Annotated in this window: 40 protein-coding genes; 10 read left to right on the top strand and 30 right to left on the bottom strand. The window is 49.2% G+C overall.

The genetic code is table 11. The annotated features are described in order from the left end of the window. On the bottom strand, positions 1-860 hold an 860-nt coding region (locus DXA87_RS05980; protein ID WP_117503541.1), incomplete at its 3' end, for an IS1380 family transposase. A 576-nt stretch (positions 861-1436) separates the two neighbouring features. Here DXA87_RS05980 and DXA87_RS05975 point away from each other — a divergent pair. From DXA87_RS05975 to DXA87_RS05965, 3 genes are read left to right on the top strand one after another with little or no spacing between them, the layout of a single operon-like run. Then, positions 1437-1760, top strand: a complete 324-nt coding sequence (locus DXA87_RS05975; protein ID WP_117485327.1) for a helix-turn-helix transcriptional regulator — start codon at positions 1437-1439, stop codon at positions 1758-1760. Positions 1761-1780: 20 nt separating this feature from the next. Further along, entirely contained in the window at positions 1781-2518 is a 738-nt protein-coding gene (locus DXA87_RS05970; protein ID WP_117485325.1) for a Fic family protein, read from the top strand. Positions 2519-2535: 17 nt separating this feature from the next. Beyond that, entirely contained in the window at positions 2536-3000 is a 465-nt protein-coding gene (locus DXA87_RS05965) for an ImmA/IrrE family metallo-endopeptidase (RefSeq protein WP_117485321.1), read from the top strand. Positions 3001-3412: 412 nt separating this feature from the next. On the opposite strand, the gene DXA87_RS18360 is transcribed toward DXA87_RS05965, so the two are convergent. Beyond that, positions 3413-3652: a hypothetical protein gene (locus DXA87_RS18360; protein WP_242992166.1), complete on the bottom strand. Its 240-nt coding sequence runs from the start codon at positions 3650-3652 to the stop codon at positions 3413-3415. Here DXA87_RS18360 and DXA87_RS05960 point away from each other — a divergent pair. After that, positions 3536-4879 (top strand): recombinase family protein, encoded by a 1344-nt coding sequence (locus DXA87_RS05960; RefSeq protein WP_242992165.1) that lies wholly within the window; start codon positions 3536-3538, stop codon positions 4877-4879. The two genes, DXA87_RS18360 and DXA87_RS05960, sit on opposite strands and share 117 nt — an antisense overlap. 1 nt (position 4880) lies before the next feature. Here the strand turns inward: DXA87_RS05960 and purD are convergent, their stop codons facing one another. The 16 genes from purD to DXA87_RS05885 all read right to left on the bottom strand — a co-directional run bounded on the left by purD (position 4881) and on the right by DXA87_RS05885 (position 19996). Then, on the bottom strand, positions 4881-6164 hold the full coding sequence (gene purD, locus DXA87_RS05955; protein WP_117503539.1) for a phosphoribosylamine--glycine ligase: 1284 nt from the start codon (positions 6162-6164) through the stop codon (positions 4881-4883). An 80-nt stretch (positions 6165-6244) separates the two neighbouring features. Then, positions 6245-6838 carry a phosphoribosylglycinamide formyltransferase gene (gene purN, locus DXA87_RS05950; RefSeq protein ID WP_117503538.1) on the bottom strand — a complete coding sequence of 198 codons (594 nt, stop codon included), beginning with the start codon at positions 6836-6838 and terminating at the stop codon, positions 6245-6247. Next, a complete protein-coding gene (gene purM, locus DXA87_RS05945) occupies positions 6832-7863 on the bottom strand; it encodes a phosphoribosylformylglycinamidine cyclo-ligase (protein WP_117485311.1) in 1032 nt (343 codons plus the stop codon). The genes purN and purM overlap by 7 nt, the downstream gene beginning before the upstream one ends. Before the next feature lie 208 nt (positions 7864-8071). Next, the gene (purE, locus tag DXA87_RS05940; RefSeq protein ID WP_015553540.1) at positions 8072-8590 is read right to left on the bottom strand and encodes a 5-(carboxyamino)imidazole ribonucleotide mutase; all 519 of its coding nucleotides are present in this window, start codon (positions 8588-8590) and stop codon (positions 8072-8074) included. A gap of 402 nt (positions 8591-8992) precedes the next feature. Then, on the bottom strand, positions 8993-11062 hold the full coding sequence (locus DXA87_RS05935) for an aminopeptidase (RefSeq protein WP_117503537.1): 2070 nt from the start codon (positions 11060-11062) through the stop codon (positions 8993-8995). Positions 11063-11147: 85 nt separating this feature from the next. Further along, on the bottom strand, positions 11148-11465 hold the full coding sequence (locus DXA87_RS05930) for a DUF6142 family protein (RefSeq protein WP_021904813.1): 318 nt from the start codon (positions 11463-11465) through the stop codon (positions 11148-11150). Beyond that, complete coding sequence (locus DXA87_RS05925; protein WP_181968511.1) at positions 11446-11913, bottom strand: VanZ family protein; 468 nt, start codon at positions 11911-11913, stop codon at positions 11446-11448. Before DXA87_RS05925 ends, DXA87_RS05930 begins: the two co-directional genes overlap by 20 nt. Before the next feature lie 196 nt (positions 11914-12109). After that, a complete protein-coding gene (locus DXA87_RS18115; protein WP_015553543.1) occupies positions 12110-12259 on the bottom strand; it encodes a hypothetical protein in 150 nt (49 codons plus the stop codon). 14 nt (positions 12260-12273) lie between these two features. Then, complete coding sequence (gene pyrE / locus DXA87_RS05920) at positions 12274-12948, bottom strand: orotate phosphoribosyltransferase (RefSeq protein ID WP_015553544.1); 675 nt, start codon at positions 12946-12948, stop codon at positions 12274-12276. Between the two features lie 31 nt (positions 12949-12979). Continuing rightward, positions 12980-13882, bottom strand: a complete 903-nt coding sequence (locus tag DXA87_RS05915) for a dihydroorotate dehydrogenase (protein ID WP_015553545.1) — start codon at positions 13880-13882, stop codon at positions 12980-12982. Then, positions 13879-14712: a dihydroorotate dehydrogenase electron transfer subunit gene (locus DXA87_RS05910; RefSeq protein WP_117485306.1), complete on the bottom strand. Its 834-nt coding sequence runs from the start codon at positions 14710-14712 to the stop codon at positions 13879-13881. Before DXA87_RS05910 ends, DXA87_RS05915 begins: the two co-directional genes overlap by 4 nt. A 127-nt stretch (positions 14713-14839) precedes the next feature. Next, a complete protein-coding gene (pyrF, locus tag DXA87_RS05905; RefSeq protein WP_021904817.1) occupies positions 14840-15757 on the bottom strand; it encodes an orotidine-5'-phosphate decarboxylase in 918 nt (305 codons plus the stop codon). A gap of 179 nt (positions 15758-15936) precedes the next feature. Next, positions 15937-16704 carry a nitroreductase family protein gene (locus tag DXA87_RS05900; RefSeq protein ID WP_117503536.1) on the bottom strand — a complete coding sequence of 256 codons (768 nt, stop codon included), beginning with the start codon at positions 16702-16704 and terminating at the stop codon, positions 15937-15939. A gap of 136 nt (positions 16705-16840) precedes the next feature. After that, a complete protein-coding gene (gene pepF, locus DXA87_RS05895) occupies positions 16841-18634 on the bottom strand; it encodes an oligoendopeptidase F (protein ID WP_117503535.1) in 1794 nt (597 codons plus the stop codon). A 325-nt stretch (positions 18635-18959) separates the two neighbouring features. Beyond that, entirely contained in the window at positions 18960-19634 is a 675-nt protein-coding gene (locus tag DXA87_RS05890) for an LrgB family protein (RefSeq protein WP_015553553.1), read from the bottom strand. Positions 19635-19636: 2 nt separating this feature from the next. Continuing rightward, the gene (locus tag DXA87_RS05885; RefSeq protein WP_015553554.1) at positions 19637-19996 is read right to left on the bottom strand and encodes a CidA/LrgA family protein; all 360 of its coding nucleotides are present in this window, start codon (positions 19994-19996) and stop codon (positions 19637-19639) included. 291 nt (positions 19997-20287) lie between these two features. Between DXA87_RS05885 and DXA87_RS05880 the strand changes: the two genes are divergently transcribed. Next, positions 20288-21148, top strand: coding sequence for a GNAT family N-acetyltransferase (locus DXA87_RS05880; RefSeq protein WP_117503534.1), 861 nt, complete (start codon positions 20288-20290; stop codon positions 21146-21148). Positions 21149-21206: 58 nt separating this feature from the next. Here DXA87_RS05880 and DXA87_RS05875 read toward each other — a convergent pair whose 3' ends face one another. Next, positions 21207-21938 (bottom strand): GTP pyrophosphokinase family protein, encoded by a 732-nt coding sequence (locus DXA87_RS05875; protein WP_117503533.1) that lies wholly within the window; start codon positions 21936-21938, stop codon positions 21207-21209. A gap of 444 nt (positions 21939-22382) precedes the next feature. Between DXA87_RS05875 and DXA87_RS05870 the strand changes: the two genes are divergently transcribed. Further along, entirely contained in the window at positions 22383-23225 is an 843-nt protein-coding gene (locus tag DXA87_RS05870) for a D-amino acid aminotransferase (RefSeq protein ID WP_117470720.1), read from the top strand. A gap of 200 nt (positions 23226-23425) precedes the next feature. On the opposite strand, the gene rpoN is transcribed toward DXA87_RS05870, so the two are convergent. From rpoN to DXA87_RS05855, 3 genes are all read right to left on the bottom strand, one after another. Next, positions 23426-24748 (bottom strand): RNA polymerase factor sigma-54, encoded by a 1323-nt coding sequence (gene rpoN / locus DXA87_RS05865; protein WP_117503532.1) that lies wholly within the window; start codon positions 24746-24748, stop codon positions 23426-23428. Between the two features lie 6 nt (positions 24749-24754). Further along, positions 24755-25408 carry an endonuclease III gene (gene nth, locus DXA87_RS05860; RefSeq protein ID WP_117503531.1) on the bottom strand — a complete coding sequence of 218 codons (654 nt, stop codon included), beginning with the start codon at positions 25406-25408 and terminating at the stop codon, positions 24755-24757. Positions 25409-25547: 139 nt separating this feature from the next. Further along, positions 25548-25799, bottom strand: a complete 252-nt coding sequence (locus DXA87_RS05855) for an acyl carrier protein (RefSeq protein ID WP_015553560.1) — start codon at positions 25797-25799, stop codon at positions 25548-25550. Between the two features lie 499 nt (positions 25800-26298). Between DXA87_RS05855 and DXA87_RS05850 the strand changes: the two genes are divergently transcribed. Both DXA87_RS05850 and DXA87_RS05845 read left to right on the top strand, forming a co-directional pair. Next, positions 26299-26991: a hypothetical protein gene (locus tag DXA87_RS05850; protein ID WP_015553561.1), complete on the top strand. Its 693-nt coding sequence runs from the start codon at positions 26299-26301 to the stop codon at positions 26989-26991. 131 nt (positions 26992-27122) lie between these two features. After that, entirely contained in the window at positions 27123-28142 is a 1020-nt protein-coding gene (locus DXA87_RS05845) for a GGGtGRT protein (protein ID WP_015553562.1), read from the top strand. A 199-nt stretch (positions 28143-28341) separates the two neighbouring features. Here DXA87_RS05845 and DXA87_RS05840 read toward each other — a convergent pair whose 3' ends face one another. From DXA87_RS05840 to DXA87_RS05815, 6 genes are all read right to left on the bottom strand, one after another. After that, the gene (locus DXA87_RS05840) at positions 28342-29712 is read right to left on the bottom strand and encodes an MATE family efflux transporter (RefSeq protein ID WP_181968347.1); all 1371 of its coding nucleotides are present in this window, start codon (positions 29710-29712) and stop codon (positions 28342-28344) included. A gap of 219 nt (positions 29713-29931) precedes the next feature. Next, complete coding sequence (gltA, locus tag DXA87_RS05835; protein ID WP_117503529.1) at positions 29932-31326, bottom strand: NADPH-dependent glutamate synthase; 1395 nt, start codon at positions 31324-31326, stop codon at positions 29932-29934. Positions 31327-31348: 22 nt separating this feature from the next. After that, a complete protein-coding gene (locus DXA87_RS05830; RefSeq protein WP_015553565.1) occupies positions 31349-32233 on the bottom strand; it encodes a sulfide/dihydroorotate dehydrogenase-like FAD/NAD-binding protein in 885 nt (294 codons plus the stop codon). Positions 32234-32702: 469 nt separating this feature from the next. Further along, positions 32703-33221: a dihydrofolate reductase gene (locus tag DXA87_RS05825; protein ID WP_021904835.1), complete on the bottom strand. Its 519-nt coding sequence runs from the start codon at positions 33219-33221 to the stop codon at positions 32703-32705. Then, positions 33196-34146: an MBL fold metallo-hydrolase gene (locus DXA87_RS05820; protein WP_158553032.1), complete on the bottom strand. Its 951-nt coding sequence runs from the start codon at positions 34144-34146 to the stop codon at positions 33196-33198. The genes DXA87_RS05825 and DXA87_RS05820 overlap by 26 nt, the downstream gene beginning before the upstream one ends. A gap of 251 nt (positions 34147-34397) precedes the next feature. Continuing rightward, a complete protein-coding gene (locus tag DXA87_RS05815) occupies positions 34398-34778 on the bottom strand; it encodes a PBECR2 nuclease fold domain-containing protein (RefSeq protein WP_117484779.1) in 381 nt (126 codons plus the stop codon). A gap of 307 nt (positions 34779-35085) precedes the next feature. On the opposite strand from DXA87_RS05815, the gene DXA87_RS05810 reads away from it, so the two are divergent. Continuing rightward, positions 35086-35706 carry a hypothetical protein gene (locus DXA87_RS05810; RefSeq protein WP_021904841.1) on the top strand — a complete coding sequence of 207 codons (621 nt, stop codon included), beginning with the start codon at positions 35086-35088 and terminating at the stop codon, positions 35704-35706. A 212-nt stretch (positions 35707-35918) separates the two neighbouring features. Here the strand turns inward: DXA87_RS05810 and addA are convergent, their stop codons facing one another. Both addA and addB read right to left on the bottom strand, forming a co-directional pair. Further along, entirely contained in the window at positions 35919-39590 is a 3672-nt protein-coding gene (addA, locus tag DXA87_RS05805; RefSeq protein WP_117503527.1) for a helicase-exonuclease AddAB subunit AddA, read from the bottom strand. Beyond that, positions 39590-43138, bottom strand: a complete 3549-nt coding sequence (gene addB, locus DXA87_RS05800; protein WP_117503526.1) for a helicase-exonuclease AddAB subunit AddB — start codon at positions 43136-43138, stop codon at positions 39590-39592. Before addB ends, addA begins: the two co-directional genes overlap by 1 nt. A 287-nt stretch (positions 43139-43425) precedes the next feature. Here addB and DXA87_RS05795 point away from each other — a divergent pair, with 287 nt between their 5' ends. Beyond that, a complete protein-coding gene (locus tag DXA87_RS05795) occupies positions 43426-43902 on the top strand; it encodes a hypothetical protein (protein WP_117484785.1) in 477 nt (158 codons plus the stop codon). The last annotated feature ends 41 nt before the right edge of the window (positions 43903-43943 follow it).

The following is a 43943-nucleotide window of genomic DNA, read 5'->3' as shown; positions in this document are numbered from 1 at the left end:
TTGTACATGAATTCACCATAAACTACCGCATAATCCACTTTGTTATTCCTGGTGATTTCATCAAGCTCATCCACAAGATCGGATGCTTTTCCACGTAGGATGCCATTCTCCTTCAGCCGGATCACATAGCTTGTGCCGTTTTCCTCACACTGCTTATAAAGATCAGGCGTAGAAAAACCGCTATCACCACGAAGTAGAATAGGGATTTCCGGATAGTCATGCAGATATTCATCCAGTACCGGCTGCAAAAAATCAACTACTCCGGTGCAGGAATACTGTGTTCCATCACGCAGCTGGATCTTTATCAGATCCCCGGTCATTCCATCATAACAGACAAGTGGATGATAACCATTGCTCTGATAGTGAAAGTTAAAGGCTCTGCCTTCCTGCCTGCCGTATGCATCAAGAAGAGTGGAATCCAGATCCAGAATAACAGCCTGTGGCATCTGAATACTGTAAATTTTCCTCCGAAGTACTCTGGCAATCGCAAGGAACTGGTTTAAAGTGTCTTCATCCATACGGTTAAAGAATCTTGATACCGTAGGCTGTGATGCAAGCGCATCTTTTTCAAGTACAGACTTGAATACAGGATCATTTGTCAGTTCATCAGAGGCATCATCCTCGAAATAACCGGCAATAATCATATATATCATTTGGAGCAGGTTTTTTGGATCCGAATGATATCGGAATAAAGCAGGATCATTGGTTTTAAACGCTTTTTCTAAAAGCGTATCAATACCAAGTTTGCTTATGAATTCTTTGATAAGAAGCAAGCCTGCATCGGATGAGAGATCTCCTCCATCAAAATTTATTTTAATCTGTCTATTGCTTTCTAAGGCTAAGGTGTTTACAATACTCATAAAGGGCTCCTTTGTTTGGGATTGTTAAGACTTTGAACACCTTAATTTTACCACAAATGGATGCTCTTTTTTCATTCACTTGATAGGTGAAAAGCAATATTCAGCTAAAATACAGTAACTATGTGGCTTTCAGCCACTTTCACGGCTGATCCGTGAATAATCTAGGTTTAATATTGTCTTCTTCATTTGGTCCGTTCTCTCTCACCCCCTCTCGTCCTCTGTTGCGAACAGGTATTCTAATGTGTGTTCTGGGAAAAAGTGATCTCTAATTCTCACACATGCTGAATATTCCCACGGCACTTTACCATTGAATCTCGAATGAATCGTTCTATATGAAACTCCCAGATATGTTGCAATTTCAAGGCGAGAGACTTTTTTCTTTTCATCTCAGCCTCAAGATTATCAATTTTTACCGTGCACAACTTTTTCACCTCCTTCAAATTGCGCAATTCTGCAATTCATACCTTTACTATATTGCATTATTGCGCAAATATCAACATATTATTTGCAGAATTTTGCAATTCTGTGTTTACTTTTTTGGCGCAATATTGTAATATCATCGTAGGAGGTATACACATGGATCAAAGAGCTGAATTACTACGGAAATTGATGGACTCAAAAAACATGAAGGTTTCTGATATTGTAAAGATATCTGGTCTTCCCTACTCTACAGTAAAAGCAATCTTAGAGCGTGGGGCAGAAAAAGCCGGTTATATAAATGTTTGTAAAATATGTAATGCTTTAGGAATTACCGCGGATGAATTGGAGCGAATGGTTGCAGAAAATAACTATCAACCTACCACCATCGCCGCCCACTTCGACGGTGACGATTTCACAGAGGATGAGCTGGATGAGATCCGCCAGTTCGCTGAATTTGTTAAGAATAGAAAGAAATCATGATCCCCAGAAAGGAGACGCACATGACAACTACAGAATTTATTCAGTTCCTGCTGGAACGTTTTCAAATAGAATGGAAGCGCCGTGACCGCTCCGGAATCTACGGTCTCACTCAGCGCTTACTTGCTTATAACTCCAATAAAATCGAAGGCAGCGCTCTGACGGAAGAACAGACGGCATCTCTCTTTGATACCGGCACACTTCCAAAATCAGATGATTATTATCGTACAAAAGATGTAGAGGAAATGAACGGACATTTCTTAATGTTCAATAAGATGTTAGAAACAATTGACCAGCCTCTCAGCCAGGAACTGATCAAACAGTTCCACTATGAACTGAAAAGCGGTGTCTTTGAGGATCGCGCCAACGGGTATGCGATCGGTGACTACAAGAAACGTCCGAACATTGTCGGTATGTATGAGACAGTTCTTCCAAGCAAAGTTCCGGAAGAAATGGGAAAACTGCTCTCCTGGTATTCCTCCCAGGATGTCACTCTTGAAATTCTGGCTGAATTTCATGTTCGCTATGAAAGCATTCATCCTTTCCAGGATGGAAACGGACGCACTGGTCGAATGATCCTTTTCAGGGAATGCCTGCGTCATAATCTTTCACCGTTGATCATAGAGGATGCTCACCGGCCGGAATATCTGGAAGCGTTGAAAGAATATCGTGAAAACGGATCCGTGGCAAAAATGTGTTCTCTATTCCATCTGGAACAGGATTATTATCGGAACCGCTGTCAGTATTTTATGGAGGAATAATTTTTACGGAGGCTCTTATGAATTCATACGAATATCTACAGGAAGAAGCCCGCGAAGATGGAGTCAATGTGATCGACTATCCTTTCGACAACAACCGAATCCGCGGTCTGTATTGTGATGGTACGGTAGCTATCCGTCAGGATATGACCACGGTAGAAAAGTCCTGTGTTCTCGCGGAAGAGCTTGGTCACCACCGCATGACAGTCGGCAATATTTTAGATCAGAATGATGTGGCTAATCGCAAACAGGAACATCTTGCAAGGCTGTGGGCCTACGACCGTCGGATCGGACTCTCCGGGATCATCCTGGGATACCGGAACCATTGCCATAACTTGCATGAATTGTCAGAATGTCTGGAAGTGTCAGAAGAATTTCTGAACGAAGCCTTGGAATGCTACCGGGAAAAATACGGCTGCTACACAGAGCTGGATGGATATGTGATCATGTTTGAACCGCACTTGGCGGTGATGGAAAAGATATAGAACGAACCTTGAAAATAATATACTTACCCGGGGAACCGAAGGGGCGATTATGTCAGCCGCCGGACACGAAAGTGAAAGGAGGCTGGTGCTGATGGTTACATATTCTGATCTGTTTCAGTTTGTAATTATGCTTTGTGCTGTAATAACCCTCGTTGCTTATTTTACACACAAAAAATAGCGCCCTCGTCCTGGTAAGATAAGGCGCTATTTTTTAGGTTGATGCTTGCCGGCGGCTAGGTGTACTCTAGCTTTCGGCTCTCTCGTTAAGTATATTATACAGGTCCGGAAATAATTTGTCAAATCACATAAATAGAAAAACCGCCCGGTGTTACCAGCACCGAACGGATTTTCATAGATTTTCTCTTGCCGGATGCTCCGGAAAGATATAATCAGCCTGAACAACTGAATTATATCATCTTCCAGGCATCTCGGCAAGGGGTGTATTTTTTATACCTTTTTCTGGAGGTGTTATATGAAAAAAGTCGCTATTTACGTCCGGGTCTCCACCCAGGAACAGGCCGTTGAAGGATATTCCATTTCGGAGCAGATCGACCGGCTTACAAAATTCTGCGAAGCTCATTCCTGGAAGATCTATAAAGTATATACGGATCCGGGCTTTTCTGGCGGAAATATGAACCGTCCATCTCTCCAAAAGCTCTTTGCTGATTGCACACAAAAACGTTTTGATACCGTTCTTGTCTACAAACTGGATCGATTATCCCGTTCCCAGAAAGATACCCTCTATATTATCGAGGACCTTTTCCTTACAAACCATGTGGATTTCATCTCCATGTCGGAAAATTTTGATACCAGTACCCCGTTTGGGCGGGCCATGATCGGAATTTTAAGTGTCTTCGCGCAGTTAGAGCGGGAACAAATTAAGGAACGAATGGCAATGGGACGGGAAGGGCGGGCAAAGCAGGGAAAATGGCACGGCGGCGGAAATGTCCCAATCGGCTATGACTTTATTAACGACTATCTTATCCCGAACGAATACGAAGCAGCGCAGGTTAAACAGATCTTCGATCTGGCGATCCGCGGATATTCCTATTCTGATATTGCCCGCTCCATGTCTGGATACACTACCAAATATGGACCTTATAAAGTTGGTTATAATACGATTTCTTTAATACTGCAAAATCCTATCTACATTGGAAAGATAAAAACAAATACTGGATATATTAACGGGATCCACGAACCACTTATAGACGAAACCACATTTAATGAAGTTCAGAAAAAGGTTACCCAGATCGCTGAATACTACAAAAAAGAACATACCGGGCACTACGGTCAGTATCTTCTCTCTGGGCTATGCCGATGTGCTTCCTGTGGGGCCACATATTCTGCTCATTATGTAGGCACGAAAAAGCATCGCTATAAATATTACAAATGTCGTAATCGTGCTTACAACTGGCGTGATGGATCTCCAAAATGTATGTCTCCCAACATAAGAGTCGAGGTCTTAGACAATGCTGTTTTAAATGAAATCCGTCATCTCCAGCTGGATCCTGATTATTTTGATGAAGTTTCCAATTCCCCCGCTGCGGACTCTTCATCTCTTGTTGAAACATTAAATAAACGTCTGGAAAATATACAAAAGCAAATTGCCCGCACGATCAGGCTCTACTCGCTTGGTTCAGTCGAAGAAAAGGATATAGAAAATCAGCTGCAGATCCTCTATTCCGAAAGAGATACCCTCTCTCTTGAAATTGAGAATGCTACAGCTGATCAGAAAGATACTGCCGATGTGAAAAGTATCCTGTCCATGTCCAACATTGATGAATTGGATGATACCGAAAAGCACAATCTCGTCTGCCTATTGATCAATCATATAATGATCAATTCAAATGGAGATTTTGAGATTCATTGGACCTTTTAGGTTATGAGTGAATATCGTCGATCGCCTTACCAATATCATGTCTCATATACTTATTCTCAAATGATATCCATTCCGTAGCCTCATAAGCCTTCTTTCTGGCTTCCTTCAGATCTTTTCCGGTGGCGGTCACACCGAGGACACGGCCGCCGTTGGTGACGATCTGACCGTTTTCGTTGAATTTTGTGCCGGAGTGGAAGACATAATAATCGTCTTTTCCCTTGAACTTCTCAAGTCCCTCGATCGGGAATCCTTTTTTATACTCTACCGGGTAGCCGTCGGACGCTAAGATCACACATACTGTCGCGCGGTCATTGTCGAACTTTAAGTCGACCTGATCGAGCGTTCCGTCGATACATGCCTCGAAGACGTCCACAATATCGTTTTCCAGTCTTGGGAGAACGACCTGCGCCTCCGGGTCGCCGAATCTCGCGTTGTACTCGAGAACCTTCGGTCCGTCCGGTGTCAGCATAAGTCCGAAGAAGATAACGCCCTTAAACGGTCTTCCCTCTGCCTTCATGGCATCAACGGTAGCCTGATAGATATATTTCTTACAGAACTCGTCGACTTCTTTTGTGTAGAACGGGCTTGGGGAGAAGTTTCCCATACCGCCGGTATTTAAGCCCTGATCGCCGTCCTTCGCACGCTTGTGATCCTGGGCGGAGCTCATGATCTTCACGATATTTCCGTCCACGAAGGACAGTACGGATACCTCACGGCCTGTCATAAACTCCTCGATGACGATCTCATCACCCGCGGAGCCGAACTTCTTATCCATCATCAGGGTCTTAACGCCCTCTTTTGCCTCTTCCAATGTCTGGCAGATCAGAACGCCCTTTCCAAGCGCAAGACCGTCTGCCTTCAGTACGATCGGCATCTTTGCGGTCTCAAGATACTCCAGCGCCTTTTCCGGGTCTGTAAATGTCTCATAAGCCGCTGTCGGGATATTGTACTTCTTCATAAGGTCCTTGGAGAATGCCTTGGAACCCTCGAGGATCGCCGCGTTCTTTCTCGGTCCGAATACACGGAGTCCCTCTTTCTCGAAGACATCAACGATTCCGCCTACAAGCGGATCGTCCATACCGATTACGGTAAGATCGATCTCTTTTTCTTTCGCGAAAGCAACTAATTTATCAAATTCCATGGCACCGATCGGCACGCACTCCGCTACTTCAGAAATACCTGCATTGCCCGGTGCACAGTAGATCTTATCGACCTTCTTGCTCTGTGCGACCTTCCATGCGATCGCATGCTCTCTTCCGCCGCTGCCAACGATTAAAACCTTCATTCGTTTTTCCTCCTGCTTATCAGTGAAGCCGTTCCTGTATACGCCCCGCGCAGCCAGGAACGGCTGTCTTCTATCCTGTATCAGATCTCTCCGTTTGCGATCATGTCGATGGCCTTCGGCAGGATCTTCCACTCTGCCTGTTCCATGACGCGGCGCTGAAGGACCTCCGGCGTGTCACCTTTTTCCACTTCAACAGCCTTCTGTAAGATGATCGGACCGGAATCCATTCCCTCGTCCACAAAATGTACCGTCGCACCGGTGATCTTTACACCTCTCCGAAGAGCAGCCTCATGGACCTTCAATCCGTAGAAGCCGACACCGCAGAAGGACGGAATCAAAGACGGGTGGATATTGATGATCTTATCTCTGTATTTTTCGATCATGGCTGCCGGGATCTTCACGAGATATCCTGCCAGCACGATGAGGTCCAGCTCATAGGAATCGATTTTAGCAACCAGTGCCTCATTGAACTCCTCCCTGGACGCAAAATCCTTCGGGGAAAGACACTCAGCCGGAATCCCACGCTTTTTCGCGCGCTCCAAAGCAAACGCGCCTGCGTTGTTGCTGATGACGACCTCTACCTTCGCATTGCGGATCGTTCCCGCGTCGATGGCATCCAAGATCGCCTGAAGATTCGTTCCTCCGCCGGAAACAAGAACGCCGACTCTTAACATAAGGTCACTCCCTTTTCTCCTGCCTCGATGGATCCGATGATATACGGGATATCTCCTGCTGCTTTCATGGCTGCCATCGTTGTGCGGACATCTTCCTCAGCGACTGCAACGACCATGCCGATTCCCATGTTAAAGGTGTTGTACATCATCTTCTCATCGATCTCGCCCTTTTTCTGCATCAGCGGGAAGATCGGCGGGATCTGGTAGCTGTCTTTATGAATCACAGCGCGGACGCCATCCTTTAACATACGCGGAACATTCTCGTAGAAGCCGCCGCCTGTGATATGGCTGCATGCCTTTACGGTAACGCCTGCTTTTTTCACGTTCTTTAAAGCTTTCACATAGATTCTTGTCGGAGCGAGAAGTGTCTCACCAAGAGTCTTTCCAAGCTCGTCGTAATATGTATTTAAGCCCTCCGCAGTCATCTCTTTCTCAAATACCTTGCGGACAAGAGAGAAACCGTTGGAGTGAACGCCTGTGGAAGCCATTCCGATCAGCACATCACCCGGCTGAAGATCCTCACCTGTGATCATATCCTTTTTATCGCAGACGCCAACGGAGAAACCTGCAAGGTCATACTCATCCTCTGCCATAAGACCCGGATGCTCTGCGGTCTCACCGCCGATCAGGGCAGCTTCAGACTGGAGACAGCCTTCCGCAACACCTTTTACGATATCCGCGATCTTTTCCGGATAGTTCTTGCCGCATGCAATATAGTCTAAGAAGAATAACGGCTCACCGCCTGCACACGCGATATCGTTGACACACATGGCAACTGCGTCGATACCGATGGTGTCATGCTTGTCCATGATCATCGCAAGTTTCACCTTTGTTCCACATCCGTCAGTACCGGAAAGAAGGACCGGCTCCTCCATATCTTTGATCTTTGCGAGGGAGAATGCACCGGAAAATCCGCCAAGACCTCCTAAAACTTCCTCACGCATGGTCTTCTTAACATGCTCTTTCATCAGTTCTACAGACTTGTAACCAGCCTCGATATCAACTCCGGCTTTCTTGTAATCCATATGTATTTCCTCCTGGAGAATCTTATGTTCTCGGACATTCTCTGTGCATTCTGCATGCTGCATGCGCAATCATGTCCCGATTTCTATATTTTTTATGCTTATATGAGTTTACACTGTGTCTTCATCAGACCCTGCTGGAAACACAATGCCCGGCAGCTACTCACCTTTCTGTCTGCGGGAACTCTGTTTTTAATATCTCTGTTACTTGTCATTTTTTCATGGAAGCAAGATACTCTTTGTATCCGATCTTGTCGAGCTTCTCAGCCTTGCTCTCAACTTCCGTCTTCATCTTCTCGGAATAAGCTTTTAATTTTTCAAGGAGTTCCGGATCGGATGCCGCAAGGATCTTTGCCGCAAGGATTCCGGCGTTCTTTCCTCCGTTGATCGCTACGGTCGCTACCGGGATTCCGGACGGCATCTGTACGATAGAATAGAGGGAATCCACGCCGCCTAAGTCAGAAGTCTTCATCGGGATTCCGATGACCGGAAGCGGGAAGATCGCTGCGCACATACCCGGAAGGTGAGCTGCCTTGCCTGCGCCGGCGATAATGACCTTCATGCCTTTGCTCTCGGCGCTCTTCGCGTACTCGAAAAATGTATCCGGCTCTCTGTGAGCGGAAATGATCGTCATTTCAAAATCAATACCAAACTGTTCCAGTACCTCGGCAGCCTGTGCCATGATCGGCATATCAGAGTCACTGCCCATTACAATTCCAACTTTTGCCATTGTTTTTTCTCCTTATGAGTGTAACGATTATTGATAAGTCATTCTAATAAATAGCTTTTTAGTAACAATATTTCCTTATCAATCATAATACAAGGTTTTTTTATGCGCGTCAAGTAGGAATCCGTAGATTCTGCCAACTTCATGCAGTGATGTGATACTGCAAAATATAATATTCTTCCCATCCATCGGTCTGTCAGCGGCTTTTCCTGGGATCACAGGTGTCCACACTCAGTGTAATTATGTAAAAACACCCTGAAATACATAAATGAATTACATATTTCAAGGTGTCCTGTCATCAGCTGCATAACCACTGTGTTCATAATTTTCTCTATGCTATTCCGGTTTTGCAGTCTGATAAAACTTTTTGTAACGATTCTGTATCTTCACAGTTACAACTTTTTCTTATTTTTCATCCAGCGGCCTATTCAATTCATCCAGCCCCGCCAGCACAAACCTTCCGTCCAGAATGATATCTATCTTCGTTCCGTCTGTATGGACTGCGGAAATTCTCTCCAGCTCCTTATATGGGATCGTGATATCCGTGTGGACGCCGAAGTACGCCTTCGAGACATCTTCCTTCCTTAATATAGAAACTTCGTTGTCTCTCGCGATCATCTCCTTGCCGTCCGGATTGTACATCGGGCTGTCCTCAGACCAGCTGTAGCAGGTGTCGCCAACTGCAAAGTGCGGTCCCATCTTCTCGACGATAAGGATCGGCAGACGGTCCAGAATTCCAAACTTCTCCGCCATCGCGTAAGCCGTCGTGTTCGTTCCGATGGCAAACTCACCGAGGGGCAGCGTCTCGTGACCGTTCATGATTCCCTGCACGATGAGACGGTGTCCGGCTTCCTGATCGATCACTCCATTTTCCACGAAGTTATCGCATACCGCTGAAACCACACGGCCGTCCTTGAATTCCATGCGGAGATTCCGGTACTGGATATCTCCGATATAAACCGTTCCCACATTTAAGATTCCGTTCGTTCCCGCAAGCTTCGGGGAAGTGAACACCTCGCCAAGCGGAATATTTACATCCGCCACACAGTTCTCAAACTTCGTCTGCTTTTCCGGGTTGGAAATCGCAGCCAGCTGGACCTGCATGTTCGTCTGGTTCTCCCCTTTTCCGGTGATCTCCACATACTCCGCCGTATCGAGAACATCAATGATCTTCTGCTGCATGTCACGGTAAAGTTCGTAATCCAGGGTGTTGATCCGGATCGTCTCCTTAAAGATCTTCGTGAACTGTTCCCCGATTGCCGGAACCGGAAACGCGATGATCGTAAAGCTCGTCTCATCCCCCGGAATATATTCGTTCACCACCGTCATAGAGAGATTCCTGTACTCCAGATAAAGGTTCTGCTGTTTCTCCGTAAACGCCCATGCCTCCGGCTTATTCACTGGCTCAAAGCCCGGCTCGCCGAAGGTCTCGATGACCGCCGGTCCCGCGTAAGCGGCTGCGTCCTCTTTATACTGCTCGTAGGCCGTCTTTAAGACACCGATCTTCCGGTCACGGAACGCCTTATCCATATAGACTGCGCTGTCATAACGATGGTCATAATCATACTGTCTGTTCGGGGAAGAGGATGCGTATCCGCTGTGTCCTGCCGGATTCCGGTTGATGCTGCCCACAGCACTTCTGCAAAAGATCACCGAAAGCCCCGCTGACTCGAAATTTTTTACTGCCTGGCGTACCATGCGTTCAAAACCGATCGGATAACGCACTGACACCGTCTTCTTCTTCGAAAGATCCCGGCCCATGACCTCAAATCCACGGATATATCCGTCAGTATAGGTATCTGCCATCTTCCTGATCTCTTCCTCCGGCAGGCTGTTTAAGAACGCCGCTGTCTTCTCCTCTTCCGGGGAAATATACGCACCGAACCGGTAGAGATACGAGAGATCGGAAAGGTCACTCTCCATGATGATCTTTTTCGCGAAGTCAAGCTTTGGATCCACGCCTTCCTGTACACGGTAAGTCAGAGTCACATCACAGTAGTCGCTGGCGCTCCAGTAGAGCACGTCCTTGATCTCCTTCGCTGCCGGAAGTGTCTCGCCCTCAAAGAGATTGTAGATCTCGATCAGTGCCTCGTTTCCGATCACGAGATCCAGAACACGTCCCTCAAACGCGTAAATGATATCCCCGCGGATCTCCGCATAGAGATAGGAAAGAAGCTTTCCGTACTCCTCCCCCAGTGTCTTCACCGCGTAAGCCGGATTCGTATAGCTTGTCTCATAGTTTTCCGGAAGAACATCCGCATAAAGCTTATGGTTTAACGTTCTTCCCTCTTCCAGTGTCATCTGATCCAGGCTTCCGCCCTCTTTCGCCTTTAAGACCTCGCCGCACTGGATAATGAACTCTGTCACTTTTCTAAAATAATCCCGGTAGTTTTCCGGTACCGTCTCTTCCGTCAGAATTTCCTGGATCCGCGCCATGGAAAGGTCATAGCGCTCTCTGATCAGATCTTGTTCCATGTGTCATGCCTCCATTTCACGTTCATTTTCCGCACCTGAAAAAGATGCGCTCCGGACCGCTGTTCCCGGTTCCGCCCTGTCATCTTTACAGCGCAAACACGATCATCAGTACCCACACCAGCAGCAGGATCCCCGCCGCCGCAAGGCTGATCTTCGCCAGAAGATAATTCTTCTCTTTCTCCATCATGGCAAATACACCATAGACCACCGATGACACCGCAATGATAATACTGCAAAAACCCAGAGCCGCAGCCGCAAGCGGTGCATTCCCCTGGGTATAGTACGAAAAGCTGATGGCGGCGGCATAAAAGACAAGTGCCGCCGCTGCGAGCCCTGCCGCCACAAAACTGTTCTTTGCAAACGGCTTTTTAATATACGATACTTTATTTCCGATTCGTTCCACTGTATCTCTCCCAAACGCCTCTCGCAAGGACAAAAATAATATACCCGGCAAAACCACCGATGGTATTTAAGAGCAGGTCATCCACATCAAAGCTTCCGACTTTGCCGACAAGCTGCATCGTCTCCACAAGAAGACTCATGGCAAAGCTTAAGAGTACTGTGATATACCAGTGTCTCGTCCGCACCCAGATGACCGGCAGAAAAAAGCCAAAGGGCATAAATGCCAGCACGTTGCCGAAAATATTCAAGAACACCGCGCGCCAGCCAAGAATGTTCCTGTATAAAAGAAAGCGCCGAATCTCTTTAAAAAGGGTCAGGTTGTAGGAATATTCGGCCCTCGCGTCGGGGCTGCGCCCCATTTCTTCGGCGAAAAACAGGAAATATGTCAGCAGAACCAGATACAGGACGAAAAGAACCGCCCCGAGAATCCGATGTCTGTGTTTTTTCATTTTCAAAATTCTCCATTCCCACCAAAACAGGGGTTCCTGTTTCGTGGTCCTTCTCTCCGGATACTCTCCGAATTTTTAAGCAGGAAAGGAGATGCCGCCATAAAGGCCACATCTCCCACTCCGTTCATTTCACTTTTCAGGCATGCTTCACCGCTCTTTTTGTTTTCACAGCCGCGTTAAAACCGCCCTGATCCGATTAAAACGTAATCTCAGATTTTCTCTTAAGAAGCAGTGCCCCGTTCACGATCGCGATGATTCCGGCAGCAAGTCCAACAGAGGCAACGATAACTCCAACCGCGATGCTCGCTGCCCCTGTGTTTCTCATGGTCTTATAAATTTTTTCCATAAAACCGCTCCTTCTTATTTTACGCCATACTGCTCATAGTATGCGTCGATCGCTGCTTTTAATGTGTCGTCGATGATAACTTTTCCCTTGTACTCTTTGTTGTAAAGGTGTTCAACTACTTCCTTCATGGTTACGATCGCTGTTGTGCGGAAACCGTATTTCTCCTGGATCTCGGTAAGAGCGGACTTCTCGCCTTTACCTCTCTCGCAGCGGTCTACGGATACAACAAGGCCGAGAACATCGACATCGCCCTGCGCCTTGATGATCGGAAGTGTCTCCTCGATGGATGTACCCGCTGTTGTCACGTCCTCGATGATAACGACCTTGTCACCGTCAGCGATCGGGCTGCCGAGAAGGATTCCCTTGTCACCGTGGTCTTTTACTTCTTTTCTGTTGGAGCAGTACTTGATGTCTGCGCCGAAGTGCTCACTGATCGCCATGCTTGTTGCAACGGTCAGCGGAATTCCCTTGTAAGCCGGTCCAAAGAGAACATCGAAGTCTGTTCCGAATGTATCATTGATCGCTTTTGCGTAGTACTCGCCGAGCTTTCTGAGCTGGGCGCCTGTGCGGTAGAATCCTGTGTTTACGAAAAACGGAGTCTTTCTTCCGCTCTTTGTTACGAAATCTCCAAATTTTAATACGCCGCAATCAACCATGAATTCAATAAATTCCTGCTTGTACTTTTCCATGACCTAAAAACTTCCTTTCAAAATAATATTCTTAGTGCACAGCACCAATTAACTCGTGGATATCTTCCACACCGTACTTCTTCATGTACGCCTCGATGCCCTCGATCACCTGGATCGTCGTATCCGGGTTGATGAAATTCGCGGTTCCGATGGACACTGCTGTCGCACCTGCGAGGATGAACTCCAGCGCGTCCTCAGCCGTCATAATGCCGCCCATTCCGATCACCGGGATCTTCACAGCGTTTGCGACCTGATATACCATGCGGACAGCCACCGGTTTGATCGCCGGGCCGGACATACCGCCGGTCTTGTTTGCCAGGGCGAATGTACGCTTGTTGATATCGATCTTCATTCCCGTGATGGTGTTGATCAGAGATACCACATCCGCACCGCCTGCCTCAACGGCTCTCGCCATCTCAGCGATATCCGTAACGTTCGGGGAGAGCTTCATGATCACCGGCTGCTTTGCGACCTTCTTTACCGCCTTTGTGATCTGTTCCGCGCATTTCGGATCCTGGCCGAAGGCGATTCCGCCCTCTTTTACGTTCGGGCAGGAGATATTGATCTCAAGCATATCTACATCAGCGTCAGCAAGACGCTCCACAACATCCACATAGTCGCTCTCGGACTTTCCGCAGACATTAACGATGATCTTTGTGTCATGCTGTCTTAAGAACGGAACGTCGCGCTTCATGAACACGTCGACGCCCGGTCCCTGAAGACCGATAGCATTTAACATTCCGCCGTAAACTTCCGTCACTCGCGGGGTCGGATTTCCCGGCCACGGCACGTTTGCGATTCCTTTTGTGACAACAGCGCCGAGACGGTCAAGATCGATCATCTCGCCGTATTCCATACCGGAACCAAAGGTACCGGAACAGGTCATAACCGGGTTCTTTAACTCTACACCGGCAAGTGTTACTTTTGTATTCATGCCTGCTCCTCCTTCTTGATCATGATGCCGGAGGCGATGCGCTCGCGCTGCTCATCCGGAGTCAGAAGTTCTACCTCTTCAGCGCGGAATACCGGACCGTCCTTGCAGATTCTCTTGTTTCTCACGTTACTGTGCTCATCAATGTCCTTGCTGTGGCATACACAGCCAAGACAGGCACCGATTCCACATGCCATCTTTTCTTCCAGAGAGATATAACACTCGATCCCGTTCTCCATTGCGTAGGTCTTTAATGCCTTCAACATCGGAGTTGGTCCGCATGCGTAGATAATATCCGCGGTAAGCTTCTCCGCGCGGATCGCGTCGATGACATTTCCCTTTGTTCCGACACTTCCATCCTCTGTCGCGATCACGACATCGGCGTATTTGCGAAGCTCGTCCGCGAGGAAAGTCTCTTTATCTCTGTAACCGATGACTGCTGTCTTCTCGCAGTCAAGGTTCTTAGCAAGCTCTAACATCGGCGGGATTCCGATTCCGCCGCCGATCAGGAATGCTTTTTTCTTCTTTAAGGGGAATCCATTTCCCAGCGGTCCCATAATATCGAGGGTATCGCCTTCCTTGTATGCGGAAAATTCCTTTGTTCCGGCTCCTGCGATGCGGTAAACGATCCGAAGTCTTCCATTCTCCTTGTCTGCCTCACAGATACTGATCGGACGCGGGAGAAGCTTTGACTGGTCATTGGTGTAAACAGCGATAAACTGTCCCGGTACGGCTGCTTTTGCCATCTCCGGTGCGTCAAGCCACATGCTGTAGATTCCCTCCGCCAGTTTTTCCTGGCTGTGGATCACAGCGTTTACTTTTTTCTGTGCCATGGTTTCCTCCTGGTGGTTTACTAGCAGTATTCCGGTGCTTTTCCAGCTTTCCGGAACACTGTTTTTATATGGTTACAACACATCAGCCACGGACATACGCCATGGCTGATAAATTTTCAATGTACTATTATAATACGGAGTTGATATCCGCGATCATATCCACAACAGCCTGTCTGGATGCCTCTGCGAAATGTTCCGGACCGAACTTTGCGTATTTCTCCTGCTTATACGCAGCGATGATTCCTCTGGAGGAGTTTACGACAGCTCCGAGACCATCCTCGTTGAAACAGTGCATTAAGTCTTTCGCGGTACCGCCCTGTGCGCCGTAGCCCGGTACAAGGAAGTATGTCTTCGGCATGAGCTTTCTTAAGATCTTGCTCATCTCCGGATATGTAGCGCCCACAACAGCGCCTACGTTGCTGTAATCGCCGTCCATGCTTGCTTCGCCCCACTCAACGACCTTCTCTGCGACTAACTCGTAGAGCGGTCTTCCGTCTACAAGGCGGTCCTGGAACTCACCGCTGGACGGGTTGGATGTCTTAACGAGAACGAAAAGGCCTCTGTCCTCATCGTTGCAGACATTGACGAACGGTTTGATTCCGTCTGTTCCGAGGTACGGGTTTACGGTGATAAAATCTGTATTGAAGCCGCGGCATACATTGCTTCCGACTTTTACACTTCCGATATGTCCAACTGCATATGCGGAGGAAGTGGATCCGATATCGCCTCTCTTTACATCTCCGATCACAAGGAGTCCCTTGTTCTGGCAGTACTCGATGGTGCGGGCATATATTTTAAGACCCTCAATGCCAAACTGCTCATACATTGCAATCTGCGGTTTCACTGAGGGAATCAAATCATAAGTGTTATCAATAATTTCTTTGTTAAACTGCCATACAGCCTCGGCAGCTCCTTCCATGGTCTCGCCGAAGTCCTTAAATGCTCTCTGGACAATATGGTTCGGGATATAACCTAACATAGGGTCAAGACCGACGCAGATCGGTGCCTTTGTCTTCTGAATCTTCTGTATGAGCTGACTGATCATAGTTTCCTCCTCCGATGTAGTTGCGTTTCTACAACACCTTATTCTTTCCAATTTTAGCATATGGTGTTTCCGGTTTCAAGTAGAAATATAGAGGTTGGGAAAATTTCTGCAATTTGAGGAGAATCGGGGAATATTGTGACAGATGGGGAGGAGGCCAGACAGATGCGGTGTGGCGTTTTTCAACTATGAAACACAATCGTACAGACATACTCCCCATTCTTATAATCCTTCTTAGCAAACTGCTCCTCCACCAGCGTCTCCATGTTCATCCAGTATTCCTCTGCTGCCAGCATGATATGTGACAGCATGATTCCCATGTTGAACTCCTTGAAGGCCTTCGCTCCTTTTCCGGAGAATGGGGCGGCTTTTTTCATGAAGATGTAGAGGCGGTCGGAGTAAACGACGAAGCGCCAGGGCTGGGAGTTGAAGGAGGACGGGGCGAGGCGGGCGGCGCGGAGGATCGACTTTACCTGTTCTCCCGGTTCATCCTTGAAGGCACAGAGAGCTGCCAGGGAGTTTCTGTGTGCCATGGACGAATCGCGGAACGGCTTTGCGGATGCCTTGCCGAAGGCGATGACGAGAAAGCGCTTCAGTCCGTCTTTTTTGTCCTCGCCTGCTTTTGTCGCGCCGAGATAGCAGGTTCCGAGTTCCTTCGATGTAAGGTAGAGGACTGCCTGCTCTGCTGTGTACCCGGCATTTCGCATGGAAAGGCGGTCGTCACCGCAATATACCGCAAGGTAGTACGGCGCTTCCGTCTTCCAGAGTCCGTGGACTTTCTGCTTTTTGTCGATGTTGTCCACGATCTCAAATTCCACCGGCTTTTCCTCGTCTAAAAGCGCCACATTCTTCAGGTACCGTTTCAGCCCCTCCAGCTTCTCCGGCTCAATCTTTTCCATCCGGTATTCTCTGACGGAACACCGGTTAAAAATTGCCTCATAAATACTCATAACTACTCGCCTCTTCCCCTCATGCCGAATCTCTATCTCTTGATCGGCAAACACTGAACTCTGATTTCATAATTGATAAGCTCTGGCCCGCACTGCGTTGGCACAGGCCAGAATCGCTTTTTCCAAACTTATTTTTTTACGCCAGCTCTTCCATCTCATCCAGCAGATCTTTAAACACCTTCACAGCCTCATTCACAACCTCCGGCTCTTCCATGTCAAGACCTACAAGCTTCAGTAATTCCACCGGTGTCCTGGAACAGCCGCCTTTTAAGAAGCGGAAATAGCCTTCCTTCGTCTCCGGGTCGCCTGCCAGGATCCGTCTCGCGATGGCCATCGCCGCCGAAAATCCGGTGGCGTACTGGTACACATAAAACTGCATGTAAAAGTGCGGGATCCGCTCCCACTCGTGGTCGATGTCGGAGTCGATCACGGTCTCTTTCCCATAATACTCCGAATTCAGCTCATGGTAAAGACCACAGAGCAAATCTTTTGTGAGCGGGGTTCCATTCCAGGAAAGCTTATAAGTCTCCCACTCGAACTCCGCGAACAGGGCCTGACGGAAAAGTGTCGTGCGGAACCGTTCCGCAAGCTGGTTCACCAGATAAAACTTCTCTTTTCTGTCCTTTGCCTCGTTGATCATGTAGTTTAAGAGCAGGATCTCATTGCAGGTGGAGGCCACCTCAGCCACAAAGATCCTGTATCCTGCGTAGGTGTAGCTCTGGTTCGCGTTGGAATACCAGGAGTGAATGGAATGCCCCATCTCATGGGCCAGCGTGAGGACAGAATTCAATGTCCCATCAAAGCTCATCAGCACATACGGGTGAACGCCGTAAGCGCTGTTGGAGTACGCGCCGCTTCTTTTTCCCTCATTCTCATAGACGTCGATCCAGCGGTTCTCAAATCCTGTTCTCAGGAGATTCAGATACTCCTCTCCTAACGGCTTCAGCGCCTTTAAGATCAGCTCCTGCGCCTCCTTGTAGGTGTAGGTCTTCTCATAATCTTCCGTCAGCGGCACATAGAGATCATACATGTGGAGCTCAGAGACATTCATATAGCTCTTTCTGAATTTCATGTACCGGTGCATCAGCGGCAGAGCGTTATGGACGGACTCGATCAGGTTGTCGTAAACCTTTTCCGGGATCTCATTCCCCGCCAGGTACATGGCTCTTGCGGACGGATATTTTCTCATTCTCGCATAGAAATTTCCTTGTTTGACATTTCCCTCATAGTTTGCGGCAACGGTATTTGCGAACTGACGGTAGGAGGCGTACAGGGAATGGAACGCTGCCTCGCGGACACTCCTGTCCCTGCTCTCGATGAGCTTTCCGTATCTCGCGTGGGTCACATCCACCAGCTCCCCGTTTTCATCCTTCACCGGCTCAAATTTCAGATCCGCGTTGTTGAACAGGGCAAACACCGATGATGGAGTTCCCGAGATCTCGGAGGCGGCAGCTAAGATCGCTTCCTCCTTCTCCGATAACCTGTGAGCCTTTTTCGCCAGCAGCCGTTCCAGCTGTTTCTTATAGTGGGCAAGCTCCGGAGATGCAAGAAATTCTGCCATCTTCTCATCCGGGATACTTAAAATCTCCGGATCCGCGAAGGAAGATGCCGCCATCGCTTTCACAGCCAGGGACTGGACTCTCGACACCAGCGCCTGGTTCTCGCTGACGGAGGTATCCTGGTCCCGCCTCTGCATCGCATACGCATAAAGGAGAGAAAGTGTCTCGTCCACAGACTCATCATATGTCAGATAGTTCTTCAGGTATTCCGCGGAGTTTCCAAGTTTTTTCCGGTATGCCTCATACTCCTGGATCCGCTCCTCCACACCGTCCATGAGTTCCTCGAACTTTTCCGGTGATTCGATCATGTCCTCCAGTTTCCAGGTATCCTGTTCTTCGATCTCTGAACGTTTCTTTACACTCTCAGCCATGGCTTTCTCTCCTTCTTAAATCAGATCTTTTTCATGATCTAATTTTGGCACAATCCCGCGCAAAAATCCATCCCATTTTTAATTTTTTCTCAAATTATTGCGTGTCCCCCCACTCCGTTCATCACGAAGCAAAGGTCATGAATGTTCACCAGTGACAGAATTCAATGTTGGTATATTTCGTATGTAAAAGAATGTGCCCCGATACATTGATTTGCCCCGCACAGCCACATACAGCAGCTTACACATTTGCGCAGGGTCATGCATTCAGGACACATTTCTCCATTTATTGGTCGGACCAATACAGCTATAAAAATACGTCTAACGATCAGATCAATCCCGACATGATCGGCACGCTCACAACCGTCATAAGTCCTGCTACCGCGATAGACAGGCTGCTCATGGCACCTTCCACTTCACCAAGCTCCAGGGCCTTTGCTGTTCCAATAGCATGGGCGGATGTTCCCAGTGCCAGGCCTTTCGCGATCGGCTCCTTGATTCCGATGAGCTTGAACCAGCCGTCCGCAACGATATTTCCAAGAATTCCTGTGATGATGATGCTCACGATGGTCATGGTCACGATCCCACCTGCTTCCTCAGATACGCCCATTCCGATCGCTGTGGTGATGGACTTCGGAAGCAGGGATACATAGTGCACATGTTCCAGCTTAAAGATCATGGACATCACATAGACGCTGACAACGCTTCCGATGACACCCGCGGTGATCGCCGTCGCAACAGCCGTCAAGTTTCTCTTCAACAGTTCCAGCTGCTTGTAAAGCGGGATCGCAAGGCATACCGTCGCCGGGGTCAGAAAATAGCTGATATAGGACGCTCCCTCATTATAATCCGTGTAGGTGATCCCCGTGGCCTTTAAAAACGCGATTACGAGAATGATCGCCACAAGCAGCGGATTTAACACCGGCCAGCCGAATTTCTTCTTTAATTCCATACCGATCAGGTATGCGAAAAGACTGACAAATACTCCAAAATATAACGGCATCTCTATTTCTCCCCTTTCTTCTGTCTCTTGATGATCCACTCTGCCGTCACTCCGGTGATGGACATGACGATGAATGTGGTCACGAAGGTAATGATGAGCATCGGGATCATGACAGCCTTCAGCTCTTCGATCTTATCAATAATTCCCACAGCCGCCGGGATAAACATCACCGGCATCAGATCCAGAAGCAGGTTTCCCGTAACTTCCACGTCAGAGAGCTTAATGATTCCGCTGCACAGACCGCCAAGAAGAATGAACAGACCATATACTCCGGCAGGTACCGGAAGCGGAATGAACTTATTTAAGAGTTCTCCGACCATTGTGATCCCGAAGATGATCACAATTTCCTTCACGTACTTCATAATGTTTCCTCCTCATTTTGTTGTCTCACGCAAAGACTAGCAACCATTTTAGCACCGCTTATGCGGAACGGCAATAGAAAAAAGCACGGAATTTTTCTTGAATTGGTCGATTTTTCTGTATATACTTATGTTCATGATATTGGAGACAAAAAGCTTTTACTCTCTCCGATACAGGATCACTCCGCACTGCGTGCTCTGGCAATCCGCAAAGCATTCCACTGCCCGGAATCAGTATGGTATTCCAGTAAATGACTTTCGGAAATTTTCCGGCTTTTTCAGGAGGATTTTTTTATGAAATTACACAGGGTCCATTCCCTTGATTCTTCCCAGATCAGACAGCTCCAAACCATGGTAAATAAATGCACCGATTCTGACGGAACCAGACTTTCGTTCCCGTTTGATGAGGCTGATCTCTTTCTCTATTTTGAACACGACGGTTCCATCGTCTCCGCCATCGCTTTTATCCCTATAGAGGGCCTGCTCTATGAATGCTCTGCCTTCACGGATCCGGAGTTTCGCGGTCATGGACACTTTTCTGGGCTTCTGGATGCGGGAATCGATGAACTTCCGGAAGATTCGGAGTTGATTTTTTATGCGGATAAGAGAAATTCTGCCGCTGCTGCCGTTCTGGAGGCGATCGGAGCAGAAATGAATTCCGAAGAACATATGATGAAGCTGCTGCCAGAAAACTTTTCCATCATTGACTGCCACTCCAGCCAGACAGGATCCGATGTCAGTGCCCCTGATTTAATTGCTGATATTCACTCTGAATGTCTGAATCTTGACGGCACTCTGACTCTCCGCTTTCACTCTGACCACGCCGTTATCAACTTCTCCGTCTTCCCTTCCCACTACTACCTCTATGGCTTTGAAGTGGAAGAATCCTGCCGCGGTAAGGGATATGGGACAAAGTTTTTAAGTACAGTACTTGCACAGTTGCTGAACGGTAACGCAGCCGCCATCGAGCATTCACCACTTTCGCCGGAAACTTCGTACCATATTTCAGACGTGAGAAGCGCAGGTGCCGCTGCTGACAAAACTGCCCCACGCCCGGTCCTTCTCCAGGTATCCGGCGGCAACGCCCCGGCTCTCACCCTGTACAAAAAAACAGGGTTCCGTATCACCGAAACCCTGTGCTGCTATCTCTATTAAGTTATACCTTATCGGGACTGCTGTGGACTTTACGCTTCCGCAGTCCCCGAACCGCTCCTTATATCGGATCCTTATCGAACTGGAGCAGATTTTCCTTACTCTCCCGGTCCTCGATCTTCCGGCGGAGCAACAGCATCTTTAGATCTGTCTGCGCGATCACCTCAGCGCATTCCTTCAGCTCTTCACTGATCTCACTTGCATCTTCCACATCTTTCTTATACTTCATCTGGTGGTCAAGACTAGCCCAGAAATCCATCGCGATGGTCCGGATCTGGACCTCCACGCGCATATTTTCTTTCCGGTCGGAAAAGAATACCGGAACCTCGATGATCATATGGTAACTGCGGTATCCGTTGACCTTCGGGCATCGGATATAATCCTTTACCATAAGGACATTGATATCATCCTGGCGTGCTAACATCTCAGCCACCGTATAGATATCGTCCACGAAGGAACAGATCACGCGGATCCCCGCCACATCGTAAAGGTTCTCCCGTACCGATTTTACGGAGATCGGGAAACCGCGGCGGTGAAGCTTCTCAATAATACTCTCCGGCTTCTTCACCCTGGATTTGATCATCTGGATCGGGTTTCTCTGATTCCGAATCGCCAGATCATCGTTCAATACCTCTAATTTCGTCTTCACTTCCCGGATCGCACATGTGTAACGCATATTCAATTCCCGGAACTGACGTGCCTCATTTAAAAAACTCTCCGGGATCTCGATCGTTCCCGGCGCGTTGACAGCAGACTGGTACAGTTCGCCGTTTGGGTTCATACTGATGTTCATTGGTAACTCCCTGCACTTTCCTGATTTTATTTATGCGACAGATCTTTTCCAGATATCTGCCGCCATGCCGCGAAAAGCTGCTTTGCTTCCGCCCTGCAAGATTTTCATAATTACGCGTAACCGTTCAGTACCCTCACAGTTACGCGCAAAAATCCATTCCAAATCGGCTGCGCCGATAGGATTTTTGCCTTCCAGCCTAATTTTTCTTACGGTCAGCGCAGTAAATGCGCAGACCTACTGAACAGTTACAATTATTCTATATTATACAGGAAATTCTCACATATGACAATGGGAAAATATAGGGCGTTTTATACAATACGTCCAAAAACATTGGCTGAAATTCTTCCTCTTTCCTTTACTTTCCTCCTGTTCCATGCTATGATAGCAATAGTATAATTTCAGTTATATCCGAAAAATTTTTCGTGAGTTCAGGAGGAAATGTAAATGAAAACACTTGGCTACTACAACGGCAAATTCGGGCCTCTGGAAGAGATGACCGTTCCGATGAACGACCGCGCATGTTACTTCGGAGACGGAGTATACGAGGCAACGCTGGCAAGAAATGGAAAGATCTTCGCCCTGAAAGATCATCTGGACCGTTTTTTCAACAGCGCAGGTCTGATCAAGATCGATATTCCCTACACTAAAGACGAGCTGGCAGCAATTCTCTATGATATGCTGGCAAAGATGGACGATAAGGATATCTTCATCTACTGGCAGATGACCCGGGGAACCGGTATCCGTCAGCACCAGTTCCCGGAAAAAGGAACAAAGCCGAATCTCTGGATCTTCATGAAACCTGGAAAACCGGCCGACTCCGGCAAACGCTTAAAGCTCACTGATATGGAGGATACGCGTTTCCTGCACTGCAATATCAAGACTCTGAACCTTCTTGTCAACGTCATGGCTGCAGAGAAAGCGGAGTCCCTCGGATGCGGCGAATGTGTCTTCCACCGCGGCGATATCGTCACTGAGTGCGCCCACAGCAACGTCTCCATCATCAAGGACGGCGTATTTAAGACCCACCCGACAGACCACTATATTTTACCGGGAATCACAAGAATGCACATCATCCAGATCTGCAAGGATAACGGAATCATCGTCGACGAGACACCATTTACCATGGCAGAACTCATGGATGCCGACGAGATCATTGTCTCCAGCTCCACAAAATTCTGCTCCCCGGCCTGCGAGATGAATGGCACTCCGATCGGAGGAAAGGCACCGGAGTTAGTGGATCTGATCCAGAAGAAGTATACGGAAAAATTTGAAAATGAGACCATGTAAATGATCAGGGGCTGCCGCTCAGCGATATTCACATATCACTGAGACGGCAGCCCCCATTTTTATCCGTAACTGTTCAGTACCCTCACAGTTACATACAAAAATCCATTCCAGATCGGCTGCGCCGATGGGATTTTTACCTTCCAGCCCAAGTTTTCTTACGGTCAGCGCAGCAAGTGCGCAGACCTACTGAACAGTTACCCTTATCCATCTTTTCTCTGGAACACGCCTCCAATTCCAAGCTCCATCCGGTACTTGGCAACGGTTCTTCTCGATATCGGCATTCCTGCATCCTGTAAAAGACCTGCGAGCTGTTCATCGCTCCAGGGCTTTTTCTTATCCTCCGCCGCAACCAGTTCTTTCAGCTTTGTCTTTACTGTATTTCTGCTCACATCGCCGTTTCCGTCCGATGAGACGATTCCAGTCGTAAATAAGCTGCGGAACAGGACACATCCCGACGGCACTCTCAGATATTTGTCACGGATCGCGCGGCTGACCGTGGATTTGTGGATCTCCAGTACATCGCCGATATCCTCCAGTGTCATCGGTTTCAGCTGACCTTTTCCGAGGAAATAATCTTCCTGTCGTTTCAGGATTTCCCGTGTGATTCCCAAAATTGTTGTTCTGCGCTGCTCCACCGCGTTCATAATAAAGCGGGCTCTGCGCAGTTTATTCTCAAAATATGATTTTAATTCCTCATCCTGGGCGGTCTCCATCATATGAATGTAGAAATCGCTGACCTGGAGATTTCCAGTCCATTTATCATTCAGTTCGATGTTCCACTGCCCATCCTGAAACTCCAGGATCACATCCGGGAGAATATATTGGGCTTTCTCACCGCCGATCCCATTTAATGGGCGCGGATTTAAGTTCTTGATCACATGGATCAGTTTTCTCACCTCTGCTGAAGAGATTTTCAAGCCCCGCGAGATCGTGCTGATCTTTCCTTCCGCGATGTCTTGGAGATGGTTCCTTATTATGTCGGACAGGAGTTCTTCCTCGTCCATCCCACGAACCTGCATCAGAAGACATTCTTCAAGTCCTGACGCAAAGAGTCCCTGCGGCTCCAGCTCCTTCAACATAGAGAGAACTTCCTCCACCTGTTCTTCCGCAACTCCAAGATCTTTCGCAATATCTTTAGGCGGAATCATCAGATATCCACTCTGTTCCAGGGACTGGATACAGAAGTCCACGATCTTTCGTTCCGTCTCCCCGATCTGCTCCCACTGGAGCTGCGTATTCACAAGGTCTTCCAATGATTTCTCGCTGTCCTCAATCTCGTACAGCTCATTTTCCCTTCTCTCATCCCGGTCTGTACCATTGTAAAACCGTTCCGTCTCTTTATAGGTAATCGGCGCTGCTTCTTCTTTTCCCGATGTATATTCCACCAGCGGATTTTCGATCTCCTCATTCTGCAGAAAATCCTTTAACTCCGTCATGGACATTGCCAGAATATTCAGAGACTCTACCTGAAGCTGCGAAAGCTGCTGCTTTGTCTGCAATGAAATTCCTGTCTTTATCTCCATGTCTCTTTACTCCACTCCGTTCTTCTCACAAAATTCTGCCAGACAGCATTTGTCACAGTACGGTTTCGTCCGCGCTGTACAGACAGCCCGGCCATGTTCTACAAGTCTGTGGCAGAAATCATTGCCCTCTTCCGGCGGGATGATCTTCCAGAGAGCCATCTCCACTTTTTTCGGCTCCTTGATCCCGTCCACAAGACCGATCCGGTTCGTCAGGCGGATACAGTGGGTATCAGTGACGATCGCCGGTTTCCCGAATACATCCCCCATAATAAGGTTTGCACTCTTTCTTCCAACGCCCGGAAGCTTTAAGAGGGCATCGAAATCGTCCGGTACGTTTCCGTGATACTGCTCGTAAAGAATCTTCATGCAGGCGCTGATGTCCCGGGCCTTGCTTCTTCCAAGGCCGCAGGGGCGGACGATCTCCTCGATCTCGTCCACATCTGCTTCCGCCAATGCCTTCACATCCGGAAACTTTTTGTAGAGATCCTGGACTACCACATTGACTCTGGCGTCGGTACACTGAGCCGCAAGACGGACACTGACTAAAAGTTTCCAAGCCTCGTTGTAATCCAGGGTGCAGTCGGCATCCGGGTATTCTTTTTTTAATGCCGCAATCACTTTTGCCGCAAGTTCCTTCTTTTCTTCAAGTGTTTTTTCCATATGTATGCTCCTGTATATTTCCTGCCTGTTTTCCCCGCATGTCCAAAATCAGCTGCCGTTTATGTTTTTCATAGACACCAGCCAAAATTTTCTTCGGCAGTTGTTCTAGAATTTGATGCTGTCCGCAATTTTCAGGCAGTCAGTTTTTCTGATTCAGCTGATCCAGCACGTCCTGGACCGTCATATATTCCACATGTTCCGGCATCTCAATCGTCACGCCGAACCGGTCATCCACTTCCGATATAAAGTATACGATCAGGAAGGAATCAAGCCCGAGATCACTGATCAGAAATGCGTCTTTTTCGATCGGTGTGTCGATGTACGCTTCCAGGATCTCTCCGAGAATTTTCAGTTCTTCCTGTTCTGTCAGATCATTTTTTTGAGGATCCATTTATCCACCTCCGTTTATGTGCTCCCAGGATCTGAACATCCAGGAAGACGAAGTTACGTTCCTTTTAGTATAACGCTGAAATGTCTGGTTTACAATGATTTTCCTTTTAAAAAGATGCCGCATGCCAAATCGGCAAAATCCACTCCCACTACTGTACTGTACGGAATTTTCAGTTCGGAAAATTCCTTCCCGTGTACAGTAATCTGCAATGCACACCAGTATGAAATTGCTTGCCGCCGCGAACATCTATGCCAGGCATATGGATGTGCCAAGACATATTTAGAACATGATTTTCCGAGATATAAAACTCATTCCACTATAAGAAATCCCGGGTTCTGCTGTCCTGTCATAGCTCCGATTTCTGTTAAAATTACTTCTCAAAATTTGAATATTTTGGAAAAAGGTATGGACGAAACATGATTTTTGTGAGAAAATGAAACGGGTATGATGTGATTTTTTTAACGAGCATTAAGAACCATATATTGAAAGGAGTCTCAACATGATTTATTCACATGAAGTAGAACAGATGTGCACGGTTGCGCAGGGCGTGAACCATGGCGCAGCTCCGATCCCGGAGGAAGCGAAATGGGTACAGTCTAAGGAAATCAAAGATATTTCCGGTCTGACACACGGTATTGGCTGGTGTGCTCCGCAGCAGGGTGCCTGTAAGCTGACCCTGAATGTAAAAGAGGGTATCATTCAGGAAGCACTTGTAGAAACCATCGGATGTTCCGGTATGACCCACTCCGCAGCTATGGCAGCAGAGATCCTTCCGGGCAGAACGATCCTCGAAGCATTAAACACCGACCTTGTCTGTGATGCGATCAATACAGCAATGAGAGAGCTCTTCCTCCAGATCGTTTACGGAAGAACTCAGAGTGCATTCTCCGAAGAAGGTCTTCCGATCGGCGCAGGCCTTGAGGACCTTGGTAAAGGTCTCCGTTCTCAGGTTGGTACCATGTACGGTACTTTAAAGAAGGGACCGCGTTATCTTGAGATGGCTGAAGGCTATGTAACCGGTATCGCTCTTGACGCTGAGGACCAGATCATCGGCTACCAGTTCGTAAATCTTGGTAAGATGACTGACTTCATCAAAAAAGGCGACGATCCGACAACTGCTTACGAGAAGGCAAAAGGACAGTACGGCCGCGTAGCAGATGCAGTGAAGATCATTGATCCGCGTCAGGAGTAAAGTAAAATTTCACGCCTTGTGGGAAATTTTACGCTATGCAAACGGAGCAGCGCGGAGTTCGCGTTCCCCGTTTTCACAAAGAATAACTGACGTGACATTTCCGTGAGGTTTAATGGAAGAAGGAGAATAAAATGGCATTATTTGAATCCTATGAGAGAAGAATTGACAAGATCAATTCCGTATTAAACAGCTATGGCATCGCATCCATCGAAGAAGCTGAGAAGATCACAAAGGATGCTGGCCTTAACGTATATGATCAGGTAAAGAAGATCCAGCCGATCTGCTTTGAGAACGCATGCTGGGCTTACACGGTAGGCGCTGCGATCGCGATCAAGAAAGGCTGCCGCCGTGCCGCAGACGCTGCTGCTGCGATCGGTGAAGGTCTTCAGGCTTTCTGTATCCCGGGTTCCGTTGCTGACCAGCGAAAAGTAGGTCTGGGACATGGTAACCTCGGTAAGATGCTCCTTGAGGAAGAGACCGACTGCTTCTGCTTCCTCGCAGGACATGAATCCTTCGCTGCTGCTGAGGGCGCGATCGGTATCGCAGAGAAGGCAAACAAGGTTCGTAAAAAACCGCTCCGCGTTATCTTAAACGGTCTTGGAAAAGATGCGGCACAGATCATCTCCCGTATCAACGGCTTCACATATGTTGAGACAAAAATGAACTACTATACCGGCGAGGTTGAGGAAGTATTCCGCAAATGCTACTCCACAGATCCGGAGAGCCCGCGTGCAAAGGTAAACTGCTACGGTGCTAACGACGTAACAGAGGGCGTTGCAATCATGTGGAAAGAGGGCGTAGACGTTTCCATCACCGGTAACTCCACAAACCCGACACGTTTCCAGCATCCGGTTGCAGGTACATACAAAAAGGAATGCGTAGAAAAAGGCAAGAAGTACTTCTCCGTAGCATCCGGCGGCGGCACAGGCCGTACCCTTCACCCGGATAACATGGCAGCAGGTCCGGCTTCCTACGGTATGACAGATACCATGGGCCGTATGCACTCTGACGCCCAGTTCGCAGGTTCCTCCTCCGTTCCGGCTCACGTTGAGATGATGGGTCTGATCGGTATGGGCAACAACCCGATGGTTGGTGCGACAGTTGCTGTTGCTGTTTCCGTACAGCAGGCTGCTGATGAAGGTAAGTTCTAAAAAATCCTTATTTTATGGGACTTTTTCAAGTCGTTCATAGTGTGGGATAGTAATAAAAAGTCGTTCATTTGTCGATTATTTGTATACCACACTTGTATACCAAAGAATCTGGGGCTGCCGCACATTAGTGCGACAGCCCCAGATTCATGAATTCAAATGATCTTCTTTCGGATAAAATCCTGTTTTATGTTCTTCTCGTCTATTCTGCCTGCTCCTGTTTTTCCTTCAGCTCCCGCAAAATCCCCAGAACAATCACTACTCCCAGCACAAAGGTCAGAGCATCTGCTACCGGCTGGCACAGCTGCAGACCTCGGATTCCGAATTTCACCGGAAGAACAAAGAGTGCCGGGATCAGGAATAATCCCTGACGTCCTGCTGCCACAAGGGAAGCGCGGAAGCCATATCCGATCGTCTGCGTCATCATATTGGACATAACGATCCATGCCGACAACGGCAGTGTAACGCACTGGAAGCGCAATGCCCAGGTTCCGATCTCGATCACATCAAGATCTTCCTTCCGGAAGATCCGCATGATCTGCGGAGCGCCGACAAAGCTTACGACCGAAAGCGTCACCAGAAATACCACAGCGACCTTAACGCAGAACCAGAAAGCTTCCAATACGCGGTCATACCGTTTCGCACCGAAATTGAATCCGCACACCGGCTGAAAGCCCTGTCCGAAGCCGATCATGGCCGAACCAATGAACATCATATAACGGCTCACAATGGAAAGTGCTGCGATCGCTGCATCTCCGAACGGATTCGCCGCTACATTTAACGCTGCGGTTGCAATGCTCGCAACGCCTTGACGACAAAGTGACGGGATTCCGCCATGGAGGATCTCTCCATAGAGTGAAAGAGACAAGGTGATCTTCCCCGGTTTGAGATGGACACAATCCTTTCTCAGAAGGCTCTGGAAGAACAGGATTCCAAAGCTAATGCACTGGCTGAGCGCCGTTGCCAGAGCCGCACCGGAGATTCCAAGATTCAGGCCAAAAATAAGGATCGGATCCAGGATCATATTCAGGATCCCACCGGTTGTGATTCCGATCATGGAGTAAACGGCAAGTCCCTGAAACCGGAGCAGATTATTCATAGAAAGGGCTCCCGTCATGACAGGTGCTGCCATCAGAATGTATTTCGCATAATCCTTCGCATATGGTGCGATCGTATCGGTGGCCCCTAAAAGGCGCACCAGCAGATCCAGATTCGGCAGACAGACCGCCGCAAACACAAGTCCTACAAAAATAGCCGTATAAAAACCGGTGGAGGCGATCCGCTCGGCCTTCTCCTCATCCCGGCTTCCAAGGACTCTGGAAAGATAATTTCCACTTCCCATTCCAAGTGTAAATCCAAGTGCCTGGATCATCGCCATCAGCGAATAACTGACGCCTACCGCTGCCGATGCACTGGTGCTGATCCGACTGACGAAGAAGGTGTCCGCCATATTATAGATGGATGTCACCAGCATACTGATGATCGTTGGGATCGCCAGACTGGGGATCAGCCGGGAGATCGGGGTTTCTGTCATTTTGATATATCGTTCTTCCTGAGTCATGGGACTCCTCATGCTTGCTTCCTCCGTATCTTATTTTTTTACAGATATGCAACCTACTTCTTCGCGCAAGTATGCTTCCTCGGCACAGTCGTGCCTTTTTGATCCACAGAAAGCTCCTGTGAATCAAAAGAGCCGCCGACGGAAGTCCTCTTCCACAGCAGCTCTTTATCATCCGGTCAAAATCGGTCCGGTCCCTATATGGAAACCGGTCCGGTCTTGACCCGCCTCTTTTTATTCTGCTTTCTTACCGCTCAGATACTCATGGATTCCGCGCGCTCCTGCTTTTCCTGCCTCCATGGCGAGAATTACGGTAGCGGCGCCGGTTACGGCATCTCCACCTGCGAATACACCCTCGCGGGATGTCTGGCCATTCGCCTCATCTGCAACGATGCATCTGTGCTTGTTGATCTCAAGTCCGCCTGTTGTGGAGGAAATCAGCGGATTCGGGGAAGTGCCGAGAGCCATAATGACGGTATCAACATCGATGGTGTAGTCGGAACCTCCGATCTCGACCGGACGGCGTCTTCCGGATGCATCCGGCTCACCGAGTTCCATCTTTCTTACGGTCATGCCCTTGACCCAGCCCTTTTCATCGGTCAGGATCTCCGTCGGGTTTGTTAAGAGGTTGAAGATGATTCCCTCTTCCTTTGCGTGGTGAACTTCCTCCGCTCTTGCCGGAAGCTCAGCCTCACTTCTTCTGTAGACGATATGGACCTCTGCACCGAGACGGAGTGCTGTTCTCGCTGCATCCATCGCTACGTTTCCGCCGCCGACAACAGCAACCTTCTTTCCTGCTGCGATCGGAGTATCATAATCATCGCGGAATGCCTTCATCAGATTGCTTCTTGTAAGGTACTCATTCGCGGAAAATACACCGTTCGCGTTCTCGCCCGGGATTCCCATGAATCTTGGAAGACCTGCACCGGAACCGATGAAGACTGCCTTGTAGCCCTCCTCGTCCATCAGCTCGTCGACCGTTACAGACTTACCGATAATTACGTTTGTCTCAATATCAACACCGAGCTTCTTCACGTTCTCGATCTCCGGCTGTACGACACCCTGTTTCGGGAGACGGAATTCCGGGATACCGTAGGTTAAAACTCCGCCCGGCTCGTGAAGTGCCTCAAAGATCGTTACCTCATATCCAAATTTCGCGAGATCACCTGCACAGGTAAGACCGGACGGACCAGAACCGATGACAGCGACCTTGATGCCGTTTGTCTTCTCCGGCTTCTCCGGAACAACACCGTTCTCTCTGGACCAGTCAGCTACGAAACGCTCGAGCTTACCGATGGAGACAGCCTCGCCCTTGATGCCGCGGACACACTGGCCCTCGCACTGGCTCTCCTGCGGGCAGACACGTCCGCAGACAGCCGGAAGCGCGGAGGATCTGCCGATGACCTTTGCAGCCTCTGCGTAATTTCCTTCTTTTACTTCTTTTACGAATGCCGGGATATCGATCTTAACCGGACATCCCTGTACACATCTCGCGTTTTTGCAGTTTAAGCATCTGGACGCCTCTGCGACTGCCTCTTCTTCATTATATCCATAGCAGACTTCCTCAAAGTTCGTTGCGCGAACCTTCGGCTCCTGCTCTCTTACCGGGACTTTTTTCATTCCATCCATGTCATTTCCTCCATATCACCGATCATTCGCTGCAGTTACCGCATCCGCCGTGGTGGGTATCGCCCTCACGGAGTTTTAAAAGTGCACGGCCTTCCTCAGTCTTATACATCTGCTGACGTTTCATTGCTTCGTCGAAGTTTACGGCATGTCCGTCAAATTCCGGTCCGTCTACGCAGGCGAATTTCACCTTGCCGTCTACGGTCACACGACAGGCACCGCACATACCGGTTCCGTCTACCATGATCGGGTTTAAGCTTACGACTGTCGGAATCTCAAGTTCTTTTGTGAGAAGACATACGAATTTCATCATAATCATCGGTCCGATTGCAACACAGACATCGTATTTCTTACCCTGATTGTTTACAAGATCCTTGATGACCTCGGTAACCATTCCCTTGTGTCCGTAAGAGCCGTCATCTGTTGTCACATAGAGATTTCCGGCAACAGCCTTCATCTCCTCCTCAAGGATCAGCAGATCCTTTGTCTTGGATCCCATGATGACATCAACATCGATCCCATGTTCCTTTAACCATTTTACCTGCGGGTATACCGGAGCGGTTCCGACACCGCCCGCAACGAACAGATATTTTTTCTTCTTTAATTCTTCGATATCTTCTTTTACGAAATCAGACGGATTTCCAAGCGGCCCGACAACGTCGCGGAAGGAATCTCCGGCCTGTAACGCGGACATACGCTCTGTGGACGCGCCCACTGTCTGGAATACGATGGTGATCGTCTCCTTCTCACGGTCATAATCACAGATCGTAAGCGGAATGCGCTCGCCCTTCTCATCCATCTTCACGATCACAAACTCACCCGGTTTGCAGTTCGCGGAAATTCTCGGGGCTTTTACGACCATCAGATAGATCTTATCTGCAAGCTTTTTTGCCTCTAAAATAGGATACATATCCCATACCTCCTGTTTCCTGAGTCTTTCTGCACCTGAGATTTTCGGCACAGAAATCATACGATTGCAGCACAATGGCTGCTTTCTCATCCATCACACACTGATTGCAGATCTGACTCCGATGTGTTTTCGGATATCAGACCATTCACACACACTTATTGCCCGCTGTTCTTACAGCAATACGGCAATATTAGAGATATTTTATCATCTTTTGCCTGGATGCGCAACATAGTTTCCTTTATTTTTCTGTACTTCTGTATCACTTTCCTGTAACGCAGTGATTATTTGTAACTGTTCAGTAGTTCTGCGCACTTGCTGCGCTGACCGTAAGAAAACATAGGCTGGAAGACAAAAATCCCATCAGCGAAGCTGATCTGGAATGGATTTTTGCACGTAACTATGAAGGTACGGAATCGTTACGATTATTTTCACAAGCCCACTTCTTTTCTGCAGCTGTACCTGACAATTTCTAGACTTCTCCCAGTTCCAGCGCTTTCTTTCCAGTCCGCTCATATCTGCGGAATTCATAGCAGAGATCAAAATATGTCTGCTCATCGCTGTCCGCTGTAACTTCCCAGTCCGGGTCTTTATCCAGGTTCGGAAGCCAGGTATCCGCCATGTACTCGTAATCGATCCATGTGATGTGGGCTGTGTCGCAGTACGGGAGGAATGCCTCGTAAATTTCAGCGCCGCCAATGATGTAGATGTCCTCCGACTTGAACTGCTTTAAGAATTCCATGGCATCCTTTAAATTATGAAAGATCTCGCATCCTTTTACTTTGTACGCCTCATCTCTCGTGAGGACCACATTTTTTCGTCCTGCCAATGGCTGTCCTGCCGGAAGACTTTCCAGTGTCTTTCTTCCCATGACGATCACTTTTCCCTTTGTCTCCTCACGGAAAAGCTTCTGGTCATCCGGGATCGTCACCAGGAGTTTTCCTCTGTTTCCAATGGCCCAGTGTTTATCTACTGCCGCAATGATATTCATGGCTGCTTTCCTCCTTTTCATTCATGCATTCCCGCTCGACAACTTTTAGCGTCGCCGCCGCGTTTAAAAGGAACGCGAAATCCGGCTGTTCTTCCTGCTTTACGCCTTTGTGATACGTCGCCAGCATGACCTTAAGGCGTTCTTCCTCTGTCGGGTATTTTTTGATGATCTCCACGATCTCATCTTTTGTCCGCTTCAGTCCTGCCTCCAGATAATCCCATACCCGGTCCGTGGAAAATTCTTCCTTCTTTAAGCCCGGAAGCAACGCTGTTCCTGCGTCCTCCGGTGTCAGGATTCCCACATGTGTAATGAAGATCCGCTTTGCCCCCGCACGGCGCAGCTTTTCTACCGCGTCCAGGGACATCTGGTATCCGACGAGGTAGCAGGGCATATACACCTCGCTAGTGGTCACGCCCACCGTCTCGCTGGCAAAGACCACATCGTGGTCCACCATGTAGGACAGGGAACATTTTGTGTGTCCAGGTGTCTCGAATACCGTGATCTTATGATCACCGAAGTCTAGGACATCCCCCTCTTTTACGACCTTGTCCACCACAAGATCCTCGTCCCGGTAGTCCGGGGCTTTTTTCAGGCCTGCCCCCTGGGCCGCCGCGTCGGAAAGCTCCCGCATCGTCTTTTTCGCTGACAGCTTCTCCAGGATCCTCTTCGCGTAGGCACTTCCATATACCACAAGATCCGGCCATTCCTTTCTGAGAAACGGAACGCCGGAGATATGGTCATAGTGGGAATGGGACAAGAGAACCGCGTCCAGCGGCTGATCTCCCAGTTCCCGTTTAATATTTTCGATCATTCTGTCCGCGGAGTAGGCCATTCCGGCGTCAAAGAGCACGTTCTTCTCACCCTTAATGAGATACGCCGCCCGGCTCGCGTCCCCGCAGACGCAGACGATATAATCATTTTCCATTTTTTTATCTTTCTCTAATTGATTATTATTTGACATTGCCTGTACAAATATAAAATACCACCCGCTTATTAGTTGGTGGTATCCACTATCTTTTATATACTTAGCCAGACAATCATTTGGCAGGCGTACCATTCTCCTGCATCTCTCGGGTTTCCCCTGTCAAGCCATCGGCGTGTGGACGGGTACGAAATCTTCCACCTCAAACGATCATCTGGGTAAAGCCTGATTAAGTTATGCTTAGTATATCAATTTTATTCCCGTTTGTAAAGAATCCTTTTATTTCTCAGAAGTCTTTTCCATTCTTTTTCATTGATTTTCATAAACGTAATAATAGAATTCTTATATTCCGGCTTATCTGTCGATGTCTTTAATCTCAAAACTGTTTTAAACTGTTTCTCTTTTGATTCTATAATTTGTTTTAAAATCAAAGCTGTATCAGGTTTGTTCGCTTCAATAATATAGTCAGGATGCTCAACAATCTCTTTTAAGTATTCACAGTATTTTTCATAATCATCAGGATGTCTTTCCTTCACATGACCAACTCGCTCATCTGTAATAATCACTTCGTCTGTAATTATGTATTCTGATATGCACCTATAAATTTTCACATCAATTTTTCCAACAATATACAATACAAATACCTCTTTTATCGGGTTTACTTATAAGATTTCATAGACTCTGGCATATAAATTGCTAGAAGCACCAGAAAATAAAGATGTTCAGAACCGCTAAACTAATAGATAGCTTGGGATAGAAATATGAAACACATATCAACAAGTAATTTTTATTATGTATATCGTAACAGATTTACACGCACATTGCAATGCTTCTTAAAATCATCTTGTGTCTGCAAGAAAAAATAGCTATAATGGGAATGCATCCGGTATATATGGAATATATGCCATATCCGCCAGACTTTAACCAAGGAGAGAAAACATTATGATAAAATTTGAACGCACAAGCGTCATGAACTTTGAAAATGCCATGCGCGGCGCAAGAAACCCGCTGAACAGCTGGGGACGTATGGACAGCAGCTATGATGAGGACGGAAACTTTGTCTTTGGACCGAACGATCTCGATCTTGCGAAGCGTCTCCGCATGGCTGGAAGCGACCACAGAAAGTTTATCCGCCAGATCTTTGTATCCGTGGATATTACGGCTCCGCTCTACTGGTGGAAGGAATATGACACCTACAAAGTGGCGACTGTTGCAAACTCCACAAGCACCATGCATAAAATCCACTCCAAGCCGTTCGACATCGATGATTTCAGCCATGATCATATGACTCCGGATACGCTCGCTTATATGCAGACCGTTGTAGACCGCCTCGAACAGATCCGTCTGAAATACATGAACGAAGGAAAAAATAAGGAGGACTGGTACGACATGATCCAGCTTCTCCCGTCCAGCTACAACCAGATGCGCACCTGCACAATGAATTATGAGACACTCGTCAATATTTATCATGCGAGAAAGGCTCACAAGCTTGTGGAGTGGCATACCTTCTGCGACTGGATCGGGACTCTGCCGTATGCAAAAGAGCTGATCATTGCGGACTAATTTTTTTGTGATAACTTCATAACTTGAAAAAGAATGTACCTTGGCACATTCTCGCGCCTCGCGCGGTCGCTTGCGACAATCTACGTCTTCGCGCGAGTGCGCATCTTTGTGCCTTTTTATGTAACAGGGAATTCCTCTGAATTTCCTGTTACATAAAAAACCGCTGCCCGGCACCTTAGTTATGGTGCCGGGCAGTTTTTGATCATATCTTATCATAAATTGATCGGGACCAGAATCTCTTTCTGCAGCGCCAGAGAGTAGATCACGGCTTCCTTCACCTCTTTCCCGGTGATCTGGGCAAGTGCCTTTGCGTAGTAGAAGAGCTGGATCTGGTAGCGGTCCAGAAGTATATTCTCTCCGCCTTCTTTTACCCGGTCTGTCTTGTAATCCACAAGTACGAGACCGTCATCCTCCTCGAACCAGGCGTCGATGATACCCTGTAACAGGATCAGCGCATCGGAATCCGCCTTGTTCATCTCTCGTGCAGGGATACCCACCACAAACTGGCTCTCTTTCCGCAATTTTCCGTTCCGGTCCGCCTGTTTCATGCGGGCTGCAATATCTGAGTGGAAAAACTTCGTCAAAACGCCCGGATAAACCATATCGATGGCGGTCTCCTGCATCCGCTTTTCCTCACGGATCCGGTCGAGTTCTTTCACGATATCATCGTAACCGGAAATTTCCGCGAAGTGGATCAGCTCCAGGGCACGGTGGTAAGCGGTACCGCGGTCGGAGGCACGCTTTATTCTGGCTTTTTCTTCGGCCGCTGTATCAGACATTTTATCAATAATTTCTGAATCTTCTTTTTCCCTGACGTTCTTAATCAAAAACGCACTCTCCGCGTCATCCACAAACTGCCCCTGTTCCTTAAGCTCCGAAACTGACATCTTTGCGTGCAGCGCAAGGTCCGCCGCGTAAGGATATTTTACCCCGATGAGCCCCGGAATTTTCTCCGGCTGCGCTTTCCGCAGCTGTTCCAGTTCCAGATAGATCTTTGCCTTCTCCTCCTGGTTCTTCGCCTCCTCCACGAGAAGGTCCTTCACCGGAACATTCTTCACATCGAGGGTGTTTTTCGCCCCGTTTGACGCCATCAGGATCCAGTCCAGATAGGAGGATGCCGCGCTTAAGATCGTAAACGGCAGCGAGCCGCCAGCCGGGATCCCACCCCATTTTTCCAGCTTGTTGTCCATATACTTGTCGCCTGCGGTGATGATCAGTTTTTCCTTCGCACGGGTCATGGCAACATAGAGGATACGAAGCTCCTCGCCCATGTTTTCCAGATTTGACCGTCTCGCCAGGACATTTTTCTTTAACGTCGGTGCCTTGACCTTCTTCTCCGGGTCGAAGAAATCCGCTGCGATTCCAAGCTCCTCGTCGATCAGGATCCGTCCTCTCGCGTCCTGTCTGTTGAATTTCTTCCCGCATCCGGCTAAGAACACCACCGGGAACTCCAGACCTTTGCTCTTGTGGATGCTCATGATCCGCACCGCGTCGTCATGTTCCCCGGAGCGGGAAGCCTCACCGAAGTCGGTGTTGTATTTTTTTAACTTCTCGATGTACCGGATAAAGTCGAAAAGTCCCTGATAACTGGTCTTCTCGTAATCTTCCGCTTTCTGCACCAGCATGGCGAGGTTCGCCTGCCTCGTCTTTCCTGCCGGCATGGCGGCGGCGTACTTGTCGTACCCGGTGAGGTCGAAGATCCGGTAGATCAGGCGAGAGACCGGGAGGTACATAGATTCTTCTCTCAGAGTCGTCAGGAGATTTTGGAATGCTGCCAACTTGCGATAGATAACCGCATCTTCCTCCGATTCCCCGTGTTTCTCCAAATATCTTTTCACCGCCCCATAAAATCCAACGTCTTCCCCGCGGTCCGGATCTTTCTTGAATTCCGCCATCACGATGGCCAGCTCCCGGTCCTTCATGCCGCCGATGGGCGACTTTAACACACCAGCTAACGGAATATCCTGCATTGGATTGTCGATGAGTGCCAGCATGTTGAGCACGGTCTCCACTTCCACCGCCGTGAAATATCCGGTCCTGGAATCCGCGTAGGCGGGGATCCCTGCTGCCCCAAGGACACTTAAAAATTCCTCGGACCACCCGGAGAGACTGCGGAGCAGGATCACGATGTCCTTCTTCTTTAACGGCTCATACTCCCCGGTCTTCCCGTTAAAGATCTTCATCCCGTGTTCCGGGTCCGTGAGTTTTTTGATCTCCCCGGCGATAAGTCTCGCCTCCGCCTCCTTCGCGGTATAATCCGCCTTCTCCTCGTCCATGCCGTCAAACAGCGGATCCCCGGTATTTAAAAGCAGGACCTCCGTCTTCGCCTGACCGTCCACCGGCAGTGCCGGAAATTCCGCCCCCGGATACAACGCCGCGTCATCCGTGTACTTAATATTGCCAAGCTGCTTCGTCATGATCCGGTAGAACACGTCATTGATGCTGGAAAGCACCTCCGGCCGGCTTCGGAAGTTCTTGTGGAGCTCAATCTTCTGGTACAGCCCGTCCTCTTTCCCGTAGGACTCATACTTTTCCAGAAACAGCTCTGGTTTCGCGAGACGGAACTTATAGATGCTCTGCTTCACATCACCCACCATAAACACATTCGGCGTCCCGAACCGCTCCCTGGAAACACAGCGGATCAGCGTCTCCTGGACCTCGTTGCTGTCCTGGTATTCGTCCACAAGGATCTCCTCGTAGATCTCCGAGAGTTCATCCGCCACCAGTCCCGGCTTATGATCCAGACTGCCTCCGGTGAGGACTTCCAACGCAAAATGTTCCAGGTCATTAAAGTCCACCAGGTTTTTCTCCTCCTTCGCCTCCTGGAATTTCGCAGAAAACTCCTCCGCAAGCTCCAAAAGCATCAGGATCGGCTCCCGGCAGGCGTCGAGATCCGCGAACACCTCATCGATATCTCCTGGAAGGTACAATGCCTTCATCTTCTTGATGCCGTCCTTTGCGAGGTTCCTGTAGGCTGCTGCCTGTTCTTTCTTCTCCGGGTCCACATTTTTTCCCCGGACAGCCGCCAGCCTTCCAAACTTCAGCTCCTCAAGGCACTCCGCAATCTCCCGGTAAGTCCCGGCTTCCCTGAGTTCTTCCATTCCCCGGATGTCTTCCGCTAACATCGGTGCATATGCCTGGGGACCGTCTTCCTCTGCCGCGAGATCCGCTGCCTCGTAAAGTCCGTCTAAGAATTCTTCCGCCTGGCGTTTCACATCCTGGATCAGATACTTCATCCATGCGGTCTCCTCCATAGGATCCCCATCTTCACCGGTTCCGCCAGCCCAGAGTTCCTTCCTGCAGGCCGCGATCCACTCCCCCGGCCACGGATTGCTCTGGGAGAACTCCCATACCTTTAAAATATACTCTTCCAATCCACCGTCTGTCCGCCCTGTGGCGTAGGTATCCACAAACTTTATGAACCGCTCATCTTCCCTTCCGTAATATTCCTCCAGAAGTTCCTTCATCACATCGGCTTTTAAGAGCATCAGCTCGCCTTCGTCCGCCACCCGGAATCCAGGATCCAGGTCCAGCTCGTGGAAATGTTCCCGCAGAAGGTTTAAGCAGAAGCTGTCGATGGTGGTGATCTTCGCGTGGTGGATCAGCGTGTTCTGGCGCTCCAGATTCTTATTCCCCGGATCCTCGTCCAGAAGCTTTCCGAGAGCTGTCTCCACACGCTCCCGCATCTCCGCCGCCGCCGCGTTCGTGAAGGTCATGACCAGCAGCTTATCGATATCCGCCGGGTGTTCCGGGTCCGTGATCATGCGGATGATCCGCTCAACGAGGACCGCCGTCTTTCCGCTTCCTGCTGCCGCCGAGACAAGGAGATTCCGGTGTCTCGTCTCAATGACTTTTTTCTGCTCGTCTGTCCACTTTGTCGCCATTACAGAATCTCCTTTCCGTCATTTTCTTTTCCAGGCGATTTCTTTTTCCCGCTTTCTATGCCCTCTAAAGTTTTCTTCTTCGTTTTACCGGGATCCAGCTGTACAGGATCGACCTTATCTGCAGCATCTTCCATTGCACCGGAGTCCATCTCTTCCCCATCTTCTTCCTGGTCGATCTCCTTCCAGATCGCCTCCGTCTTCATAGGCTTAAATCTCCGGAATCCATACCCGTCAGTCTTCAGGTCAAACCCACACACACTGTGGTACGGACAGTAATCGCACGCCGTCCGGTTCCCCTGCTTGTAGGGATCCACTGCCACATTTCCATCCAGGATCTCCTCGCCCATCTCCCTGAGCTTCTGGTTTACATAATCTGTCAAATGGGCAAACCGTTTTCCTCCAGCCACAGAGGACTTTAACTCCTGCACATACCCGTCCTTCAGTGCCACCGGGATCACATCTGATTCCTTCTCGATCTCCCGGTCCATATGCCGGATCACGTCGAGACTGCTGTTCACGAGACCATTCATGCGGAGCTTCCTTAAGATTCCCGCCTCGATCTCCTCGTCCGTCATTCCGTCCTCCCGGTCGATCACAGGATCATCGATATGGTAATAGAAGATTCCCGCCGGAACCGCCTGTTTCCCCGGATGCCGGCTCTCCTGGAGCTTTAACGCCGCGTCCATGTAGACCACAAGCTGGAGCTGCAGCCCATGGTACAAAAGCGCCAGGTCAAAGGACGTGCTTCCCGACTTATAGTCCATGATCTTCACATAGATCTTGTCCTCATCCTCAAACACGTCCATGCGGTCGATCCGCCCGCGAAGGTTCACGGCTTCCCCATCCTTCAGCGGGATCCGCGTGCTCACATCCACCTCGAACGCCTCCGGCTCAAAATCGCCCTTCCGGATCTGGTAGATCAGCGCACGCACCGTCCGGTCCGTAATCCGCTCCACCTTTTTTTCCAGGTAGGCGTTTCTCGCGGAACTCTTCATGATCGTGTTCCGGTACTTCGCGGAGACTTCCTCCACCGCCCGCTTCACGAGAGCTCGCCGCTCCGCGTCCGTGATGGTCCGGAAATCCTTTCCATGGTCACGCACATTGCGGAAAAAGGTGTCCAGGGACTGGTGGAACAGATTTCCCATGTCGGAGAGGTCCAGCTCATACTCCCTTCCCGCCCGGAGCCCAAGTCCATGATTCAGGAAGTGGGAGTAGGCGCACCCAGCGTAACCTTCCATTCTCGTCACACTGCCCCTTAAAAGTGTTCCGTAGAGCTCTCTCGCCGCCGCCCGGCCGATGCCGCTTTTCTTATAAGAATAGGCCACGGCTTTCGCGAGATCTTCCATCTCCTTCGCTTTCGCCTCATCGGAAGACAGGAAACTGTAAAGCTCCCGCGCCTTCTCATTCTCCGGATCCATCAGCCGGTCCGGCTCCTGAAGCCAGGAAAGTATGGCTCTTCCCGCCGCCGTCACAGAAACATCCGGTCGTTTTTCCGCTTCCGTCTCCCGGATAAAGAGGTCCGGGAACCGTTTTTTCATCTCCCCGATAATTCCGGACGGTCGTGTCTGTTTTCCCTCCGCCGTCACCGTCGGGTAAGATAAGATCAGCTGATCCGACGGCTTCGTCATCATGAGATAGAGGTAAAAACGCTCCATAAAGCCCTCTTCCCTGGCTGTTGGTGCCAGCTCCATAGAATTCTTCTTTAGGATCTCCCTCTCATTGTCCGTAAAAAGACCGCCCTTCGAGTGGTCCGCCGGAACCACGCCCTGGCTCACACCGAGGAAAAAGAGGACCTTGATCTTATCGAGTCTCGTTCTCTTCAGGTCACCGCAGACCACCCGGTCCGCCCCCGCGGGGATCATTCCCACAGAGAGCTCCGAAAAGCCCGCGGAAAGGATCTCCGCGTACTCTCTCCTTGACACGCACTCATCGCCCAACAGGCTCTTAAACTTCTCGAAAAGCTCGATGACAAGACCATAGATCTCCTCGTACTCCCTCGCCTCCCGGTCCATGCCGGAATCCGCGAACCTCTCCGAAAACTGTTCCAGCTTTTCCTCGGCTCCCAGGGTCTCCAGGAGCTCTTTTAAGGCATCCGTCACCACCGCCACCGGAACTCCCCGTCCGGCGCAGCGCTCCCTTAAAACACGGAGCGGTTCCATGATCTTCTCCCGGAACGCATTCGTCTCCACAAGATTTAAATTTTCTCCGCCCTCAAAGGTCTTCTCCCATGCCGTGTCCCACTTCGCAAATCCCCGGATCCCCATGGCCCGCACATAGATCTCCAGCCGGTCCACGGCCTCCGTCTCCTCTGTCACGAGCCCGGTCCTCAGATACCGGAACATGCTCTCATAGTCAAAGCCCTTCTGCAAAATATCCAGGGCGCTCTGGATCAGCCGGATCAGCGGATTTCCCGACACATCCCGGTTTTCATCTAAGAACAACGGGATCCTATTCTCTTCAAAGCTTCTCGTGATCTCCCGGCCATATCCCGGAAGATCCCCGCAGACCAGGGCGATATCCCGGTAGCGGTACCCGTACTTTTTCACCAGTTCCTCGATCCGGTTCGTGATAAAGTCGATCTCATCCGCCGGGTCCTTTGCCTGAACCAGCATAATCTCCCTCTCTCCGCCGTAGTACCGGGTATACGGATAGCGGAAAAACGTCCTCTCAAGATGGTCAAGAGCCGGGCTGTTCCGGAACCGCACAAGCGGGCGTTTGGAAAAGACGAGGTCCTGGTAAATTTTCGCCCCGTTTTCCTCCGCCAGCTGTTTCAATTTTCCTGTCATTTTCCGGCTCATATCAAAAAGATCCGTCTCATCCGACTCTGCCGTAAGATCCATCCCCGGCTCCATCGTCGCGGACACCGTCACAAAGACATTCCGGCAAAGTTTCAGTAAAATCCCGATAAGCCGGTACTGGACCGGCGTAAAGCCCGTGTAGCCGTCTAAAACCATGGTACTGTCCTTCAAAAGGGCAGACTGGTCCGCCACCTGGCAGAGCACATCAAGAAGTTCCTCCAGCGTGATATATTTCTCCTTCGTAAACTCCCGGAACGCCTCAAAGATCACTTCCATATCCGAGAGCTTCGCAGCCAGAATCTGTCCCACATGTTCTCCGGCTGTCTGCGCCTTTAAGTCCTCCGGAGTTGCCCCGTACTGGTAGAGTTCCGAAAGCATGGACTTGATCTCACTGATAAATCCCGGGCGGTTTAAGTGGGAGGAAAACATGGTGAGCTCGTCCATCTTTTCCCCGGCAAGCCTTCTGAGGACCATATTTTTGCCCGTATCGTCCAGCACCTCCGGCTGCGGCAGGGAGAGCTCCGAAAAGATCCGGTAAGCCAGGCGCTCAAAGCTCACGATGTCGATGTTCAGTGTCCCGTGGTTCGGGTGGAGTCTCACGATCTCCTTCTGGGCCTGCATCGTCGCCTGCTCCGGCGTTACCACAAAAAATCTGCCCTCCGGTTCCTTCGCGGACAGCTCGATGATCTTCCTGTATATATATTCTGTTTTTCCGGCACCGGAACCGCCGGCGATGATGCATAATCCCATGTTATCCTCCTGCTATATGAAAAAGAATGTGCCTTGGCACGTTTCCACACCGTGCACGCTCTTCTGTGACCGTCTGCGCCTTCGCACGGTATGCGCATCCGGACATCCGGAACATATCATTCTCTCACAACCGTATATGTTCCGAAGGGAATTGTCAAGTTCTTTATCGCGTAGCTGCCGGAGTCTGATCTTTCTCCCACGTCTCTCCTATCGGCTCCGGGATCATGAATCTTTTTCCTGCATTTCTCATAGAATATACAAAATATTTCGTGAAAAGGATCTATTCCATGAGTTCAAAAACAAAGATCATCGTCCTCAGAATGAAGGAGATCATCTACACCGCTCTCTTTATCGGCTTTGCCATCGTCCTCATCATGCTCTTCCTCTTTATGTTCCGCCCGAAGAAGGACAACATCTCCGGGAGCACGGCAGAACAGACCGCCGAGAACGCCTCATCGTCCACTCCTGCCTCCGCTACATACGTTCCGGGACTTTATTCGTCCCCCATCGTTTTGGGCAGCGAGAACGCCAATGTGGAGGTCACAGTGGACCGTACAGGGATCCGCTCCGTATCTCTCGTGCCTTTGAGTGACTCCGTTGAGACTATGTATCCCCTGATGGCACCCTCCATGGATTCCATTGCGGCGCAGATCCTGGAAAACCAGAGTCTTGAGGGGCTGGAGTATCCGTCCGGATCCCAGTATACCTCCATGGCGCTGGTGTCGGCGGTGCGGACGGCGCTTTCCAAAGCAGTTGAACAGTAATATTGAATCCCGGTGATTTCTATTCTGAGACCACCGGGTAT

Source organism: Desulfotomaculum sp. OF05-3, assembly GCF_003435535.1.
Classification (GTDB): Bacteria; Bacillota; Clostridia; order Lachnospirales; family Lachnospiraceae; genus Pilosibacter; species Pilosibacter fragilis.
This window is presented reverse-complemented; position numbering and strand designations above follow the sequence as displayed.

Bases quoted from the DNA above. Each gene is read 5' to 3' on its own strand.
- DXA87_RS05975 (WP_117485327.1), top strand. From the start codon at position 1,437: ATGGATCAAAGAGCTGAATTACTACGGAAATTGATGGACTCAAAAAAC.
- DXA87_RS05970 (WP_117485325.1), top strand. From the start codon at position 1,781: ATGACAACTACAGAATTTATTCAGTTCCTGCTGGAACGTTTTCAAATA.
- DXA87_RS05965 (WP_117485321.1), top strand. From the start codon at position 2,536: ATGAATTCATACGAATATCTACAGGAAGAAGCCCGCGAAGATGGAGTC.
- purD (WP_117503539.1), bottom strand. From the start codon at position 6,164: ATGAAGGTTTTAATCGTTGGCAGCGGCGGAAGAGAGCATGCGATCGCA.
- purN (WP_117503538.1), bottom strand. From the start codon at position 6,838: ATGTTAAGAGTCGGCGTTCTTGTTTCCGGCGGAGGAACGAATCTTCAG.
- purM (WP_117485311.1), bottom strand. From the start codon at position 7,863: ATGGATTACAAGAAAGCCGGAGTTGATATCGAGGCTGGTTACAAGTCT.
- purE (WP_015553540.1), bottom strand. From the start codon at position 8,590: ATGGCAAAAGTTGGAATTGTAATGGGCAGTGACTCTGATATGCCGATC.
- DXA87_RS05935 (WP_117503537.1), bottom strand. From the start codon at position 11,062: ATGGAACAAGATCTGATCAGAGAGCGCTATGACCTTTCCATGGCGCGG.
- DXA87_RS05925 (WP_181968511.1), bottom strand. From the start codon at position 11,913: ATGAAAAAACACAGACATCGGATTCTCGGGGCGGTTCTTTTCGTCCTG.
- DXA87_RS18115 (WP_015553543.1), bottom strand. From the start codon at position 12,259: ATGGAAAAAATTTATAAGACCATGAGAAACACAGGGGCAGCGAGCATC.
- pyrE (WP_015553544.1), bottom strand. From the start codon at position 12,948: ATGGAAAAGTACAAGCAGGAATTTATTGAATTCATGGTTGATTGCGGC.
- DXA87_RS05915 (WP_015553545.1), bottom strand. From the start codon at position 13,882: ATGAATACAAAAGTAACACTTGCCGGTGTAGAGTTAAAGAACCCGGTT.
- DXA87_RS05910 (WP_117485306.1), bottom strand. From the start codon at position 14,712: ATGGCACAGAAAAAAGTAAACGCTGTGATCCACAGCCAGGAAAAACTG.
- pyrF (WP_021904817.1), bottom strand. From the start codon at position 15,757: ATGATCAGTCAGCTCATACAGAAGATTCAGAAGACAAAGGCACCGATC.
- DXA87_RS05900 (WP_117503536.1), bottom strand. From the start codon at position 16,704: ATGAGTATTTATGAGGCAATTTTTAACCGGTGTTCCGTCAGAGAATAC.
- pepF (WP_117503535.1), bottom strand. From the start codon at position 18,634: ATGGCTGAGAGTGTAAAGAAACGTTCAGAGATCGAAGAACAGGATACC.
- DXA87_RS05890 (WP_015553553.1), bottom strand. From the start codon at position 19,634: ATGCCGTTATATTTTGGAGTATTTGTCAGTCTTTTCGCATACCTGATC.
- DXA87_RS05885 (WP_015553554.1), bottom strand. From the start codon at position 19,996: ATGAAGTACGTGAAGGAAATTGTGATCATCTTCGGGATCACAATGGTC.
- DXA87_RS05880 (WP_117503534.1), top strand. From the start codon at position 20,288: ATGAAATTACACAGGGTCCATTCCCTTGATTCTTCCCAGATCAGACAG.
- DXA87_RS05875 (WP_117503533.1), bottom strand. From the start codon at position 21,938: ATGAACATCAGTATGAACCCAAACGGCGAACTGTACCAGTCTGCTGTC.
- DXA87_RS05870 (WP_117470720.1), top strand. From the start codon at position 22,383: ATGAAAACACTTGGCTACTACAACGGCAAATTCGGGCCTCTGGAAGAG.
- rpoN (WP_117503532.1), bottom strand. From the start codon at position 24,748: ATGGAGATAAAGACAGGAATTTCATTGCAGACAAAGCAGCAGCTTTCG.
- nth (WP_117503531.1), bottom strand. From the start codon at position 25,408: ATGGAAAAAACACTTGAAGAAAAGAAGGAACTTGCGGCAAAAGTGATT.
- DXA87_RS05855 (WP_015553560.1), bottom strand. From the start codon at position 25,799: ATGGATCCTCAAAAAAATGATCTGACAGAACAGGAAGAACTGAAAATT.
- DXA87_RS05850 (WP_015553561.1), top strand. From the start codon at position 26,299: ATGATTTATTCACATGAAGTAGAACAGATGTGCACGGTTGCGCAGGGC.
- DXA87_RS05845 (WP_015553562.1), top strand. From the start codon at position 27,123: ATGGCATTATTTGAATCCTATGAGAGAAGAATTGACAAGATCAATTCC.
- DXA87_RS05840 (WP_181968347.1), bottom strand. From the start codon at position 29,712: ATGAGGAGTCCCATGACTCAGGAAGAACGATATATCAAAATGACAGAA.
- gltA (WP_117503529.1), bottom strand. From the start codon at position 31,326: ATGGATGGAATGAAAAAAGTCCCGGTAAGAGAGCAGGAGCCGAAGGTT.
- DXA87_RS05830 (WP_015553565.1), bottom strand. From the start codon at position 32,233: ATGTATCCTATTTTAGAGGCAAAAAAGCTTGCAGATAAGATCTATCTG.
- DXA87_RS05825 (WP_021904835.1), bottom strand. From the start codon at position 33,221: ATGAATATCATTGCGGCAGTAGATAAACACTGGGCCATTGGAAACAGA.
- DXA87_RS05820 (WP_158553032.1), bottom strand. From the start codon at position 34,146: ATGGAAAATGATTATATCGTCTGCGTCTGCGGGGACGCGAGCCGGGCG.
- DXA87_RS05810 (WP_021904841.1), top strand. From the start codon at position 35,086: ATGATAAAATTTGAACGCACAAGCGTCATGAACTTTGAAAATGCCATG.
- addA (WP_117503527.1), bottom strand. From the start codon at position 39,590: ATGGCGACAAAGTGGACAGACGAGCAGAAAAAAGTCATTGAGACGAGA.
- addB (WP_117503526.1), bottom strand. From the start codon at position 43,138: ATGGGATTATGCATCATCGCCGGCGGTTCCGGTGCCGGAAAAACAGAA.
- DXA87_RS05795 (WP_117484785.1), top strand. From the start codon at position 43,426: ATGAGTTCAAAAACAAAGATCATCGTCCTCAGAATGAAGGAGATCATC.